The 57,671-nt window shown below is 35.3% G+C and carries 33 protein-coding genes (1 of these 33 running past the window's edge); 5 read left to right on the forward strand and 28 right to left on the reverse strand.

The genetic code is table 11. The annotated features are described in order from the left end of the window. Positions 1-878: collagen-like domain-containing protein (locus FLP_RS07015; RefSeq protein WP_483294814.1), on the reverse strand; the 878-nt coding region annotated here is incomplete at its 3' end. Between the two features lie 481 nt (positions 879-1,359). Here FLP_RS07015 and FLP_RS07020 point away from each other — a divergent pair. Then, positions 1,360-2,301, forward strand: a complete 942-nt coding sequence (locus tag FLP_RS07020) for a hypothetical protein (RefSeq protein ID WP_123921651.1) — start codon at positions 1,360-1,362, stop codon at positions 2,299-2,301. Between the two features lie 242 nt (positions 2,302-2,543). Here FLP_RS07020 and FLP_RS07025 read toward each other — a convergent pair whose 3' ends face one another. From FLP_RS07025 to FLP_RS07120, 20 genes are all read right to left on the reverse strand, one after another. Then, positions 2,544-5,360 (reverse strand): M16 family metallopeptidase, encoded by a 2,817-nt coding sequence (locus FLP_RS07025; RefSeq protein ID WP_123921652.1) that lies wholly within the window; start codon positions 5,358-5,360, stop codon positions 2,544-2,546. A 150-nt stretch (positions 5,361-5,510) separates the two neighbouring features. Beyond that, positions 5,511-8,108, reverse strand: coding sequence for an alpha/beta hydrolase family protein (locus FLP_RS07030; RefSeq protein ID WP_065448815.1), 2,598 nt, complete (start codon positions 8,106-8,108; stop codon positions 5,511-5,513). Between the two features lie 24 nt (positions 8,109-8,132). Beyond that, positions 8,133-10,109: a TlpA family protein disulfide reductase gene (locus tag FLP_RS07035; RefSeq protein WP_065448816.1), complete on the reverse strand. Its 1,977-nt coding sequence runs from the start codon at positions 10,107-10,109 to the stop codon at positions 8,133-8,135. 12 nt (positions 10,110-10,121) lie between these two features. Then, a complete protein-coding gene (locus FLP_RS07040) occupies positions 10,122-11,477 on the reverse strand; it encodes a RagB/SusD family nutrient uptake outer membrane protein (protein ID WP_065448845.1) in 1,356 nt (451 codons plus the stop codon). Between the two features lie 17 nt (positions 11,478-11,494). After that, the gene (locus FLP_RS07045) at positions 11,495-15,055 is read right to left on the reverse strand and encodes a SusC/RagA family TonB-linked outer membrane protein (protein ID WP_065448817.1); all 3,561 of its coding nucleotides are present in this window, start codon (positions 15,053-15,055) and stop codon (positions 11,495-11,497) included. Between the two features lie 163 nt (positions 15,056-15,218). Continuing rightward, on the reverse strand, positions 15,219-16,271 hold the full coding sequence (locus FLP_RS07050; protein WP_065448818.1) for a FecR family protein: 1,053 nt from the start codon (positions 16,269-16,271) through the stop codon (positions 15,219-15,221). An 88-nt stretch (positions 16,272-16,359) separates the two neighbouring features. Then, positions 16,360-16,902 carry an RNA polymerase sigma factor gene (locus FLP_RS07055; protein ID WP_065448819.1) on the reverse strand — a complete coding sequence of 181 codons (543 nt, stop codon included), beginning with the start codon at positions 16,900-16,902 and terminating at the stop codon, positions 16,360-16,362. A gap of 435 nt (positions 16,903-17,337) precedes the next feature. Then, positions 17,338-19,353 (reverse strand): DUF2264 domain-containing protein, encoded by a 2,016-nt coding sequence (locus FLP_RS07060; RefSeq protein WP_065448820.1) that lies wholly within the window; start codon positions 19,351-19,353, stop codon positions 17,338-17,340. Between the two features lie 34 nt (positions 19,354-19,387). Further along, positions 19,388-21,820, reverse strand: coding sequence for a glycoside hydrolase family 2 TIM barrel-domain containing protein (locus FLP_RS07065; protein WP_065448821.1), 2,433 nt, complete (start codon positions 21,818-21,820; stop codon positions 19,388-19,390). 147 nt (positions 21,821-21,967) lie between these two features. After that, positions 21,968-22,993: a glycoside hydrolase family 43 protein gene (locus tag FLP_RS07070; RefSeq protein WP_065448822.1), complete on the reverse strand. Its 1,026-nt coding sequence runs from the start codon at positions 22,991-22,993 to the stop codon at positions 21,968-21,970. 390 nt (positions 22,994-23,383) lie between these two features. Beyond that, positions 23,384-24,517, reverse strand: a complete 1,134-nt coding sequence (locus tag FLP_RS07075; protein WP_065448823.1) for a glycoside hydrolase family 43 protein — start codon at positions 24,515-24,517, stop codon at positions 23,384-23,386. 1 nt (position 24,518) lies between these two features. Continuing rightward, positions 24,519-25,373: a glycoside hydrolase family 16 protein gene (locus tag FLP_RS07080; protein ID WP_065448824.1), complete on the reverse strand. Its 855-nt coding sequence runs from the start codon at positions 25,371-25,373 to the stop codon at positions 24,519-24,521. A 130-nt stretch (positions 25,374-25,503) separates the two neighbouring features. Continuing rightward, on the reverse strand, positions 25,504-29,382 hold the full coding sequence (locus FLP_RS07085) for a glycosyl hydrolase (RefSeq protein WP_065448825.1): 3,879 nt from the start codon (positions 29,380-29,382) through the stop codon (positions 25,504-25,506). A 423-nt stretch (positions 29,383-29,805) separates the two neighbouring features. Then, complete coding sequence (locus FLP_RS07090; RefSeq protein ID WP_065448826.1) at positions 29,806-31,788, reverse strand: RagB/SusD family nutrient uptake outer membrane protein; 1,983 nt, start codon at positions 31,786-31,788, stop codon at positions 29,806-29,808. Between the two features lie 11 nt (positions 31,789-31,799). Beyond that, positions 31,800-35,126: a SusC/RagA family TonB-linked outer membrane protein gene (locus tag FLP_RS07095; protein WP_065448827.1), complete on the reverse strand. Its 3,327-nt coding sequence runs from the start codon at positions 35,124-35,126 to the stop codon at positions 31,800-31,802. A gap of 659 nt (positions 35,127-35,785) precedes the next feature. Then, complete coding sequence (locus FLP_RS07100; RefSeq protein ID WP_083195813.1) at positions 35,786-36,943, reverse strand: glycoside hydrolase family 88/105 protein; 1,158 nt, start codon at positions 36,941-36,943, stop codon at positions 35,786-35,788. 22 nt (positions 36,944-36,965) lie between these two features. After that, on the reverse strand, positions 36,966-38,210 hold the full coding sequence (locus FLP_RS07105) for a DUF2264 domain-containing protein (protein ID WP_065448828.1): 1,245 nt from the start codon (positions 38,208-38,210) through the stop codon (positions 36,966-36,968). Between the two features lie 29 nt (positions 38,211-38,239). Continuing rightward, positions 38,240-42,331, reverse strand: a complete 4,092-nt coding sequence (locus FLP_RS07110) for a hybrid sensor histidine kinase/response regulator transcription factor (RefSeq protein WP_123921653.1) — start codon at positions 42,329-42,331, stop codon at positions 38,240-38,242. Positions 42,332-42,686: 355 nt separating this feature from the next. Then, positions 42,687-45,800 carry a beta-galactosidase, LacZ type gene (gene lacZ / locus FLP_RS07115; RefSeq protein WP_065448830.1) on the reverse strand — a complete coding sequence of 1,038 codons (3,114 nt, stop codon included), beginning with the start codon at positions 45,798-45,800 and terminating at the stop codon, positions 42,687-42,689. 295 nt (positions 45,801-46,095) lie between these two features. Beyond that, positions 46,096-47,421, reverse strand: a complete 1,326-nt coding sequence (locus FLP_RS07120) for a BNR repeat-containing protein (RefSeq protein WP_083195814.1) — start codon at positions 47,419-47,421, stop codon at positions 46,096-46,098. 537 nt (positions 47,422-47,958) lie between these two features. Here FLP_RS07120 and FLP_RS07125 point away from each other — a divergent pair. Next, positions 47,959-48,555: a Crp/Fnr family transcriptional regulator gene (locus tag FLP_RS07125; protein ID WP_065448831.1), complete on the forward strand. Its 597-nt coding sequence runs from the start codon at positions 47,959-47,961 to the stop codon at positions 48,553-48,555. 142 nt (positions 48,556-48,697) lie between these two features. Here the strand turns inward: FLP_RS07125 and FLP_RS07130 are convergent, their stop codons facing one another. Genes FLP_RS07130 through FLP_RS07160 form a run of 7 tightly spaced genes read right to left on the reverse strand, consistent with a single transcriptional unit; the run spans position 48,698 to position 55,373 of the window. Continuing rightward, entirely contained in the window at positions 48,698-49,069 is a 372-nt protein-coding gene (locus FLP_RS07130; protein ID WP_065448832.1) for a group III truncated hemoglobin, read from the reverse strand. Positions 49,070-49,086: 17 nt separating this feature from the next. Then, positions 49,087-49,854, reverse strand: coding sequence for an ABC transporter permease subunit (locus FLP_RS07135; RefSeq protein WP_065448833.1), 768 nt, complete (start codon positions 49,852-49,854; stop codon positions 49,087-49,089). Continuing rightward, entirely contained in the window at positions 49,838-50,560 is a 723-nt protein-coding gene (locus tag FLP_RS07140) for an ABC transporter ATP-binding protein (RefSeq protein ID WP_065448834.1), read from the reverse strand. Before FLP_RS07140 ends, FLP_RS07135 begins: the two co-directional genes overlap by 17 nt. Continuing rightward, on the reverse strand, positions 50,557-51,789 hold the full coding sequence (locus FLP_RS07145; protein WP_065448835.1) for a nitrous oxide reductase family maturation protein NosD: 1,233 nt from the start codon (positions 51,787-51,789) through the stop codon (positions 50,557-50,559). Before FLP_RS07145 ends, FLP_RS07140 begins: the two co-directional genes overlap by 4 nt. A 34-nt stretch (positions 51,790-51,823) precedes the next feature. Next, on the reverse strand, positions 51,824-52,828 hold the full coding sequence (locus FLP_RS07150; RefSeq protein ID WP_065448836.1) for a nitrous oxide reductase accessory protein NosL: 1,005 nt from the start codon (positions 52,826-52,828) through the stop codon (positions 51,824-51,826). Between the two features lie 57 nt (positions 52,829-52,885). Beyond that, the gene (nosZ, locus tag FLP_RS07155) at positions 52,886-54,859 is read right to left on the reverse strand and encodes a Sec-dependent nitrous-oxide reductase (protein ID WP_065448837.1); all 1,974 of its coding nucleotides are present in this window, start codon (positions 54,857-54,859) and stop codon (positions 52,886-52,888) included. A gap of 37 nt (positions 54,860-54,896) precedes the next feature. Continuing rightward, on the reverse strand, positions 54,897-55,373 hold the full coding sequence (locus FLP_RS07160) for a c-type cytochrome (RefSeq protein ID WP_065448838.1): 477 nt from the start codon (positions 55,371-55,373) through the stop codon (positions 54,897-54,899). 124 nt (positions 55,374-55,497) lie between these two features. Between FLP_RS07160 and FLP_RS07165 the strand changes: the two genes are divergently transcribed. From FLP_RS07165 to FLP_RS07175, 3 genes are all read left to right on the forward strand, one after another. Beyond that, complete coding sequence (locus tag FLP_RS07165; RefSeq protein ID WP_065448848.1) at positions 55,498-55,869, forward strand: hypothetical protein; 372 nt, start codon at positions 55,498-55,500, stop codon at positions 55,867-55,869. 82 nt (positions 55,870-55,951) lie between these two features. Beyond that, the gene (locus FLP_RS07170; protein ID WP_065448839.1) at positions 55,952-56,803 is read left to right on the forward strand and encodes a FixH family protein; all 852 of its coding nucleotides are present in this window, start codon (positions 55,952-55,954) and stop codon (positions 56,801-56,803) included. A 61-nt stretch (positions 56,804-56,864) separates the two neighbouring features. Continuing rightward, positions 56,865-57,671, forward strand: the start of a protein-coding gene (locus FLP_RS07175) for a TonB-copper family protein (protein ID WP_065448840.1). 1,188 nt of this gene lie beyond the right edge of the window; the window shows 807 of its 1,995 coding nt (coding positions 1-807); it begins with the start codon at positions 56,865-56,867; the stop codon falls past the right edge of the window.

Raw genomic sequence — 57,671 nt, forward strand, 5'->3', positions numbered from 1 at the left:
TTTTCGCCATCAATACCCTTTGTACCACGCACACCCTGTCCGCCAGTGATACCATTAGAACCGTCTAATCCGTCTTTTCCGTTGTTACCGCTGATCTGAATCCATGCTCCTGAAGCAGGATCTTTTATATATACAATTTTTGTATTGGTATCCACCCAGATTGAAACCCCTTCTGCAGGTGTAGCATCTTTTCCTGGTACGCCTGGTCCGCCAGGCAAGCCGTCTTTTCCATCGTTACCATTGATTTTTACCCAGTCTCCAGTGGTAGTATCTTTAATATAGATAGTTCCTGTGGTAGAATCAATCCATGTAGTAACTCCCTCTCCCGGAGCTCCGTTTTGACCAGGCTCACCAGGTCCCGCAGCTAAGCCCGGAGCTCCTGCAATTCCGTCCTTACCATCTTTTCCGTTTAATGGAATCCATTTAGAAGTATCTTTAGGATCACGTACATACACAATACCAGTCGTATTATCGATATACATTTTGATTTCACCAGGAAGCCCCTGAGTTCCAGGCAGACCGTTTCCGCCAGCAATTCCGGTTGTTCCGTATCCAGAATCACCTGAAGTACCTAATCTTAACCATTTGTCGACAAACCAATAGTAGTAACCTGGTGTAATATCTGCATTAGTAGCAGTATTAAAAACCAATAACCTGTCATCATATGGTTGTTGTCTACCTGAATTGTTTTTGATAATGGTAGTGGTATCCGTACTGCTTGTTAACGCAGCTGTCGGAATCAAGAGCCCTCTTTTATGGTCTGGATCAGTAATTTCCAACTGAGCAGAAGAGCTAGGATTTTTTGTTCCAATACCTACCTGCGAATGTGCAGCGTAAATTCCTAAAACAAAAAATAAAGGGAGTAATCTATTTTTCATAACATTTTAATTATTATGCATTTAATTAGTTCTTAAGTGTTCGTAAATCAAACATATAAGTTTGAAGGTGCAAAGTTCCCTCTAAATACCTTTTTGCTTTACCACCATAAGTTTTTAAAGTTGTAGATTAGGGTTTTTGTAGTAACACCACACTAATTGGAAGATTTTTAGATAAAAAACAATTTAAGGATTATAAAAAATTACAATAAAAGAGTTTTTTTTATAAATAATTTAAACTTGTGAAGTAATGATTTTCGCAAAATTGACATAGTATGCCCGTGGATGTGCTTGTTATTACTAATTTCTTTGAGACGGAAATTAGGTAGATAATTTTATGATTAAATTATAAGTAAGCATATTTGAGCAAGATGGAAATTATATAAAATTGCGAACCAATATTATAAGCTAAATATTATCTCAATTCTCAAATTTGAAATATTGTAGATGATTTTGCATCCACATTACTAAACTTTAAATACAAATGAAAAAACTCATCCTATTTTTATATTGTATATTTCCTATGCTAACATATTCACAATTAGAAAAATATGCGCCCAAGGTAAGATTCGCTATTGAAACTTATGCATTTCTTAAAGGCCAGAGTACTGCACTTCAAATGGTCGCCATAGAATTTCCGCAACTTAAACCTGATGTGGCAGCAGTTAAAAAAAGATCTGTTTTGTTCGAAAGGGCCGAACGGAATATTGAGCATTATCTGAAAGACGAGCTGCATGATTCTGATTATAATGCCATACAAAACCGCATTAATTCTTTGCTTAAGGAACAATTTATAAATCCCATTGAAAAGGAAAAGTACGCACAGGATTTTTTGGAAAAAGTAAAGGAAAGATCGCTTTTTCGTTTGGATACCTTGTTATCAAAAGGAATTATTTCGTTTGCCTATCATGATGCTCCACATCAGGAAATTACTGATGGCCATGTAGAGACTTTTACAACAAAAGGACATCCAAAAGCAGAACAGTCCGTTTTGCAATTTCCTATTCCCAAAAGCTGGCTGGCAGAAGAAGCAGACAGGACTGAAACAGTTCAACAGTTTACCAGTCACTATGGCACAGGCAACGAAAAAATATTAATTGTAATATATGATTTGCCTGCGGAAGAGTATAATTTTATTCTCAATGAAAAAACAATTTCAGAGATGATTCCGCCTCAGGCTAAACTCATTCGCACAGAAGCATTAAAAATTGATGACCAACCCGGAATGATGGTAGAAGTTGAGGAAACCCTGAACCAGGACAAAGTAAAAATAAGAATGCTACAGTTTATGTTTACTCAAAAACAAAAATTGTATTGTCTGCAAGGAAGTATAGGTCCAGCTGATATCAGCAAAAATCTGGAGCCTCAAATAAAAAAATACGAACCGCTTTTCCGTCTTATTGCTGACAGGACAGAAATAGATTAAGTATGCTTTAAAGGCCTTTATTATTTATTTTTTTAGATCTAAAATTCTAAGATAAAGGCTACCAAGATGGTATAAAAGCAATGATTTGAAGATAATTACTATTAACGCAATCGCATTGATTTAAAGAGCTGCCGGCAAACAGCTCTCTTAGTCCTTGTTAAAATACTTACTAATTCAAATTTACCAAAGAGACTATTAAAATTAATCTTCAGAATTGCCGTTCTTGTTTGTGTCGCAAATATTTATTTTAAAGGAGATGAAGCTGTTTTAGGCTGCATTACAACTTCGACTTTATCAGCGTTTGGTACTACTTCAGCTGCATATTTTTTAATGTCTTTTACCGTAATACTTTTGATCAATTTCTCGTATTCATTACTGCTTACGAATTTATCATTCGTTTTTAACTGATCAACAATTGTGTTCATCCAATACGAATTTGACTTAACATTCTCCTGATTGCTTTTTATCAAATTTTCTTTTATGTCTGATACATCTTTATCTGAAACATCATTTTTTACGATATTATCCAGCTCGTCATATACAATTTGAAGCAATTTGCTATCTTTTTCAGGATTACAGTCAAAACTTACGCGAAGTGAAAAAACCGGAGATGGATTTTTAGACAATGAACTCTGTGTTTGTACGCCATAACTTCCGCCCTCGTCTTCTCTAATTTTGTCTAAATAACGTTTGTCTAACAATTGAGAAAGCATATATGCCATAATTTGGTTTTTCTCTGAAAAAGCTACTTTTCTATTTTCAAGATGTACATAAATACTCGTTTTAGGAACGCTCATTTCTCTGATCAGTTTTTCTTTTGCAAATGCTTTTGAAATTCCAATTTTATGATCTACAAATTTCTCCTGAGTGTGATTTCCTGCTACATTTCCTAAATATTTATTGATCACTTCAATATCTTTATCAGCAATATTTCCAACAAAAACAAAAGTAAAATCAGAAGCATTTGCAATACGCTCTCTGTAAATTTTTGAAGCTTCATCAAATTTTAGTTCGCCAAGATTTTCTTTGCTTAAAAGAAAAGTTCGTTTACTATGGTTACTGTCTAATAAAGCAATAGTGTCACCAAATATCTTACTATTGTTTTCCGTTACATTTTCGAGTGCGTTACTATAGTAATCAATAATTCGTTTGTATGCTGTAGTTTCAAATCTTGGATTTTTAAAGTACAAATAAGTCAGTTCCAAAAGTGTTTCCAGATCTTTTTTAACGGCGCTTCCGCTGAAACCTTCGTAATGTTCACTAATAAAGGGACTTACTTTAACTGTTTTTCCTGAAAGCTGTTTTTGTAAATCGGTAACTTTAAAATCTGCTAATCCGGAGTTTTTGGCTAAAACAGTCGCAATCTGTGAAGATGCTAAATCTTTTTCAGGTAGTAGTGAAACCCCACCCGGACTGAAAGCAGAAAAGAGAATCTGATCCTGTGACAAAGTTGTTGGGTATATAATTACTTTGGCACCATTTTCTAAAACATATCCTTTTGCCTCTTTAATTCCTTTAATTTCAAATTTTTTAGAAATTGGCTTAACGGTCAGTTTGTCTGTTACCAAGTCTGTATTTGCAATTGTTTCGGTGTAAGGGGCTAACTTTTCCTCTTTTATTTTTTTAATTGCTGCGGTGTAATCTGTTTCTGCAGGATACGTAACATTATCTTTTTCTGGTCCGGAAACCGTTAAAACCTGATTGTTTTCTGTAGGAAGCGCACGAAACACTTTATTGATTTCATTCAGGTCAATTTTAGCCAAAGCTGCTTTTACAAATTCCGTTTCATCTTCTAAACTCATTACAGGCGAAGCTTCTAAAAAGTAATTCTGCAATTGCGAAGCCCAGTTTTCATTACTGATTTTATCTTTGTTTTTTAACTGATTTTCATAACCTGTACGCATATTTTCTTTCACACGATCCAGTTCTTCTTTTGTAAAACCATTTTGAATAGCTCGCTCATATTCGGTGTACGCTTGTTGGAAAGCTTCTAACAATCTTCCGTTCTTAGGATTTACAGTTAAGGTAAAAAAAGAAGTTAAGCGTGTCAAACCAGAATAACTTAAACCAGCTCCCATCAAGGCCGTTTCATTATTTACGGTATAATCTCTAAAACGATTGTTCATCATTTGTAAAGCCAATTGTTCTGCAATATTGTTTTCAAATGTTGCAAGATCCTGGACTGCAGGCTTTTTCTTTTTAAAGTTTAATGCGATAGATGTTTTCTGCGCTTCTTTGTCTACAGCAAGTTTGTACAACAATTTATCATTGTCCGGAATAGTCTCATAAGTTCGCTCTGCAGCATTTGAAGGCATCGGAATTGAACCCATTATTTTCTTCACCTTCTCCTCGATTTTTGCAGGATCAATGTCTCCCACAATAATTACAGCCTGATGATTTGGCAGATACCATTTTTTATAATAATCTCTTAATTGTTTGTATTTGAAATTATCAATCAAATTCATATCGCCTAAAACGTCTCTTTTACCATATTTTGAGCCATTATAAATGAAAGGTTCCAGTTGCGATCCTATTCTTAAATCGGCATTTCGTCTGGTACGCCACTCTTCGTGAATTACACCTCTTTCGGCATCGATCTCGGCATCTTTTAAAGACAAAAACCCAGACCAATCGTGTAAAACATACAAACACGAATCTAGTAAAGCCGGATTTTTAACAGGTACATTGCTTAAATTATACACCGTTTCGTCATGTGCGGTATAAGCATTAATATCACGTCCAAAAGCAACACCATGTTTCGCCAGCATATTGATGATGCCTTTTCCTTTAAAATGCTCCGTTCCGTTAAAAGCCATATGTTCCAGAAAATGCGCTAATCCGTTTTGATTGTCATCTTCTAAAATGGCACCCACATTCTGAACAAAATAAAAGTCGGCTCTATCTTTTGGCCATTCGTTATGCAGAATAAAATATTGCATTCCGTTGTTTAAAGTCCCATGTACTACATCTTTCCGTAGTGGAATTGTAGTTTTAAATTGCGCTGAAACCTGAGTTAAACCCAGTATTATAAAATGCGCCAGAAATAATTTTGCTTTCATTTTGCTTGATATTTTTGTTTGTTTTTTGATTGATTTATTCCTGAATTGTAATTCAAAAATGGTATAAGAAATTCCTGCTGTTAATTTGAAGGTCTCAAAAGAAACCTTCAAATAACAGTCTTTGGATTGTATAAAATGTATCGGCTTATATTACATCCAGTCTGGTTTTGCTGTACCTTTTAGGTAATAATCAAAATACTGCTGCATTTTGTTGGTCCAGTCTTTTTTGTTTGCTGCATCATCTAAGGTGTGCCCTTCTTTTTTATAGTTCACCAATAAGGCATTCTTTCCTAAACGGCGAAGTGCAAAAAATAAAGACTGACCTTCCTGATAAGGCACCGCACGGTCATTATCATTATGAAAAATAAGTACAGGAGTTGTAATATTCTTAGCAGAAAAAATTGGAGAATTTTTAATATAACCATCCAGATTATCGTATAAAGAACTTCCCATACGGTATTGATCTGCTTCGTATTTAAACATAGTCGAAATCCCGTTTGTTCGCATAACAGGATAGTTGGCCGTAAAATTACTTACTCCGGAACCTACAATGGCACAGCTGAAAACATCTGATTTGGTCAATAAAAATGATGTTTCGTAACCGCCAAAACTATGTCCCTGAATACCAATTTTTCCTTTTTCGGTAATGCCTTCTGCAATTAAATATTCAACACCGCTGATTACGTCATTGTAAACACTGTTTCCGGGATTTCCATATTCGTAATGTACATCTGGCTGGAAAATAATATAACCTTGACTTATTAAAGTTGGAATATTAATGTTTGATGTACTAATTTCAGGAGATAGATACGCATTAAAATCTTCCGTATGTTTTTCGTAAAAATGAACGATAACAGGATATTTCTTTTTGCTGTCGTAATTTTCCGGAAGGTAAAGATTCCCTTGATTTTCTTTTCCGTTGAAACTTTTCCAAGTCAGTACTTTTGAAGTTCCCCACGCATATTCTTTTTGCTGTGGATTGATATCGGTCATTTTTTGCTGAGATCCAAAACTGGAAGTTCCCCACCATAAATCTGGAAAAACAGTAAAACTTTCTTTTACAAAAAGTACGCTTGAATCATCACCGGAAACGGTTTCAATTTTCACATTATAATCCGGATTTGCAAATACCTTTGTTATAGAACTGTTATTGGTTAATTTATACACTCCTTTAGATTTATGTACGATATCAAAACCTACCAGAGTAATTGACTTTCTATTGTCTAAATCGCCAATAAAACCATTTTCGTTATAACGAAGTTCTATATTGTTTTTTCTTCCGTAACCCTGCGTTATAGAATAAGCCTTTTTTTGATTGGTAAGATCAATCGCCCACAAATCAAACTGATCGTAAAGGACAACTGTATTTCCGTTGTTTAACCAGCCTGCGATACCAAATGCAGTATTACTGGATTTCATATCTACATTATCATCAGAAACAGGGTAAGGAATTTGCGAACTAATGTTTTTAAACTGCTTAGAAGCGCTGTCAAAAACAGTCCAAACTTTTTGTTGTTCATCATAAAAAACAGCAAAATTCCCCTGCGGATTTAAAGATACACTGCCAAAAACTCCTGTAAGTACTTTTGTCGATTTTCCAGTCGAAGCATCAATCCAGTAGATATCATTACGTTCGTTAAAAGTCCAGTCTACTTCTATTACATACGGTTTTTTATCAATACCAAAAACACCTTGATAATTCCCTGATTCAGGAATAATTACCGGATCAAATTCACCAATTGAAGCCACCTTAACGACTTTCTTGTTTTTGATATCGTAAAGAAATTTCGCTTCACTTGGAAGTGTTTTTGAGTTTCGCAGCATTTCTTGTCTGCGCTCCATGCTTCCTTGATTGGATCTCCAAATTTCAATATTTGATTTGGGAATCTGAGTGTTTTCCTGACGCTTATTAGAATTCACTAACAACGCAATAAAATTACTGTCTTCAGTTAATCCGTAAGCTGTTTTTGAAATTGAAAAGTCAGGATCGTTTAACACAACATCATCATAATTGAACAATGGCTTTGTTGCATTAGTAGCCAGATTAAAATAATATACCGTATTAAAATCGGTGCTGTTACTGCCTTTTAAAGTAAAAGTACCGCCGTCTTGTTTTTCATTTAATTGGAAATCACCAAAATCGGCGGCTTTTCCACTGTAAACAGTTTCTTGTTTCCCGCCTGGGATGCCATGTTTTAAATAAGCCTTGTCTTTTTCGATTTGCACATAAACTATAGAATTATTCTTTAAAAAGCGAGAAGATTTTATATTGTTTACAGCAATACTGTCGTTACTTTCTAAATTAAAACAAACCAGACGCTGTAGAAAAAAATCTCCTTTAACAGCTTCGGGACGTGAATAGTATAAAAAATCTGTTCCTTCAAGAGCGTTTGTGTAATGCTTGCTTTTCCAAAGTTTTTTCACACCTGTTTTTAGATTTTGCAAAAGCGTGCTGTCATTTTTGCTGTACTGAATCCAGTCTTTTTTCCCGATGAATTTTAAATCACTAATATCATTCAGTACCAAACGTTTTCCTTTTGGTGCTTCCTGAATAATAGTTTGCTTTTTATTTTCCTTTTCTTCATCCTGAAAAACCGTGTTGTAAGACATCCACTTTCCATTGTATGACAAAGATTTACCGCTAATTCTCTGCCAAGATTGATAAGCCGATTCGTCGACGGTTTTTTTCTGTGCTGATAAACTATGTACACTCAGTGCGAGTGTACATAGTAAAAGTATATTTTTCATATTTTTTTGATTTTCAAAAAGAAATTACTCTTTCTTTAAAGCATTAATCACTTCTGTAAGTTCATCAACTAGCTGACCCGGATTTCCTGAATATCCTTCAGAAGTAAAACGAATCTGCCCGTTTTTGATGACTACTTTTCTAGGAATCCCGCTTGATTTAAAGATAGCTGCGTATTTAGAAAACGATTCGTTATTCGTTCCGCCACCTTTTTTCATTAAATCAAAATAAGTATCCAGTTTTAGTCCTTTTTCTTTTAAGTAAGCCAACGCTTCTTTTTTGTATCCTTCTTTGGTTTCCTGTGTACTGATAAAATAAACTTCAACTTGTTTGTCTTCTTTGAAATTGTTTACCAATTGCTGCATCGCTGGAAATGCTTTTTTACAAGGTCCGCACCAAGTCGCCCAAAAATCAATTACGATAATTTTTCCGCTGTCTAAAGCTAATTGTTTTGCTTTTCCGTCTGCTGACTGCACTTTAATCGCTGGAGCTGGAATAGGAGACATCAAAGCAATTTTTACGTCAGCTTTATTTTCTTTTTTCAGTTGCTCTAAATAAGCAGGGAAATCAGCTTCTTTTTTACCTTCTTTTAAATAAGCTTCTTTTAATTTAGCAGTCGACGCTTCTGATAAAGCATTCACTCTTGCTGCGTTTTTTAAAACTTCGATAGTGGGTTTGTTTAATGCTTCTAAGGCTTTTACATGAATGTCGTTTACGCTCGCTTTTTCATAACGCTTTGTAAATGGCAGTAATTCAAAAGTTTCTAAAACTTCTTTGTATTTTTTCAGCATGTCGTACATACGAATCTGAATCACTAATTGGTCGTTTAGTCTATCCTTAGCATTTTCGTTTGCCTGATTTGGAGACCAGTAAATCCCCTGCATATAGGACAAGTCGTTTACTTTTTGCTGCATCTGCCTGATCATTGGCACTGCCATTGTTTCTATAACCGCAGGATCTACAACCTTTAAATACAAAGCTTTAGAAATATTCTGGTGATACGCATCGTTTAGATTAGCAAAATTCATAGTTGGAATTAAAGCTAAAATACTGTTGTAATCTTTGGTCTCAAAATAATAGCCAAATTGCGCTTTTACGATATTATCATAAAAATACTTTTGAGAATCAGGCACAGAAGTGTATGGAAAATCAGCTAAAAATTGCGTTATCACTTTATTTTTTTCTGCAGCATCCGCAATTGGCATAATTTTTTGAAAGGCTTTGAATCTTTGAAAAGCACCTTTAGGAAATTGTTTTTGAATTACGGTTTCAAGAGAATCTGCCTTTGCCTGATCCTTTAGTTCAAATTTGTATAAATTGTAAACGTTTAGAAAAACTTCTTCCGGCTGTCCGTTCATTTTCTTTGTAAAATCTCCTAAAAAACGGTGTCCTAATTCATCAAATCGCTCCGGTTTCTGAGCCTTTAATACTTTAATATACGTATCAATAAATTTTGGAAAATTATTACCCTGATCTGCTACTTCCTTTTTTAACCAATATTCTGTAGCATCTCCGTCTATCGAAAAATCCTTAAAATAACCTCCAAACTGGCTATTGAAATCTTTGTTTCTAAACGTTGCCCAAGCTAAATCTGCTCCGGGCATTTTTACTTTAGGCTCTTTAAAAACTACTAAAAGATATCCTGTGTCTTGTCCTGTATCTGTAACAATTCCGTTATCTGTGTTTCCATAAAACTTAAAAGCCATGAATCCGCAGTTTTTTGGAACAGTGTATTCCACATTCCAGACAGCACCGTTTTTCTTCATTTTAAGATCTTCGATCTCCCAGTTGTAATCATTAAAGACGTAAGCGTAACCATTGATTTCTTTGATATTTTCCAAAGGTCCGCCTTTTGCATCATAAGTCATATTGAGAGCCATTCCGGGAACCGGAACATCTACCATTCCTTTTAATCTGGATTTAACTTCCTGAGCAGAAATTTGTATGGTAAAGGCGCAGAACGCCAATACCAATAATTTGATATTTGTTATTTTTTTTAACATTGTAGTTTGTGTTTATTGCCCCAGTTCTGGGTTAAAATCAATATAATTTTGATGGATTGGGAATACATATCCAGCGCTGTTAGGCGTAAGCGTGAAGGTTTCGTTTTTGAAAACCCTTGTATATGTTTTTTGCAAAGTTGGATCTAAGTTTAAACGACGCTGGTCAAACCAGCGAAATCCTCTACCAATAAATTCTTTTTGTCTTTCTGTCAAAACAAGATTTAAAGCTTCTGTATTTGTAGTCGCGCTTACCTGGTAAACAGAACCTGTTTTGTATCGTTTAGCTCTTAAGATATTTAAATAATCAACGGCTTTTTGCGGCTGCCCTAATCTGGCATAACATTCTGCTGCAGTTAAATACATTTCAGGAACAGAAACTCCAATATTGATTCCGTTTGTATTACTATAAGTAGCAATTCCAAAAGCTCTTCCCGTATGTGATGGATTAAAAACATTACCAAGAATTGTATAATAATTGTAACGCAAATCATCACTACTGAAACTGTTTAATAAATCTTGAGCCAACGGCGCGCCATTATAACCATTTAGTAATGTTTTAGAAAAAATGATTTCAGGATTACTAAGTAAAACAGGATAACTGTAAGCTGTGGCAAAAGTGTTTAGATCAATTAAATCTTTTTGCATGCTTAAGGCTTTTTCTGCATTATCCAAACTCAATTGATATTGGCCCATATACAAATAGGTTCTGGCTAAAATACCATAAACGGCTTTCTTTGACGGAAGCACATTAAAATCCGGCGTATCAACAAGATCGTTTGCCAGGGCGCTTTGCAAATCAGAAAGAATTTGTTTGTAAATCACATCAACAGAACTTCTTTCCAATGAAGAGAATAATTCTGGTGTAAGTAAAAGCGGTACCGATTTTTCAGCATTTGAGGTAGTTGGATCAAATTGCGGCCCATAAATATTTACCAGCTGTAAATAAGCAAAAGCTCTATGAACAAAGGCTTCAGCATAAATTTGCTTTTTCTCTGATTCGGTTCCTTTTTCACTCTTCATTACACCTTTAATAATGGCATTGTTGTAATAAATGGTCTGATACAAATTAATCCAATCTGAGTCTCCCTGAGATTCATCAAAAATTTTGGATTTCCAGGTATAACTGTTTGCCCATATTGTTGATACACGCGCCTGAAAAGCTGTCGAAAATTCTACATCGGCACTTGAAAGGAGATACATTCCTCCGGAACCGCTGTATGTATTGTAAGCATTCGCCAATGCTCTGTAATCAGAGGTATATCTTAAAATTCTATTGTTCCCTACAGGTTCAACTTCAACATAATCTCTGCAGGAATTAAGCAGCAATAATGGCAGAATAATATATAGTGTGATTTTTAAAAATTTCATAATAAGTTCTTTTTTGATTAAAAGCTGCAATTAAATTGCAAAGTATAAGTACGCTGTGGTGCAAGAGTATTGTAATTATTAGTAGAAAGATATTGCGGATCTATTCCTCTATCATTTCTTACCCATAATAACCCAAGATTTCTTGCTGCAAAATTGAAACTTAATGCTTTGAAAAAGGTTTTTTGTAACCATTCGTTTGGTACTGTGTAACCTAATGAAATCTGCTGTAAACGAATATTATCGGCAGATAAAACGTTAATATCAGCATTCTGAAAACGATTTAAACTATTGTAGCTGATGTTTGCCAATCCCGGAACATTCGTAAAATCTTCGTCTCCAGGTTGTCTCCAACGATCTGCAATAATTTTATCTTTGGCTACAGCACCATATTGTGCACCGTTGTAAGTAGGATAATTTTGCATTTGCTGATCTCTGAATACAGCTCCCATAAAATAAGTAATCTGAACTCCTAAACTGAAATTTTTAAATGAGAAATCGTTCATAAATCCTCCAAAATAAGGAGCAACCGTAGTTCCCATATATTTTAAGTCGTCTTTACTTACGCTATTAACTCCTTTAGAAGAATCAATTATACTTCCATCTTTAGCATAAATTGTAGATTGCCCGTTTGCATCTAATCCTGCCCATCTGTACGCATACATATAACTTACGTTCATACCAACAATTGGAGAGCTTCCAAAGAGCTGATTTGCACCTACGGCCTTAAATCTGGAATCGGTAACTTCATTGTTCGTATAAGCAATATTAAAAGTACTGTTCCACTTAAAATTTCCATTGAAAATTGTACCGCTTAATCCTAAGTCTACACCATTTCCATCAAGAGTTCCTGCATTGTATTTTAAAAATGCCCAGCCATAAGTTGGATTAAAAGGAAGACTAGTTATAATGTCGTCTGTTTTTTTATAGTAAACATCTACATTACCACGAAGTCTGTTATCGAAAAGCCCATAATCTAAGCCAACATTAAAAGTAGCAGTAGTTTCCCATTTGATAAAAGGGTTTTCCGGCAGTGATATCGTTGCAGTAGGCATTTGTGTGTAAAAATCGATACCTCCTAAACCAATAATAGCATTGTTACTTCCGTAACCTCCTGCCGGTGCACTTCCTGCCACACCATACGTTACGCGAGTAGATAAATTACTTAACCAGCTTACCTCTTTTAAGAAATTTTCTTTATTAACATCCCATCTTACTCCAACGGACCATAATGGCAGCGCTCTATTTTTTCTGGAAGCCCCAAGCAGGTTGTAATCATCAAAACGAACACTTCCTGACAAATGATACCTGTTTTTGAAATCATAAGAACCCAGTGCATAATAAGACAAATAACGGTCTCTGTATTTACTGATACTGTTATCAAAATTCCCTATGTAAGTTGTCCAGTCGTAAACTGTAGTATAATATTGAGTTGGATTTACAGAAACGTTTGAATTGGTATCAGTATCATAACCATATCTAGTTTGTGAACTGCCTTCTCTGCGTTCTTCTCTAACTTCGGCACCAGCCAAAAAATTTAAACTATTATTTTCGTCAAACGATTTGTTAATATTCATTTGAAAACGCATACTCTGCGATTCGTTTTTTTGATTTGTATCGCTCAAATTCGCACCAACAGGAATTCCATGAACCAATTTACCGTTTGCAATAGAAGTTGCTTCGTTGATCATGTTTCTCACATAATAACTTTCTAATTCGTTAAGCGTTCTGGTTTTGCTAAAAATAGAAGTATACATTCCCGAAGCTTCAACGTTTAACCAAGGCGTTATCGTTGCTACTAATCTTGCATTTAATCTTAGATTTTCGCCAGTTGTTCTAACATTCGAATAGTCCAACTGATCTATAAAATTATAAGTCCATGGAAGATACCCCTTATTATCAAAATCTTGTATAACTTCTGGTCTGAATTTAATGTAATAATCAAGACTCTTTCCGTTTTCATCTGTAAGCATATCATACGGTCTTAATGCAGAAGTAGAAACATTTGAAAGTGCTTCGTTTGCCGTAACATTGGTTTGATATTTTGATGACAAATAATTAATTCCGGTTTCAAATCTTAAAAAGCTCTTTAATTTGAATGAATTGTTTAATGTTACATTCATCGATTTAGAGTTATTTGCCTTCATCGAAGCATCATCTGTGTTGTAGCCTAGCCCTAAGTAATAGGTACTTTTATCATTTCCTCCGGAAACAGAAAAATCATATTGTTTAGTAAGTGAATTTTGTAACAGATATTTATTAATCTGACCTAAATTACCTTTTTGCGATAATGAATTCAGCATTTGATCTCTTTCTGCAGCAGATATTTGTCCTCTTTTTTCTTTGAACATAATTTCCTGAGCCGCACTAGGATTTGCCGCCTGCCAGTTCGATATATTGTCAACAACAAATCCGCCATTTACAAGATCTTTTTCATAATCTACGTATTGTGCCGTATTCATTACTCTTAATTTAGATAAATCTATTTTTTCTCCAAAAGTGGTTGCTGTGCTGAAACTAACAGTAGGTTCATCTGATTTCTTACCCTTTTTGGTAGTTACCACAATTACTCCGTTTGCTGCTCTTGAACCCCAGATAGAAGCTGCAGCTGCGTCTTTAAGAACCGTTATGGTCTCGATGTCATCAGGATTTAAGAAACTTAATATAGATGCTCCGGGAACTCCTCTTCTGCTAAAAGCAAAATCATCTACAGACTGTGGAAAACCATCAATAACAACAAGCGGTTTAGAGTTGCTGCTGTAGCTGGTTGTTCCCCGAACACTTATATTACCCGTTCTGGGATCAACCATAACTCCGGCAATTTTTCCTTCTAAGCGGGAATTAATATCTACTGTAGGAACTTTGGCAATTTCTTTTGCATTCATCACTTCAATTGCTCCTGTTACTCTTTCTTTTGGAATATCAGTATATCCGTTGGTAGCCACAACTTCTACTCCCGTCAATTCCATTACATCTTGCGTTAAAACAACTTTTAGAAATTTTTGGTTTTTTACGGCAACGATTTTTGATTCATAACCTAAGTAATCAAAACGAAGTGAGTCTGTTGCAGTTACACGCATTCTAAAATCTCCTTTTTCACGCGTTACATCCCAATTGGCTTTATTACTCACCAATAAAACGTTTACGCCCACTAACAGATTTCCGTTTTTATCTGTAACAATACCGGTAATATCATATTGTTCCTGTGGGACTTTTTTAGCCTTTTTAATTACAATTTGCTTATCTATAATGGTATACGTTAACCCTGTATTGGACAAGGCTGTATTTAGAATTTGTTCAACAGTTGCGTACTCATTTAGATTTATTTTTTTTGTAGACGACATGAGATCATCATTATAAAAAAACACATAGTCACTCTTTTGCTGAATAGTACTAAAAAGCGTTTGCAGTGAAACACCCTGTACTTTTACAGAGATCTCATTTTGCGCTTTCGCAACATTAGCATAGATACTGGTTAATCCTAAATAGAGAACTAAAATGAATACTCTCATAAATAAAATAAAAGTAAGATTGATGATTTTTTTAGGCAATAGAAAGCCTATATCATGATTTTTATTCATAATTTTGTTTTAGTTATTTCAATAATTGCGTTCGCAATTAAAAATTTTACATAAGCCAAGAGATGTTCGAGCATCTTTTGGTTTTTTTTTGATTAGTTTTTCCTAGTTTATTTTTGTCATGTTTATCTCCTCATAGGCAATCGATAATTTTTAGTTAATTATATTAGTTAATAGTAATTTTTCTGGTCGCTGCATCATAAACAAAGTCAAAACCAGTTGTTGCTTCAAGTGTTTTTACGACTTTATCTAAATCATCATTCAGAGTAAAAGCTCCTGAATACGTTTCGTTTTGGTTCGTCGTTTTATTCATAACAAAAGTGACATTATAATATCTCGTTAGCTTTTCTAAAACCAATGGTAATTTTTGTTTAGAAAATTCATAATATCCCTTTCTCCAGGAGAATATTGTACTCACATCTTCTGTCGTAGTCTGTAAGGTCTGGCGTTTTTTGTCCAGAGCTGCAATCATTCCCGGCTTAAGATCTGCCTGAATTGTATCTTTGTCAAAGAAGCCCTTTTTAGCATATGATATGCGTACTTTTCCGCGCAATAAAGCTGTAGAAACTTTGGCATCTCCGGCATAAGAACTCACGTTAAATAAAGTACCTAATACACGAACACTATAATTATTAGCTGCTCTCACAAAAAAGGGTTTAGCGGCATTATGAGCCACATCAAAAATCCCTTCACCCTCAAGAAATACCTCTCTGTTTTTTGTATTAAATGCTGTTGGATAAATTAATTTTGATCCTGAATTCAGCCAGACCAAAGTGCCATCGGCTAAACTAAGATGTGCTCTTTTTCCGTAAGGGACCAAAACCGTATTAAATTGTGGTTCGAGCGATCTTTTTTGAGCAAACTGCTTGTTGTCTACACTTATTTTGCTTCCGGAAGAATTATAGGCAATTGTACTGCTATCTGCAATACTAATAGTTTCTTGTCCTGCCAGTACTAGTCTAACTTTACCAGTTTTTTCTACGATGCTTGCGGCCGCATTTTCTTTTGCAAATTGCTCAATTGGGCTAATCGTTTTTTCCTCCTGTTGTAATACAACTGCAATTCCTAAATAAAGGCAGAGTATAGCAGCAGCACTCCACGAAAGTGTACGAAGCCTTCTTTTTCTGGCGCGCTGTTTTTCGTAAGCAATACTATTTTCAATTCTAGCCTTTAAATCTGATTTGGCTTCTTTTGATAAAATTTTGAAATTTGGGTACAAAATATTTTCCTTTTTTAGATTCTCTATTTACAAGAGAAACAAAAAGCAAAAACATAGACAGAAAATTTAATCTTTTTTTAAAGTTTTATTAAAGTTTCTTTCGTAATTCTTTCAACGCCCTGTAAATTAAGGTCCTGCATGATTCCAGACTGATCTCTAAAGTAGAAGAAATTTCTTCATAAGATTGATCTTCACTAAAACGAAGATGCAGTGCGTTACGTTGTTTTTGAGTGAGTGAATTTAGCGCTACAGCTAAATTTGCGTGTTTTGTAAAAATGGTTTCATTGTAAATTAGTTCTTCTTCGGTAGAATCTGTTTTATAAATACTATCTGAAACAGCTTCAAGCCGAACTATTTTAGTCTGAGATTTTAATTTTTTAAAAATATTATTCTGAAGAGATCTGAATAAATACGATTTAATAATTACATTTTCTGAAAGAGTTTTTCGATACCGGTGCAGTTCTACAAATACATCGTGAATAGCATCTTGTACCAAAGCGTCATCATTTGTATACTGCATTCCGAAACTAAAAAGTAAATCTGCATAGCCATCATATAATGTATGATAAGCTTGTGCCTCTCCTTTTTTAATTTGTTTCCACAGATTGATATCACTTTTTTTATTTTCCATTTTGAAAAAATAAAACCCTTTAAGATTTGTCTTTATGCAAAACTAAATAATTTCCATCTCTCTTAATTTATTTTTAAAAATTATTTCAATCTTTAATAGAATTTAAACAATGATCAGAAAAAGCAACTTGTTTTAACATTTTTAACAATAATATCAAATTTTTATTTTTAATTCGGTAAAATTTACAAGCAATCAATTTTCGAAAAATTTATAGTCAAAAACAAAATAGAAAATCTTCCTTGTTTTTGTAATAATTAACCCATCAAAAAAAAACAGGATTATTTTTTTTGATGGGTTAATTATTTAAATGCTATTTATTATAAGCCACTACAATTAAAAAAAAACATTCGTTTTCGGCATAAAGCAGTTAAATTGAATCCCGAATTTGTCAGGTAAATTCGCCTGTTTTTAAACCTTTACACCTCTTGCTAAGAATTATTTTTTATTAAAATCAACTTTCTTTTTTATGCCATTAGTAAATTGAATTGTAACAGTGTCATTCGTTTGTTCAAGAATTTTTATAGGGTTTAGCTCCTTTTTCTCCCACTTCTCTCCCGACTTTTTCCACAACATCAAAGTAGCATAAATACGAGATTTATTGATTGGATTAAAATCATCCGCAACATCAATTACTTTACTTATTTGGCTTTCAGGATGTAAACCTTTCGCTGTTACGACTTCTGTTTTATCCCAGCCTAAAAGCGGAATCATTGCCAATTGGTATTTTCCGTTATCCATAATGGTTACGGTTTTGCCTTCTATTTTTTTTGTAGTTGTTGTAATTTCTTTTTCAAATTGTGGCAAGGCATAATGTCCTAATCGCATAGAAACGGCTTCAGAACTACTATTTTTATCAACTCTTAAAATACCGTTTGGCAGAGGAATATCAGCCAGATTCATTTGTATTTTGGCACTGGTTTCTAAAACAGCATCGCGATAATAAATACCATCTTCGAATTTTTTAAAAGTAAATAAACGTAGCGGCTCCCACTCTTGTTTTCCATTTTTAAAAACGTAATTCATCGCTACTTCGCCATTCGCACCATCAGCCTGCCAGAGAAAAGCACTGTTATATGCTAACCTATTATAGTTTTCTGTTGATCGAAATCCCTGCCAGTCGTCTTTCTTTTTTTCGTGACACCAGGCTCTTATTTCTGAAGCACCAATAGCAGGATAATCTGTAATTAAAATCTTGGAGCCGTTTTGGAAATTATTGTAAACCTCCTCTTTTTTGAATTTGGTTTCCCAGTCTCCCTCGTTTTCTTTTGCGGTCCAGAACGGATTATCATCCGGCAATAAAAGTCCCATAAAGGCTTTTCCCATCCAATAGACACTTCCCCGGCAGCTATATACTTGCACTGCAGGCTCAAATGCTCCGTAAAAACCAAGAGTGGGTACATCATCTTTCATGAATTCCGGATGCTCCAGAAACTGTTTTAAAACCCCGGAAGAAATTCGTCGCAACCAGCCATTATTAACTGCAGCATCATTTTCAAGTCCCATAAAAGGAAAAGCTGCAATGGTTGCAATACGATAACTAATACTGCGCCCAAACATAATCATCTCACCATTACGGCTAAACATTAAAGGATAATTAGCATTAAGATCTCTAAAATTGCTTTTAAACTTTGCAGCATATTCCGGATAATATTTGTTCCCAAAATATTCCGACCACAATGCTCCATACAACTGAAATCCCCACATACTATAATAATCGTATGCAGGATTGTCGTTGTACCAGCCGTCGCCACGATAATCGTTTAAGGATTTCTGCAAATATTCTTCTAACAATTTTTCATTTACAGCATAACCTTGCTCTTTGAAAAAACTCAATACAAAAATATTGAAGAATTTCCAGTTTGAAGATACCGTTGGGCCGTCACCATAACTCAGCATTGATTTTGCCAATGCGTCTTTTTGTTCCTGAGGCAATGGTTTCCAGAGAACTTCAGGATTGGTAAGCAATGACATGGCAATCGCTCCGTATTCGACCAAATTCTGGCTTGGCCCTCCGTTTTTGGCTCTTGGCGTAATATAAGAAGGACTTTTAGGATCGATTAATTTACTAAACTGATGTCTGTAATAATCGGCCACTTTGATATTATTGATGACTAAATTCGGATTTTCTTTCAGCAACGGAGAAGCAATAAATAACGTTCTGCTCAATCCTTCCAATTTTTCCGTTGGCACTCTGTTTTCGTCCTGAGGATAACTTTTTCCGGGTTGTTTCGGGAACTTCATTGGATCATCCAGATTATGAATGTAACTAAAAGCGCCTTCTAATAAATAGAGTCCGGCATCCTTCCAGTGTTGTTTTGTCATTCCGGTGTAAGGACTCAGCTTGTAATCCGGGTTAACAATTTTAAAAATGTTATTGGTGTTTTCTTTTTGCTGCGAAAATAAAGACACACTAAACATTGTGGCAAAAAACCAAACTTTTAAATGATTCATTTTTAAATTATTTTGTTATTCTTTGTATTGAACTTTATTTTTTCTTTGTTGATTTTATAGTGATTACGGCTTTATTCAATCCTGAAGAAGTAACTTCAAGATTAATATATCCGGATTCATTATTACTTTTAATAATTACCATAGCGCGTCCATGCCATGCTGTGCGTGTATTGCCAACATACAAATCACTATCTTTTAAACTGGCATTATCAACTCCGGCAATTGTTCCTGCACCGGTTACCTTGAATGTAAGTTCATTCCCGGCATTTGGACTTAAAACTCCATTTTCATCTGTAATTTCAACACTTACATATACTAAATCCTGACTATCAGCTGTAATCGTTTTGCGATCTGCCTCTAATTTAATCTTTGCTGGCTTACCAGCAGTTTTTAGCATAACCTCTTGAACTTCCTTACCATTTTCTAAACCAAAAGCTTTTAATTCACCACTTTCATACGGAATGACATACGTTGCTTTAAATTCCTGTAATTCAGTAGTTTCTTTCTCTCCCATGTTTTTACCATTGAGATACAATCGTACTTTTGGATATTTCGAATATACTTCTACTTCAATATTTTTTCCTTCATGACCTGGCCATGTCCAGCTTTCCCATGTTGGCCAAACTGCCCAGGAAGTAAGTTTAATTGGTCCACTTTCAGGATCTGGCTCGCGAACTGCCATGTATATTTTCTCATTGTCATTGTATAACATACTGCGATAATGAGAAATAGGTTTTCTCCATCCCATCAAATCCACATCGCCACAATAGGCACCATGCCATGGATACAAATTCGATTCCCAATGCTCGCCCAAAGGTTCGCCGGGATATATGTAACGACCTATGCCGGATTCGCCTAGATAATCCATTGCTGTCCAGACAAAATCTCCCAAAATATAATTGTGTTTTTGAACTAAATTCCAATTAGCAAAAGCGTCTTTTGGATAGGATTCGGTTTGCAGGATAATACGCGAATGCACTCTTTCATGATCTGATACTGCACGATGCAACTGATAATTATAACCTGCCACATCATGAGCTGCCATCAAAGGATCAAAAATTTCCCAACTCTGATCCCAAGTGGTCATTGCTGATGTTACAGGACGTGTAGCATCTATATTGCGAACAGCATTTGCCAGCATTTTTGCTGTTTCAACCGCTTCAGGTTTTGATCTTTCAATGATTTCATTACCAATACTCCACATAATTATAGATGGATGGTTGCGATCTCTTAATACCATAGATTCTACATCATGTTTCCACCATTTATCAAAAATACTGGCATAGTCGTAAGTATTTTTTTTCTCTCTCCATCCATCAAAAGCTTCATCTATAACCAGCATACCCAATCGGTCACAAGCATCCAGAAAAGCTTCAGAAGGAGGATTATGTGACGTTCGCAGCGCATTAAATCCTGCCGCTTTGAGCAATTCTACTTTTCTCTCTTCTGCACGATCATAAGCGGCAGCTCCCAAAGCACCGTTGTCATGATGTACACAACCACCATTTAAAATTATTTTTTTGCCATTCAATAAAAAACCGTTTTCGGCACTAAAATCAATTGTTCTAATTCCAAAATCAGTTGTTTTTATTGCAATAGACTTTCCTTCTTTCTTTATAATTGATTTGGCCTGATATAAATTGGGCTGTTCAACAGACCATAATTTAGGATTCTTGACATTTAGAATCTGGATTATTTCTTTTTCCTCATTAGGCTGAAGCGTTATTTTACTTGCCAAATTTCCGATTTCTTTTCCTTTTGCATCTGCAATGACTGTTTCAAACAAAATACTTTGTGTACTTGCACTTTCATTCTTTACAATAGTTTTTGCCTGAACTTTAGCTATATTGTTTTTTACTTCTAAAGTAGTAAGGGCAACGCCCCAATTTTTAACATGAACAGGATTTTTTATCAGTAGCCATACATTGCGATATATTCCCGAGCCGCTATACCATCTACAATTTTTCTGTTGAGAATTATCTACTTTAACTGCTATTGTATTTTTTTGTCCAAATTTTAAATAAGGTGTAAGATCATATTCAAAAGAAGTATAACCGTAAGGCTGAATACCTATCGATTTTTCATTGATAAATACCTCAGCATTCATGTAAACTCCTTCAAAATAAATAGAAATTTTCTCCCCTTTCCATTCAAAGGGAACAGAAAATGTTTTTCGATACCAGCCAATTCCCATTGGATAAAAACCACCATCACCACCACTTACATTAGTTTTTTCTGATTTTCCTTCGATACTCCAATCGTGTGGTAAATTCAATTTTCTCCAACTATTATCATCAAAATCTATTAAACTATTATTTGGAGAGTCTCCTAAAGAAAACTTCCAGTCAACATTGAAACGTTGTTTCTGTTCGATATTTTTATGCTGAGCTATGCTATTTGAAAGACAGCCTAGTAACAATAAATTAATAAATAGTAAAGTTTTTCTAAAATGTTTTATCCCGGTCATTAGTATCGAACTGTTTTTAGTTAATTATAAATCATTCACACCTATTTATTTTTTTCTAATTGAATAGAAATAAAAAATAAGTGTAAAAATAACAATTATAATATAAAATTATTACTATAAATATTGCTAACTTGCTCTGATGATGTCTTAAGGCAAATAGGGTTTTATTACCACTAATTTATCTCCCGATAAATCAACCTCAAATAATTTTGGAATTCTGACTGTTTTATCCCCCGCTTTTCTATGGCTATGAACCGACATTAGCCATTTGCCTTCAAAGGTTTTAAACAACATACCATGACCAAAATTTGGTGGTGTAATGGGATCTTTTTCCTGAATCCACGGACCATCTAAAGTACCGCTTTGAGAATAGGCTACTCCCTGGGTATAAACGTCATAAATCCAGCTTGTCCAAATCATTCCTAAACGTCCGGAGCCTGTGTTAAACAAATAGGGTCCATCGGTAACTTTATTTGGTTTGTCATTATTGTTGGCATCTTTTTCTCTGCTCCAGGGAGAATCGCTTGCTTTAAAAAGTAATTTTCCTTCTCCAATGGATCCGCTTAAATCCGGTTTTAGTTCTATTTTTTCCATGGTTCCATTACCATTTTGCAGCCATTCATAACAATAAATCATATACGGTTTTCCGTTTTTATCTACCCAAAATGTACCATCAAGCGTTGGTTTATCAGCAGGCAAATAAATATCATCTTTCATGGGTACATACGGCCCCTGAGCATTATTGCTCACCAAAATATGACTCGCGCGACGCTCAATAGGAATGCCGGCAACTGTATCTATTATTTTTTTCTTATTTGTAAAAGTGGCGAAGTAGTAATATTTATTTTTATACAAATGGAGTTCTGCAGCCCAAATCATAGGATTTGCTCCCATCCAGGAATTTGGGTTTGTTTGGGCGACATCATAAGGACCATTCCATGATTTTAAATCTTTGCTTTTCCAAAGCAAACCGCCTGTTCCGGTCATATAATACATATTGGTTTTCCTGTCTGCTAAAATAGCCGGATCGCTCAATCGGATAGAGTCTAAAGGAACAGCTTCTTTTACAGGTCTTTTTTTCTGGGCATGTGCCGTTGAAAAATATAAAAAAAACGTACACATAGAAAAAACAAGAAGTGCTTTCTGTTTCAAATAATTTTGCTTTGCTTTCATAACTTTAAAAATATTTTGCCTGTTTACAAGACCTAATTTATTACTTTAGAAATACTTATAACCTGTTGGGTGTAGTTATTTTTAACACATAGTAACATAGAAATTATTCACTCAAAAAAGGCGTTTCACTTTCACCAATCCATCCCGATCGCTGTCCTACTGTCTGGACACAATATTATAAGTCAATTTTAAACACGAATTTCACAAATTTGCACAAATTTCAACGGTCGGCTTAGTTGTGAAATTAATTTCACAAACTAATTAGTGGTAATTAGTGAAATTCGTGTTTATTTTTGATTACTTTTTTCCAAAATCATGAAATCTATGTTTCTATGTGTTTAATTATTTTTTATAAATTACACCTAACTGGTTGCTTATTACTATATAATTTTATTGATTTTCTGTAAAAGAAGCCAAACTCCATTGATCAAACCATTTCAAAACCGGTTTCCCATTACTAAAAGATATCGGCAGCCAAACATAACTCCCTTCAATTGCGTTTTCCGGTTTCCAGCGGTCGGCCATAAAAATAAACTGATCCTTTTTGCCCGGAACAGGAAGAATATAAGTGCTTTGCGAATGAAAGGTCAGTGAGGCATCTTTACCCACACCCGGATTTCCTAAAGATTCCCAAGGTCCCCAAATAGATTTGGCCGAAAAAGAACGCGCTTCATTGGGTTCCCAGCCCGTACAGCCGGAAGTAATCATATAATAAACACCGTCTTTTTTAAAAATGGCGGGGGCTTCATTATGTCCGGCCGGTGCCACTCTTGTCCATTTTTCTGTAAAATCTAAATAATCATCTGTAAGTTCTGAAATATGAAGTGTCAGGTTTTCTTCCGAAGAATGAATAAGGTAGGCTTTCTCATCATCATCAACATACACCGTCATGTCTCTCGACATTTGCCCTTTATCAAAATCCTTGCGAACCAGCATTCCGTTTTTGATTGCCGTCAGCCATTGCGGGCTCCAGGATTTCAATGCAGCTTCATTATTTCCCGCTTTTTTAAATTCATCCTTAAAATCTAGTGGCCAGACCCCTTTATTTGGGCGGTAGGACTTTTTAAATTTAAAAGGTCCTTTTGGAGAATCACTTATCGCAACAGCGGCTTTGGCAGCATTATACCCCTGCCCTTTCAGCTCTAAATGAAACCACATAACATATTTACCGGTTTTTTTATTAAAAATAACTTTTGGACGTTCCATCACACAGCCTTTTGTAATTTCAGAATTACTATCCTGCTCTACTTTTAGCACAATACCTTCATTATGCCAATTGTACAAATCTTTTGAGGTATAACAGCTTATTCCTTCTAAAGATACATTTCCTGCACGGCCTGAAGTTTTGTATTCTCCGTACCAATAATACATGCCGTCAACAAAAAGAATACCGCCTCCGTGGGCATTAATATGAACACCATCTGTATCTTTCCACTGTTTTCCCGGAACAAATGAATTGTTCTGCGAAAAAACAAAAGAACATACAAAACTTATAACGATCGAAAATTTTAATCTTAATCTCATCTTATTTCTTTTTTTGATAAACCCTTATGTAATCTATAATGTATTTTGACGGAAGATCTGCACTGGTAAATTCCCCACCATTTATTCCTCCTACAGCCAGATTTACTAACAGGTAATGAGGCTGCTGAAACGAAAGTATAGTTTGGTCCGGCGTATTTATGGTTTTGTCGATAGTAATCTCATTTAATAACTGATCATCTACATATAATTTAATTGACTTTGCATCCCAATCCATTTTCCAGACATGAAATTGGTTTGCCCAGGAATTATCTTTAAAGTCTGTGAGTTTTACTGCTTCGGCGTCCCAGGCTGTATTGCCGTCGTTTGATTTCCATGCGGCATTGGCTAATATTTTTCCTGTATAATATTCCATGATATCAATTTCGCCATTGGCAGGCCAGTTGCCTTTTATACCCAAACTCCAGAAAGCCGGCCACATTCCTTTTCCGGTTGGGATCTTGGCACGCATTTCGAATCTTCCGTATTGCCAGGAATGTTTTCCGCGAGTAATCAAACAAGAAGAGGTAACTTTTATCGAATCTCTGTTTTTGGCAAAATCTTTATGGTTTTTAGCCACAAAATTGGGATTGGGTCTGTTTGCATTTCTGGCTTCAATAATCAAAAAACCATCTTTGCAAAAGGCGTTTTCTTTTTGATACCATTGATTTTCCTGATTTCTCACAAAACCTGTTTCGTAATTCCAGTTCTTTTCATCCGGAGAACCATTTTTATTAAATTCATCTGCCCAAACCAACTTATAATCTTCATATTTTGAAGATTTCGGTTTGCGGGTGACGAAACCAAAAATCAGTATCAGAACAATACCTAACACCAAAAACTTACCAATAAATCTCATTTTTACTCTGTTTATTTTTATCTAAAATTAATATTGAACTCAGTCCAAACATTTTAAATAAGGGATCCCGAAAGATCCCTCATCACTACTAAACTAAAAAACCAATACTTTTTTGTTTTGTCTGCAAATTTTATTTTTTAATGATTCTGATTGCGGCATCCGGATGCGACTGAATCTTAACCAGATAAATTCCGCGAGGCTGATTTTCGATATTCAGATGCACTTTTCCATTTTCAATTGCATAATTTGATCTCGAAATTAATTTTGAATCTGAGGTATAAATTGCAATTGCAACGGTAGTTTCATTGGTTGGTAAAAAAACATCAAACTGACCATTGGTAGGATTTGGAAACGCGCTAATAGCAACTGATAAATCTCCTTCTGAGGAATTTAAAGTCAAAGCATTTTTAGCCATAAACGTACTTAGCGTTGCTTGCGTTTTAACCTGTAAAGCCGACGAATACTGACTTTCGCCCCCGGCATTTTCTGAGGCTATTTTGTAGAAGTAATCTTTGTTTGCTTCTAAATTTGTATCGCTGAAAATAGTGTCTTTTACATATTCCCCTATACTTTCATAAGTACCGTTTACTGTTGCTGCTCTTTTTATTTTATAAGATGCTGCATCTGCAACTACCGACCATTTTAAGTTGATGGCTGATGTTGATACTGCCTCGCCCTGAAAATTGGTTGGAATTGCCGGAATAGCAGGCTGATCATAAACCAAAATAGCGGAGTAAGCTGACTCGACATTGTCTTTACCTACTACTTTAATTCTGTATTCTGCGTGACTACGAACCTGATCTGTTTTTTCAAGAACATTATAATTTGTTGATTCATAGAAAACTGAAAATGCACTTTCGCCAGTTAGCTTTCTTTCTAAAATATATTTGTTGACCAATTCCTGATTACTTCCAGTCCATTTTACGGTAATATTTTTATAATCTGATGACAGCGTATAACTCAACGTTTCTACTTTTGTTTTCCATAACGGAATGTATTCCTTACCTGAACTATAGGCTTTCGCCGATGCATTTTTAGCATAATATTCTCCTGCCGGCGTTAGTACGGTGTAACTTGTAGCGGTGCTGGATATAACCGGCGCTGTTTGAAGCCATACATAATTTTGCCAGTTTGGATTTCTGGTTTTAAAAGCATCATCTATAGTTACATACATTGCTCTGGAATCCTGTACCCAATTGTAAATCGAATAACGCTCGATATAATCAGTCGTTTCAAGCACATTTAATACTGCTGCCAAATCATTTTTATGCTTAATAGCATTTGCATCTGTAAGTAAAACAGGCCCGTCTGGAAAATTGTTGCCTGTCCAGTTTGCACCGACATTCCATTCTGTAATCCAGATGGGTCTGTGGTATTTATCATAAATGTTCTGTAAATCACTTTTCCATTGTGCGGCAGTTTTATACCAGTAACAATGAAGTGCGACATAATCAACTCGATAATTATTGGCTTCTGCCTGTGTCATAAAATTAGCCATCCACGGATTAAACGGATCTGATGTTGCCGGAGATCCTACTCTTAATCCTGATTTCAAAAGAGCCGGCCAGGAACTTATTGCAGCTTCAACTGTCATATTAGCCTGATCAGGACGATCTGGTTCGTTAAATCCTAATAAATGAGTGTAACCATCTTTTGTATAAGCTGGTGTAAATGAAGGCCACCATTGTGTTTGACGAATTGGTACATATTCTACATTTGGCGTAGTATCCATTCCGGTATTCCAATTGTAATACCAGGTAATATTGGTGGCATTTATAGCTTCTGTACTTCCGCCGGCAAGTCCTTTTTTATTGACCTGATGCCATTTCATTGTTCTAACAAACGAAATTGTACTTTTTAAATTAAGGGGTAAAACCGCAACTTCAAGATCCTCGTTTTCAGCTATATAAACCCTGCTGTATCCGGATCCGTCTGCACTTGTCGCAAAAGTTGCCATGTATCCTTTTTTTAGTTTGAATGATCTAATGGCATTATCAAAAGATCCTAAATTATCAAATGGTGTTACGGTACTATATTGTTGGGATGATCCGGCAAAATTCTCGTCGGTAAAAACCTGTAGAGGCTGATAATCGACTGAATACGCTGATACAACAGCCCCCGACCCATAATTGGTAACATTTGCGTTTGTTCCATTACCTGCCAAAACTCCGTTTATCGAAACATACTGTAACTGCGAACTAATAACTTCGCTTGGTTTTACATTTTCGAAATACAAACGCGCATCGGCTGAATTCAAATTTACTGTTGAATTGATTAAAGGATTGTATGCGTTTTTTACATACAAAGATGCCGATCCGTTTAAAATTACTTTTGATTTGGTATAAGCTGCAACAGTTGCGTTGCCTGTAATCTCTATTGTTTGCAGCGAAGGGCTAATAACTTTCTCCGGTGCATATGCCACATTCTCAAAAGTGACTGATGTAATAGCCATATCGACAGCTCCGGTTGCATAATTTTTACCAATAACAATATTGGCTGTCTGCTGTTCCTGAACTTTTAGATCTCCTATTCCAAAAAGTGCTTTGGCTCCGGTGATATTGATGTAATACGTTCCGGCACTTTGAGACTGAAATAACAAATCGCCTTTTCGTAATGCATTAGCAGCGCCTGTTACAAAATTTTTAGACGCCACAACTGTTCCTCCGCCATTAGCTGCTGTAGAAACAGATACACTTATTGCAGCACCCGGACTTAAATTAGAAATGTACTCATAGATCCAGGAAAATTGATATCCTTTTGAAGCTTCTAAGGAAACCGGAAAAGAATATACCGAATTTTGAAGTGCCGTTGTATCCCATCTCATATAGAGTAATCTTCCCGAAAAATTAGTCGCATCAGATTCGAAAGTATGACCGGAAGTTACATCCATAAATCGTGTTCCGCTGGTACTGTTGGCTGTATTAAAAATGGTTGGAGCCGTAACATTTGTCCACGCGTAAGCAGCAGGAGTTCCGGCGTTATCATTAAAATAACCGTCCCATGTATTGATTATGTTGGAAGATTTCAATTTCAAATCGGCGATGGCCATTAATCCGTAATCCCCCGTGATGGTCAGGTAATAATTGCCATCAAAATTGGAAACAAAAGATAAATCGCCCTTTCTTAATTTATTGGCATTGCCCGTTGTAAATGTTTTAGAAGCAATAACACCAGATCCGTCAGCGCCTGATGCTATTGCTACATTTAATTTGGCACCCGGAGCAGCATTCGAAATGTATTCGTAAATCCATGAAAATTCATATCGCAAACCTTGTTCTAATTTTACAGGAAAACTATAGGTTGCAGCTGAATAACTGGCATTATCCCAACGAATGTACATGATTCTTCCGCTGAAAACTGAATTATCAGATTCAAATGTATGTCCGGAAGTTACATCCAGATATCGTACGCCAGAGGTTGAATTTGCAGTATTCCACGGAAGTGCCGTAGAAGTACTTGCCCAGCCATAATCGTTCGGTTTTCCGGAATTATTTCCTGTTACTCCAGCCCATCTTCCTAATAAATTATCGGCACCATATGCTATTGTCGTACCTGAATTATCATTTAAAAAATCAAGTGTTTTAGACGTTAAATAATGTCCGTCCTGATAAATATTTGCCACACCGTTTTTTATGGCATATCTGTACGTTTGTTCCTGTGCATTATCTACAGAAGTACTTATATTTTCAGGTGATGATAAAATTGTAGTAGCATTAAAAGTTGTTTTATCCAAAGAGGTTCTAAACCCAAGTCCTATTGCATTTTTAACCTCAACATCTAAACCCCTGCCTACAGCGGCATTAATTCTGGCTTTAATTTCTAAGGTAAATTCCGTTTGACTGGATAAAGGAAATGATAAAACATCTGAAGTCACTGCATTTGTAAAAGTTTTAGAACCGTTTAATGTGGTGGCTAAATTTGCTTTTACCGGCAGATTAGGCGCTTGTGCCTGTATATTGAATACAAAGACCGATAACCAGAATAATAAAAATATGTATAGTTTTTTCATATGAAATATTTGTTATAAAAATTATTTTAAAATTTTTGTTTCATGCTTTCATTGGTAACCGACAAAATTATTTGCTAAGAAATTGTGCTTCTTCTAAGTTGAATTTAAAGAAGTATTACACTATTTCTTCTGCTATTATTAACAGGTATTTTTTTTAGTGTATTATGGAGTTTAAAAGGTGTAAGTGGTTAGTTACAAAGTGATAGGATCACAATATATTTTGAACTGTTTTTTTATGTAAAATGAAAACGATAACTACAAGTATTATCCCCTCTAACCACTTAAGGGATAATACTGTAGTAATCAACACTGCTAAAAAACACTATTAAAAGGCGTAAAATATGTAAAGAACATCGCTTTAGCTGCAGTAAAATAAAACAATCACATTACTGCAGTCTTAGCTGTTTTTTTAATTGTGTATCATTAAATTTGAGTTTCATCTGCAACAGCATCCTGCCATTTATCCCAAACCTTAACATTAGGATCGTAACCATCATAACCGTAATTCTGACTTAGTTTTCCTTTAATATTAGCCGTTATAGCACTATTTGGAATTGGCCAGTAGTTATTACGTTTGTCCATAGTATAAAACTTAGTTCCGTTTGGTACCACAATTCCACTCTGATGTTTGTTGTAAAGGGTATAATGTGAAATACGCTGGTACCAATAACTTCCTCCGGCTGCATCAGTTCCTGACTGTTTATCCCAATTGGTTTTGCTGTAGGTCTGACCCCATTCGTCTGGTTGTCCGCTAAGGGCAAGACAGTGCGAAATACGTTTTAGCTCGACATTTCTCCATTCTTCCAGATAAAGTTCTCTCCCTCTTTCGGCAGCAATATCACCAATAGTTACCTGCCCGTACATTTGCGAAGCTCCGGCTCTGGCTCTGATAACATTTACGTCCTGAGTTGCTCCACCTACATTACCCTGATAAAAACGGGCTTCGGCTCTTAGCAGATATGTTTCGGCCAAACGATATAAATACCAGTGCGCTTTACCGCCTGTACTTGCTCCCTGAAAATCAGTTGCATTTGGATTGGTTTCATTTACAACATCATGCAGATATATTTTATACAACGGAAAATCAAACCATTCACGAAGCGTATCTTTAGACAATTGCGTATTGCCTTCTTTCATTCTAAAATTTTGCTGGTAGTATGCAGAAGTTTTATCACTGTATTTAAGATCTTCCATATTTACCCAGTTACCAACAGCGCTATTATGTCTAAGATCCTGTTTGTCCTCGATACCATTTACAACCCACATAGGGTGTTGCGAATAATAAGAAGCACTAATAGTTCCAATACCACGTCCTAATGCTCTTGCATAATCATACTTCGCCTGGTAATTTGCATTGTTTGAGGCAAAACGATTTGCTCCCTGTTTACCATCAGGGGTAGTAAGCGTACCGGAATTCCAGTTAGGACCAAAAATTCTCATCGAAGCAAACGGTAAAAATGATTGTACTCCACCATTTGGCATCACCATAATGGCTTCTCTGTTACCGGCAATCACCTTATTTTCTGGTCGGTGTAAATCCCAAATCACGTTTCTGTTTATCGCCCATGTTGTTGGATTTCCACCCGGATCAAAAGTTCCAAAAGATCCCTGCATTAAAGAATAACCTGATTGATTAATTAGTAAATCAGCCTGTGTTTCTGCTTCTTTAAATCTTCCTGAAGCCAGGTAACATTTAATTAGTAACTGGCGGCATGCACCTTTATTTACTAAACCTACATAAGCCAGTTTTGACTGCTCCGGTACCCATTCTACAGCTTTCTCCATATCTGCTGTAATCATTTCGATGATAGCTTCTTTTTTAGTAGAATAATAACTTTGTTTTGGAACCTGCAAAATTTTAGTAATCAATGGTATATCTCCAAATTGATAGACTAAATTAAGATAACGGTATGCTCTGTGAAAATAGGCCTGGCCAATATATTTACGTTTTACTTCTTCTGATAAACTGGTCACATTATCAATGTAAGTTAATACAGTATTCGCGTATTTAATTCCGTTATAACCTTCATCCCAATAAAACCCAAGATAAAAATCATCGTTTGTTGCGGTTTTAAAACTTCCGGTTGGCACTATCGTATTAGCAAAATCAGAAATAGTACTGCTATTATCCGTTTTTCCATATTTCGCCATATCAGAAAAAACATATTCCGTACCAATAGGCACACTGTTTGACGCAGCATTATAGTGAATGTAATTATTACGCAAACCTTTATCGGCAATCGCTAAAGTCGCCTGCAATCCTGATTCAGTCTGAAATGTAGTTTCTGGTTCGTAAAACGAAAGCGGATCCGGATCCAGAAAATCCTTAGAACAAGAAACCAAAAGAGCAGAAGCCACTGCTAAAGGTGCAAGTATTAAAATTTTATTTTTTATATAAGTTTTCATTATTGATAATTTTAAAGTGAAACGTTAAATCCTAAATTAAACATTCGCGTAGCAAGCCCTCCTGTTTCCGGGTCACCATAATATTTCCATTGATCATTAGCTGACCATGTTGCAGCGTTCTGAACCGAAGCATAAATTTTGAAATTTCTAACATGCAAACGATCAATAAGATCTTTAGGAAGTGAATAGGCCAACGAAATATTGTCTAAACGAATAAAACTACGATCGTATAATTTTGCCGTTCCGGCTCCTGCAGGGCCTCTTGCATCAAGACGTGCCCAGTCATTGGTTGGATTATCAATTGTCCAGTACGGGTTTACAAACGGATTGTAATTGTTGGTGTATAAACTACCATCGTTATACGTATTCATATAACGTCCGTCAAGCGATTTGTGTCCCATGTAAGCATACATATTGATTGCCAAATCCCAATTTTTGAAAAATTTAAATTCATTACGCAATGACCAGTTAATTGGTGGCGCAGTTTCTCCTAAAAATTGTTTGTCTTTTTCATTATAAGTTGGTTTTCCATTCACATCATCAGCAGTATAACTGTTTTCTACTTTTGGATCCCCAGGACGTTGTCCGTATTTTGCAGCTTCTACAGCTTCATCTTTTTGCCAAATTCCAATTACTTTATAATCCCAGATTTGAGAAATTGGTCTACCGATAAACCATCCGTTTGTTTTATCATCTGACTCTTTTGTTCCAACAACATTACCATTGGCATCCTTAACATCTTCCATATTGCCATACAATGCATTAATCTTATTCTTATTGTATGAAAAAGCAACCATGGTAGTCCACTCAAAATTTGGATTTTTTATATTTAAAGTATTAAGACTGATTTCGATCCCTTTATTTTCGACCTCACCAAGATTGGTTGCAATTGATCCAAATCCGGAGAAACCTGGCAAACGCTGACTCATGATCATATCATTGGTAACTGATCTGTAAAGATCTACAGTTCCCGTAATACGATCTTTTAAGAAACCAAAATCAAGACCAATATTTGTTGCAGTTGTTTTTTCCCATTGCAAATTAGGATTTGCCATACGGTCAATAGCTAAGTACTTCGTATCAACAATATTTCCTGAAGCATCTATATATCCCATTGTTGCTCCTGTACCTGAACCTAAATTCGCCAAAGCAATGTATGGATCTGCAAGCGATCTGTTTCCGTTTTTACCCCATGAAACTCGTAATTTACCTGTGCTTAAAGGAGTCCAATGAAACCAGCTTTCCTGATTAAAGTTCCATCCCACTGCAACAGAAGGGAAAGTAGCATAAGGATATGAAGCTCCAAATGCTGAATATCCATCACGACGTACCGTTGCGGTTATCATATAACGATTATCAAACGAATAGAAAAGTCTCGCCATTAAACCATCGGCTGTCTGATGCGTATCTGTACTTGAAAATGAGCTGTTCAAAAGAGTTGCGTTAGCAATATTGTGAAATCCTAATGCATCAGAAGGCTGAATGTTACGAGCATACACAATATCTGACCATGTTTTTAGGTCTTCTGCTTCCTGAACTAAAGTTACTATAAAATGGTGTTTATCACTAAATGTATGATCCCATGTTAATGTATTGTTCAGGTTCCAGGTAAACTTTTTACCATTACCTCTATCTACTCCTATGTTAACAGGATTCAGGTTTTTATTACCCGCCGATTGAAAATAACGGTTGTAAAAGAACTCATAACGTGGCGCAGCATTGAATGAATAGGTAATACCTAAAGGCAAGGTTACCTTTGTATTAAAAATGGTATTCAATACTGTATACCCTTTTTCAAGTTCCATAAATTGTCGGTCATAGTAGTAGTTATAACCTCCAATTGTTGGTCCCATTGGTTGTCTGGTATAATCACCATTTGCTTCTGTAAAATTAGAAAACGGGCTGTTTCTTAACATATTTGCATCCCAATAATTCGTACCTGTACCAACAGATATATCTCCATCTGAACGATCCTGAAAATTAACGTTTGCTCCAAATTCAAGCCAGCTTGTAATTTTAGCATCGACTTTCATATTGGCACGAACTGCAGAATAATCATTACCCTGAATAGCTCCCTCTGAAGTTAAATATCCCAAAGACATATAATAATTTACTTTATCACTTGCTCCGGAAACACTTAAGTTATTGTCGTGATTTATTCCTGTTCTAAAAGTACTGCCGTACCAATCGTGTGTTTTTCCATCTGTGAAATTCTTTAGGAGCGACGCGTCAGTAATCCCCAAGCGAAGTCCCCAAACTTCATTCAGACTTTTGCCTTGTATTTGTGCAGCTGGCTGATAAGCCAACCATTGCGCCTGAGTGATACCATATTGATCTAATTGATTTGGATTTGTATAATACCCCGCTTTATTGGCAGCTGTTCCTGTTACCCATGCCTCGTAATTTCCGGTGGCTGTATTTGTTCCGTACGTTTTAGCAGTTTCCCAATCCTGACGATATTTTACATATCCTTCTGCATTATAAACATTGCGATAAGCACTTTTGGTAGTAATCGTCGTATTTGTAGTAACATTGATAACAGGCTTACCGGTTTTTCCTTTTTTCGTTGAAATAACAATAACTCCGGCTGCTGCTTTAGATCCGTATACTGCTGTTGCAGATGCATCTTTCAAGACATCGATCTGGCCAATATCATCAGGATTAATTTCCGAAAGCTCACCGTAAAATTGCATTCCGTCTAAAATAATAAGTGGTGAGTTATGACCTCCGTCAGAATAAACAGAAGTTTGTCCACGAATCTGCAACGACCCACCTCCTTTTGCATCAGCTGAATATCCCACTTTTAAACCGGGAACTCCTCTCAATAAATCCTGAACCGTTTGCGGGTTTTGATTGGCTAAAGCTTCTGCTTTAACCTGAACAATTGATCCTGTTAAATCCTTTTTCTTCATTTTACCATATCCCACTACCACTACCTCATCTAACGAAGCAGCGTTTTCTTCCAGTTGGATATTAATATTCGTTTTACCATTTAGGGCTACTTCCTTGGTTACAAAACCAACAAAGGATACTACTAATACAGCATTGTCATCTGCTGTCAGTGTAAATTTTCCGTCAAAATTTGTTATAGTTCCCTTTTTTGTTCCTTTTACCGCAACTGAAGCACCCGGAAGAGGAATCCCCTTGTGATCTTTAACCTGACCGGTGATGCTGTTTTGTGGCTGTACTTTTTCTGTTCCTGTTGTACTACCGGATTCGGTAGAGAAAGCATGTACCTGAGACAATGAAACCAAAACACAAAGTAGTGTAAGTTTCTTTTTCAAATCAAATCCAGATACATAATCAGGAGCCTTAATCTTCCTAATAAATTTTGTCATTTTTGGTTGTAATTTTGGTTAATTGATTAGTTAAGTTACAGACTGTAAAAACTCATTTAAGTGTGTTTTTTACATTTTAATTTTTCAAATTTTTTTTACGTAAAAAATATCTCGCAGTAGTTCTGTAGTCTGCCTTGCAAATCTAGCATAAGACATAAAAGTAAAAGGGGGTAATTACGACATTATAAAAGGGGCAAATCCGCATTTTCAGAAATAAAAAGCTTATTTTTTACATGTATGGCAAAAAAACAAGAATTAAAATAAACGATACGCAATTAATTAAGAAACATTGGAAGAGTTTCAAGTTTCAGGTTCTTTACTTTGAGTACATTTTTACCACAGAGTTTTAGAAAGTTTTACCACAGAGATGCACAAAGTTTTACCACAGAGATACACAAAGAAATAGGTTGACTTTTGTGAAACGCTATGAAAAATTCAGCATGCTGCGCTAAAGCTCAATATTCAATGAAATAAATAAGCTGCTAAAAAAACTTTGTGAAACTCTGTGAAAAAACTCTGCGAAACTCCGTGGTAAAACTATACAGAGAAGCAACTTGAAACTTGAAACCTGAAACAAAATTTAAACTTTGTGAAACTCTGTGAAAAAACTCTGCGAAACTCTGTGGTAAAACTAAGCAACCTGAAACAAACTTTAAACTTTACTTCACAAAACGAGAGATCTCTGATGCTGCTAATAAAAAAGCGCCAACGCCAAAATCAGCTGTCGAATTTTTATCTACCACTTGCCCAGGAATGGCTTTTTCGCCAATGGGCTGTATGTATCCCACTGTTCCATCAGCCTGAAGAGCAAATGTTGTGAGGTAGTTCCATGATTTTTCCACTACCGGTAAATATGTTTTTTTATCTAAATAGCCATTGTTAATTCCCCACATGAAACCATACGTAAAAAATGCTGTCCCACTGGTTTCAGGTCCTGGCGCATGTTCCGGATCTAAAATACTTCTGGTCCAGTATCCTTCGCTTTGCTGTGCTGCTGCCAGCGCTTTGGCCATATCCTGAAAACGGCTGATGTATTCTTCTCTATGCTGGGCTGTTTTGGGTAAATCCTGAATAATTTTGGCGTAGCCTGCAAAAATCCAACCATCTCCCCTGGCCCAAAAATCTTTTTTACCATTGGCACTTTTATGCTTTGGATACACATATTTTGCATCCCGAAAATATAAGCTGGTTTCCTTATCGTACATGATACTATCAGCATACAACAAGTACGAATGTAATTTTTCCAGATACATTTCGTTACCCGTCACGTTGTACAGCTTTGTCATCACCGGCATTACCATATACAATCCGTCAACCCACCACCAGTAATCGTTCGCTTCGGTGCTCATTTCATACTCCATGACTTCACGGGCACGTGCAATTTTATGAGGGTCATTTTTTCCTGTAAAATTGTATAAATCGATATACGTCTGAAAACAAATTTGCCAGTCGCCAAACAATACATGTTTGTCATTTTCTCCGTAATTGTATTTCCATTCTGACTTGTCATTTGATTTGGCTCCCATCCACTGATTTTTTTCTGCCCATGCCATAGAATAGTCCAGATACTTTTTGTTTTGTGTTACTTTATAAGCCTCCATATTTCCTGTATGGTAAGCCGCAACATTCCAAAAAGCATTACCCAATTCCGGATGCGTATTCTGCCAACGGCTGTTTACTTTGTCAATAATAGCAATAACTTCTTTCTTAGATTCTTTTATGGCAGTTTTTTGTTTTACGGCAGTACTTTTACAACTAACGGATACTAGTGAAACAACGGCCATTGCAATAAAAAGTGGGTTTCTAAATTTCATCATTATAATAAGATTAAATATTAAATTATTTTGTTGCATGATCTATTGGAATTTCTATTCCTGACCATATTTTCTTTTGTGTCCAGGGCTGATAAGGATCCGTCCAAAAAACATCGGTGGCAGGCAAACCAAGAACCAAAAAAGCTTCTGAACACAAATAGAGGCTTCCGGTCGAGATATAACCTTCACCAATATTAGGCTGGTGACCATATAATCCAATTTGCAGCCAGCCCTTTTCATCAAAAGTGCCAGATGCATTTATTTGGTTGTAAATCATGCTATACAATGCTGAGCGAACCTGGGCCGGAGCAATTTCTTTTGGCAATTCTTTCAAAAGAGCAATTTGGGATAATAACTGGAAAGCTCCAAAACGATAGGCTAATGATCTTCCTATTGGAGGATAAGTTCCGTCAGGAGAAATTAACCTTTCCTGAACTGCTGCATAACGTCTGGCCCTGTTTAACTCTGTTGCGTAATCTGCGTTGTAAACGCTGTCTTTTTCTTTAAGAGTGCCTAAAATATCTAATTGCATGGGATGAATTACAAAACTGTTGTAATAATCCCAGTGAAAATCAGGCCCGTCGCCAAAAGTTCCATCTCCCAGATACCATTTTTTGTGTTGTTCTAAAGCATAATTTAACCGGTTATTATCAGGGTCTTTGTCGAATTTAACTATCGCTGCCTCAATCATTCCGGCAAAAAGAAGCCAGTTGCTTTGATAAGGCTCAATTTTTCTGGATGATTTTAATGCTGCAATTACATTTTGTTTTGTAATACTGTCTAGTGGTTCCCAAAGTTGGTTGGGTGCGCGAAGCAAAGCCTGAGCAAAAAAAGCCGCATCAACCAGAGGCTGTCTGTCAATCACAAAATTCATATAATCGGGACTGCCCGGATCAGTTGCATTATGAATGCACTTTTGAGCCAGATCGATATATTTTGCCCTTAATTTTCCTTCTGCAGTTTCGTCTGCACCTAATTCCAGCCAGGGAGCCATTCCGGAAAGGAGTCGGCCAAAAGCTTCCAGATATGTTACATGAGTTCTGTCATCCCATGCTCCGGGAGATTTCTCTACAGGCATCGTTTGTTTTAGCTGGTTTTTACTTAATGCTTCTAAAACAGGGTTTCCAATTTTTGTTAAAGAGGATACAAAAAATTTACGCACTTTTTCAGGCGAATCTTTTTGAAGTTTTTTTGATTGTGAATGAATGCCGATTGTTGCTGCAAAATACAGAAACAACACTAAAGCAGTATTTTTTAAATAATGATTCATTAAAATATTTTTATCTTGTTTTGTAAGTTTTATGTTGATTTCCAGAAACTTTCATTTAGTATGTATTTATTGTCCTTTACGTTTTGATATTTTTTCTTAAACTCAGAAGGGTTTATGTTATAAAATTGCTGAAAGTGTTTCCTGAAATATTTTATATCGCCAAACCCTGCAATTGAAGCGGCCTGGCTTATTTGTAAATCTGTTGTAATCAATAATGTTGCTACTTTTCTTAACCGGACGTTGCGGGTAAATTCTGAAACAGATTTGCCTGTAATTTTTTTAATTTTTTTATATACTAAAGAATAACTCATGCCCAGGTGAAATGCCAAATCATGCACATTAAAATTCTCTACATCCAAATTGGCATCAATAACATCTACAATTCTTTCGATGAGTTTTTTGTCCTCATCGGATAGTTTTAGATTGGTTTCTTTTTTGGTCACTGAGTTCAGCAGGTAATGCTGTTCGCTGTCTCGTCGCGCTAATATTCCGCTTATTCTCGCTAATAAATAGTCGTTATCAAATGGTTTGGTGATGTAATCATCGGCACCCACTTCTGCCCCTTTTAGTTTTACTTCTTCTGAAGTTCCTCCGGTAAGTAATATTACAGGAATGTGTTTTAATTCTTCATCTGACTTAATATGTTTGCAAAAAGCCACACCGTTCATTTCTCCCATCACCACATCTGAGATGACCAGATCAGGCTGTATTTTTTTAATTATATTTAAAGCTGTTTCGGCATTTTCAGCGAGCGTAATATGATATTTTGAGGATAAAATTCGTTTTAGATAATTTCTAATCTGGGGATTATCATCAACCACTAAGATACTTTTGGCATCTTTAATTAACTCGTTTACATTTCCAGTTTCATCGATTGTTTCCAACCCACTTTCCTGCAATACATTGTCTTCTAAAGCTTCCTCCAGAAATAAAGTTCTGTCGCTTAGGTCTTCTCTGATTTCTACATCTCCAAAATGTTCTTTTCCAAGAGGCAATTTAATCTCAAAAATGGCTCCTCCATTTTCATTATCATAACATCTCACCTCTCCAAAATGCTGATTTACAAATTGTTTAACCAAATAAAGTCCGATACCAAAACCTTTACGGTTATTTTTTATGTTAGTATTGGACTGATAAAACAAATTAAAAATTTTGTCTTTATCTGCATCGGGAACGCCTTCTCCATTATCAATAACTTTTATAATCACCTCAACGTCTGTACAGCGCAAATTGATCGTTACGCTTCCGTTTTCTTTTTCTGTAAATTTTAATGCATTAGAAATCAGGTTAAACAAAGTCATTTCTATTTTTTCACGATCGACATAGACCAACAGCTTTTCTTCGGAAATACTAAAACTGTAGTCGATTTTTTTAATTTTTGCATGATGTACAAAACAGCTAAAAACTTCTTTGGCCAGTTCTACAATATCAATTTGCCCAATTTTAAGTTTTCCCGTTTCTGTTTCTGTTTTTCTAAAAAGAAGCAGCTGATCCACCAAACTCAGTAATCTTCTGGAATTGCTGTATACCATTTCGATAGCGCCCGGATCTATTTGCTGATCTGTACCGTAAATAATATCCTTCAACGGATTGATAATCATGGTTAATGGCGACCTGAACTCATGAGAAATATTGGTAAAAAAAGTTATTTTTTTCTCGTTTAACTCTTTTTCCTGTTTGGCCAAATCTTGCGAAAGCTTTATCTCATATTGAAGCTGTGCCTGCTTTCGCTGGTATTTATCTACAACATAAATAATAAAAGCGACAAGAAGAAAATACACAAAATAAGCAAAACCACTTCTGTACCATGGTGGTAATATGGTAATAGGCAATGAAATAGATTTTGTATTCCAGATTCCTTCTGCGTTTGTAGATTTAATTTTCAGTACATAATCACCTTCTGTTAATCGGGAATAATTGGCACTTCGGATATTATCAATATAATGCCATTGCGAATCCCATCCTTCGAGAAAATAAGCGTACGATATTTTTTCAGGCAGACTGTATTCTAAAGCTGCAAAATCGATGTTTAGCATCGATTCGTCATAAGGTAATTTTACTTGATCAATTCCAAAAGAAGTCAGGCCCGACTGATCAAAAACTTTATTATTTACTTTTATAGCGGTTATTACCACTTTTGGGAAGTCATGAATCTGACTATTAATTCTGGTATCAATAATATTAAAACCTTTAATTCCACCAAAAACAATTTCGCCAGTGGTAAGCTTTAAGGCCGCATTATAATTAAACTGATTGCTTTGCAGTCCGTCAGTATCGTGATAACTGGTAATTTTTCCGTTTTTAGCATTATAGGTAAAGATTCCGTTGTAAGTACTGCCCCAAAAAGCGCCCTGATTGTCCTGAACAATGTTTAAAACTGAATTATTTGGAAGTCCGTTTCGCTGTGTGAGGAATTTTTTAGCCGAAGTTTCGGGATTAAAAATCATCAAACCTCCCCCTTCTGTACCCACGAGTATTTTTTTCTTAGTAAGAGCAATAACAGATCTTACCGGATATTTTACATCAATTTCTTTTCGCTGCATCGTTTTGGGATTGAATCGAAATAATTTTGTAAAATTCCCTATCCACAGATTATTGTCTTCATCTTCGGTAATCGAAATAATTCCTCTGATTTTGGCATCGACAAAATCGAATTTGTCAGTTGTATTATTATACCGGTACAGTCCTTCATCATCCGGAGAACTGGCCCATAAAATATTATCCTTACCACGAAAAAGTACCCAGATATTTTTTTGAAATGCACTGTATTTAGGATTGTAAAAACTATACTTTTTAAAATTACCGGTCTGAGCATTAAATAAGGAAACTCCGCCGCCATAGGTTGCAAACCAGGTTCCTTTATCATTTGTGACAATTGCGGTTACAAAATTATTCGAGATCGAATTGGGATTGTTTGCATTGTACGCATAATTGGTAAATGTATTGGTCTTTTTATTCCACAAACTTGCTCCCGCTCCGTCAGTTCCTATCCATAAATGTTCACTATCCTGCTCTGATAACGACAAAATAAAATCGCTGGGCAGGGTGTTTTTTATATTTTCATTTTTCGAAATGGTACTAAAAGGACTTTTTGTTTCCTCAATTTTATTCACTCCTCCTCTTAAAGTTCCAATCCAAACTCTGTTTTCATTGTCTAAAAACAAGGACGAAATGGCATTGCTATTCAGTTTTTCTTCATCTGAACTCGCATTAAATAAAGAAAAAGTATCTGAAGTATAATTGTATTTTACAATACCGTTACCGTTTGTAGCGATCCAGAGTTCTTTTTTATCATTCTTGCACATTAAATCAGAAATAGGATACTGAACTTCCTGATTCGTATAAATGTGATGTGTTTTTTTTAATGTATTGTACTTTAGCAAGCCTTCATCGACCCCTATCCAAATGTTTGAAAATTTATCTGATAAAATGCAGCTTCCGGTTGTAAAATCAGAAAAAACAACAATTAGTTTTTTGGCTGTTGCATCCATAGTAACGAGACCAACGCCCTGAACAAAACACCAGAATTTGCCGGATTTGTCAAAATCCATTCCCTGAACATGATAATCCCAATGCAGTTTTCCGTTTTCATAAAGCGGGATCTGAACGATTTCCTGTTTGTCTGCATAATAAAGCAATCCCTTACCTGCAGTGGCGATATACATGTTTGATTTGTGATCTGCGATTTTATTGATAACAAAATCGATGGGCTCACTCTTAGAGGTTTTCGCATTTATATAATACCGTGTACTAAACTGATTGCTCAAATAATCATAAACACTTATGCCTCCTTTTGTACCAATCCAAATTTCATTTTTAGTGCCGCAAATACTTACAACCCTGTTATTGTTTAGCGAATTACGATCATTGGGCTCGTTTCTGAAATTTAAAAAATTATAACCATCGAACCTGCTTATTCCGTCATAAGTACCAAACCACATTAATCCCCTCTTATCCTTGTATACAGAAGTAACAGCATTATTTGCAAGTCCGTTTTTTATGCCAATATAACCAATATCATACTTTGCATGTCCAAATTTTGCAACAGCTGAACCTGCTTTCTGCGGCATTGCCGGCGAACAGACTAAAAATATTAAAAATAAAAGGATTCTATTTTTCAAAATATAGTGTGGTTGGAATTAAATGGTCAGGTTTTATTAAAATTTACTAATTAAAATTAAAATCTTTAAAATTAGAAAAACCTATGAATGATTTTCATAGGTTTTCCCGAACAAATATTTAGAAAAATACGAATTAAATTCATAGAATATAATTGCTTCTTCCGTTTGCTTTAATAGCTTCATAAAAAAATAATTAAACACATAGAAACATAGAATTTATGAACAAAAAGGATACAAAAAAAGAAATACATTTCTTTAGCATAGTAAGCTATGTGCATTATAAACAAGTGAAACGCCTTCTTTTAATTAGAAAAAGCTATGTTTCTATGTGTTAAAAATAATTATGCTCAACAGTTTATTTCACCAATGATAGGGTATACGAATAACTGTATTGCTTTTCTAATAATCGGTACGGATCATGAGGAAGTCGTCCCCAGCTATCATCACCACCCAAGCCTCTTTGTTTGTAATCCAGATGCAGGTAAACAGCTTCTTTTGAATCTAAATTCAAATCAGAAGGATGTCTTTGTGCTTTATCTTTTCCAGGATCCAGATCTTCTGTCGAAATATTCAACGCGCTAAAACTAAGTTCTTGTTGTCCTTCGATTTTAATGCCTTGCCCGTTTTGATTTTTTAATGTCAGCCAGCGAACATCGGTTTTATAACCTGATTCCTGAGGACGAATGTAATTTCTGGCATATTGGTTTATTACTTTATCTGAATATTCTCCAATAAAAGAAGCCGAATTTCTATCTGAATAATTTTCCCAAGGCCCTCTTCCGTAATAACTTAGATTATCATAATTACCGTTTAGTTTGATGCGCATTCCAAAACGAGGTAATTCAGGTAAGTCTTTCCCTGCCATATCTATAGATGCAGTCACTTTTATTGATCCGTTATTTTGAATTAGATACTCTACGGTGTAAGGAACAGCTGCCTGAGCTAGTTGATAGGCTACTTTAATCAGCAAACCTTCTATTGTATTTTTATCCATTTTAACACTTATCAAAGTCGGATTTTTTGAGGCTTCTTTCCAGATTACTAATTTATTTGGCATTCCGTTTCCAAAATCATTATCTGTTGGAGCACGCCAAAAATAAGGAGACGGGAAATTGGTAAAAATTTCATTGCCCGCATTTTTCAGTTTATAGTTCAGGATTTCTCCTTTTTTCAAATCAAATTGTCCTGTCGCATTTTCAGCTTCAAAAGACACTATGTTATTGCTCACAGTGTATTTTAATTTTGAAGCACTTTTGGCAATGCTGTTGTTTTTAAAATAAGAACCTTTGCCTATTTTAAATTGTTCTCTTGCAAATTCATGTCCTTTAGCCACCAATGGCGCATCGTATTTTGAAACGGCAAAAACATTTAAAAAATATTCTGAATTCTCCTCGATTGTACCTAAATCCAGTGCTGCTTTTTTAGTTTCTTGCGGAGCTGCATCCAAAATAAATTCTGCCGATTTTGTTTTTACGCCATTTTTAATCAATTCCCATTTAAAGATATAATCAGAAAGATTGGTAAAATTATAATGGTTTGTAACCGACAAATCAGTTCCATTAAGCTGAAATTGAATGTTTTGATATACTTTTTTCACTTCATATAATGCCGGTTTTGGAGTTCTGTTAGAAAACACAAGTCCGTCAGCACAGCCATTCTCATCATTTTGTAAATTAGCACCGCCTAAATCTCCGCCATATGCCCAAAAAGTAACTCCCTTTTCATTTTTTGTTTTCAATCCCTGATCAATCCAATCCCAGATAAAACCACCCTGCATGCGTTTACTATTATTAATGATATCCCAGTATTCCTGAAAATTTCCGCTGCTGTTTCCCATAGCGTGTGCATATTCGCACATGATATAAGGACGCGTTTTATCAGAATTGGCATACTCTTTCATGCTTTTGATGCCCGGATACATAGGCGCTACAATATCGGTATTTCTGTTTTCTCCTGCCTGCTCAAACTGAACCGGACGTGTAGTATCTGTTTTTTTAAGCCAATCGTATGCATCATAAAAAACAGGACCATTCCCGCATTCATTCCCTAAAGACCAAATAATGATAGACGGATGGTTTTTATCCAGTGCAAACATTCTTTCGATACGATCCATATGTGCCGGTGCCCACTCTGGCAAATAAGCAGGATGTTTGGTTTTATCAAACCAGTTTTGCAATTCGGCACCCATTGCATGGGTTTCGATATTGGCCTCATCAACCACATAAAATCCATATTCATCACATAAATCATAGATATGACTGTCATGCGGATAGTGGCTCATTCTAATGGCATTAATGTTAAATTCCTTCATTAGCTGAAGGTCTTTTATTGTTGTTGCTTCAACAGGTGCATGCCCTTTTACATCATCATGTTCGTGTATATTAACACCTTTTACCATCACAACCTTACCATTTACTAAGAGTCTGGCATTTTTTATTTCGACTTTTCTAAAACCAGTTTTTTTAGAAATAATTTCTAATGTTTTTCCTTTATTGTCTAGTAATGTAATGGTATATCTGTACAGATTTGGTGTTTCAGCATTCCATTGTTTTACATTTTCGATTGTTTTTTCAAAACTGATTTTCTGTTCTTTAGCGTTTACTTTTTTACTTTCAGAAAAGATGGTATTTCCTTCTTTATCAAACAATTCAGCTTTAACAACGGTATTTTTAATTTTACTGTTTTCAAAATATTTTAAAGTAACATCAAGATTAAAAATCCCGTTTTTATATTGATTGTCTAAATCACTTTTTACAAAATAATCCCAAACAGTTGTTTTGGGCATTGCCTGCAAATAAACATCACGCTCAATACCGCTTAACCTCCAAAAATCCTGGTCTTCTAAATAACTTCCGTCATGCCAGCGAAATACCTGAACTGCGATCAGGTTATTTCCTTTTTGTAAAAATGAAGTAATATTAAATTCAGCAGGCGTTTTTGATGCTTTGGTCATCCCTATCTCTTTTCCGTTAAGGAAAACTTTGGCATAACCGCTGATAGAACCAAAATGAAGTATGATTTCTTTATCTTTCCATGAATCAGCAATTGTAAAAGTGCGTCTGTAACTTCCTACTGGGTTATAATCGCCATTTATAAAAGGTGGATTTTTAGGAAATGGATACGTAATATTGGTATAAATAGGAATATCAAACCCTTCTATTTCCCAGTTCGAAGGTACCTGAATGTTTTTCCAATTGCTGTCATCTAAATTTACTGCAAAAAAATCCATGGGTCTTTGCGACGGATTTTTTACAATATTGAATTTCCAGCTTCCATTTAAACTCTGATATAAGGCTGATTTTTGAGGATTGTTCCCTTTCAATTCAGCTTCATTACTGTATAAAAGAAAGGAACTTCTGCCTGCTTCTTTTCCGCGGTCCAGAATTTTAGGATTTTCCCATTCGTTACTCTGGGCATAATTACTTTGCAGACTCAAAAATAAGGCAAGTGCTAATACAATTTTTTTCATTTAATTATTTTAAAAATGGGAACTAAAATTTAATACTCCTAAATTTTATTTCAATCAAACTTTATCAAGCATCATTAAAAAAGACTTACTTAAAAAAAATACAGAGGTCCCGGTTAGAAAATGAAATGCTCTATTTTAGAAATAAAAAATAACTTCACAAATTTAAATAACAACACATAAAACAAGAGGGACACAACAATATATTAAAAGGGGCATATCAATAAAAACAGCAATAAAACAAATAAATTAGCAAATAATTTATACAATTCATAATTTTTAAATTAAAAAACAGACATTACAGCACAGGCAACTTTTCTATTTCTAAAACCTGTACAGGCTCAGGATTTGCTTTTACCAAACCTTCTCCATCGGCCTGATTTACATTTTGAGAAAAAATGTGCAATTGCTTTTTATCGTTCCAGAGTTCTTTATCAAAATTAGGTTCCCATTGTCCTACGGAAAAGCGGCTAAGATCTTGTAATTTCCAGTTTATATTTTGCAGATTAGTGTATCCTAATGCTATTTTATTATCTCTTTCTTCGTCTCTAAAAAGCAAATACAACATCGATTTATGAACTAAAATTTCAGGACGTGAAATAGGGATTCTTTTGGTTCCTCCTCCGCCCAAAGTAAATGACTTTGTATGAAAAGCAGTGTTGATTAAATTCCATTTTCCACGGGATAAATACACTACTTTATATTGCGGTATTCCGGTATTGTCCCAATAAGTAGTAATATATGGATTTCCCTTTTCATCTACCGTCATGGCCGTCTGATTGATTAAACTGCTGCTTTGAGGTACTTTCCAGGCTTGTTCCGCCGTTGCTTTTGTAATAGGCAGGACGTATTTTTCGCCTGTAGATTTTTGCCATGTTTTTCCTCCATCTGCAGAAAAAGCGTAACAGATATCATGGTTGGTAGATACATCCCAGCTTTCCCTCCAAACCCACGACATGTAAATTCCTTTCTTGCCTACGCACATTTGCCAATAGGCACTGCGTTGATTTTCGCCATCGATTAAATTATTTTGCAAAGAGGTCCATTGCTGCGTTTTTACGTTATACGATTTCATAATCATATTTCCCCTTCCGGAAGCTCCTGAACGGTAGCAAAATAATAATTTCCCATCAGGTAAATTATGAAATTCAGGATACGTTACTTTCTCCTCCTCTTTGCCGGTCATTGCTTTTTCCTGGCCTAACTCTAAGCTGTATGGCATTTTACTTCTGGCGTAACGCAAACGGGTATCATGATGATCCCAGCTCATATGAAGATAGCCATCACCATCTATTGCGATACTGATGTCGTTGTGTGCATCTTTTACATTACCGCTATAAGGAGTAATTAATGTATCCCATTTTTGTGCATTTAGTTTTCGTTTTGCCAAAACTACCCTGCCTTCGGGATCGTAGTATGCTGTATATTGAACTCCTTTAAAAGTAGTTAGTGCACTGTTTCTAAAAATTACTGTATTTACAGAATTATTGCTCCAGCCTAAACCAATAGTACTTTCTGTAGTTTTTAGCTGAGCCTTAGCAGAAAATGATGAAAATATCATCATCACAAAAAAACTTACAAGTACTTGATTTTTATTTAAATGTGTTATTAAGTTGATCTCCATTTTCTTTATTATTATCCAATAAATCCTTAATTAAAATAACATTTTCTGGCTGTTTGCTCAGCCTGATTTTTTATAAGCAGATAACAAATGTAACTACAACACTTATTTAAGCAAAACAATACCAACCAGTTTTTTAATTTATTTATCAGATTGACAAAGAATATGATATCTACAGATAATAATAGTCAAAGCGAAGTAAGTTTAGCCTTAACCTTGCTATTTTATCATGTAATGATCTTTTCAAAAACATAATATTGAAATGATAGCATTAGAAGAAAAGATCTTCCATTTTTTGAAGCTTCGATATCATGTAAGACTAACCTTATTTAGTTTAGAATTCGGCGGTAAGAAAATTTCTTGCAGTCTTGTAACACTCTTAATACCTAACATTTATCATGTTTTTTGACTCTTCGAATTTGTTATTTTGTTTTACACTAACAATACCACAAAACTATCTAATGATAATTGACAACAAAAATTTCAAGAATACAGCAACCTGTCCTGAGACTGATATTTATGTATTAAAAACCTGTAAAAATGCATATTGATACTGACTTACTTTATACTTGGGGGGCAGTAGCCAAAAAAGTACCCAAAAATACGATTATCTTTTATGAGGATGATCCACCTTTGTCTTTTTATCAGATACTGGAAGGTACCGTAAAAATGAGTTATACGAACGAAGACGGTAAAGATCTTACTATTGGAATTTTTGAAAAAGGAAACAGTTTTGGAGAACCTCCGCTATTTATCGAACAGCCTTACCCCGCTTCTGCAATTGCACAAACAGATTGTGTTTTACTAAAACTTTCTAAGACAAACTTCATTGCCTTTCTTCAGGAAAATCCTGATATACAGATTAAAATATTAAAAGTTTTTGCCTGGAAAATTTACAATAAAATTGTCTTTTCTAAAAACATAATAAATCATAAACCGGAATACCGTATAAAATATTTTCTTGATAATTTAAAAAAACAAAATAATGTAACTGCCTGTCAAAAAATGAGAATTCCTTACACGAGACAGGAAATTGCAGATTTTACCGGTTTGCGTGTAGAGACTGTTATACGCACGATTTCACTTATGAATAAGGTAAAAAAAATTGAAATTGTCGATCATAAACTTTTTTATTGAATGATATTCCAGCAGTTCATTACCACTCGTATCGGATAAATTTCATCAATTTCTGTTTCTTTACTTCAGGTTAGCCCAAAATTATTAATTCAGTATCTGCTCTGATCGAAGTAAGAAAAGGAACTTTAAAAAGTTTCTTTTTTTATTGTATCACTTTACTTATCATTGCTTTTGAAATATTATTTGCTCTGATCTTTATTTCACTTGCCTTTTGACCTTCAAATAAATCATCGACTGTGTTTTTCCATAATTTAGTCCAGTGCTTGAAATGACTTTTGGTCAAACTGCTTTTCTGGTTCAGCGCTCTGTGTTTCATCATTGGATTTCCGTCAAAATTTCCAGTGTAAAAAAGAATATTATCCCAGAAATCATACATTATCGGAAGATGTTTTTCCCAATTGACAGCGGCAACTTCGGTAAATAAATATCCAATAGTCGCATCTGTTCGAATCTTTTGGTAAAAGGCATCTACCAGTATTTTGATGTCTTCTTTATTTTTAATATCTGTTTTCATATTCTTTTCTTAAACGATTAAAGATCTTTTCTTTTAAATTTTCGAAGTGAGATAAAAAACGGAACCACAATCCATAAAACCAATAATGCAAAAGAGATTGTTAGTCCGAGTGTCGTTCCAAAAAAATCTTTAAAAATAGCTCCAGTATATCCCATCATCGCAGACTGGTCAAGGTGCAGCAAGATTTGAATACGGGCAAGATCTATTGGACTTAATGCCGTTACTGCCACCATTGCCTTTTCGATAGGATATTCGGCAAACTGAAATAATAGAAATAGTACCAATGCATCAAAAAGTATTGCAAAATACAGCCACGACATTATTGCTAAACCTATTCCTTTTGCTTTATCACGGGTCAAAATACAACTCAAAAAAGCCAATGATACAAACACAATCGAAATTAAACATCCTGACAAAAGCATCATAAATCCGGCAGCATCAGGAGCGTTAATTAAAAGAGGAATTCCTGCACCCAATAAAAAGGCAAATACCATCGCGATAGAAAGTCCGGCAAATAAACTTATCCATATTTTTTTTCGTTTTAAAGGCTGGCTGAGCAAAAGCTCAATAAATTCTGAACTGTTATAGAGATATATTGTTGAAAAAAGTATCGAAACTAACGGAACCGTAAATAAAATTACGTTCAGGATTGTCAGCAATCCCTTGGCTGAATTATCCTCCAAACCAAAAGAGCCCCAGGATAATAAAGCCAGAATAAAGGTGTAACTCAGTATAATTTTATTTTTAAGAATATCTAATAGTACAATTTTAATAATCCTGTTCATGATTCTTTTCTTTTAGAATTTTTGCAATAGCTTTTGAAATTTTGTTTTCGCCTGTCGATTCAAGCAAGTCACTTATCGTTTTATGAAAATGAACTTTTCCATCCTGCATAAAAATAATCTGGGTAATCATATCGTCAAGTTCACTAAGCAAATGAGAGGTAATCAGGATTAACTTTCCATCATTTTTTTGATGTATGATTTTGTGCTTTAAAATTTCTGCTGCCAGCGGATCAAGACCTGCAGTGGGTTCATCAAGTATTAATACATCAGGATTAAAAAGAAAGGCCAATGCAGCACTTACTTTTTGGGTTGTACCGCCGGAAAGTGTTCTCATTTGCTTGCCTTTCATTTTATCGAGCTTAAAAGCTTTTATCAAATCTTCATCGAGCGTGTCTTTCGAATTTCGAATTTCTTTGATCATGGCAATAATTTGCTCAATAGTCATATTATCCGGATAACGTCCTATTTGAGGCATATATCCAATACTATTTCGATATTCAAACTTATTTAGAATGGATTTTTTATGGAATAAAATATCACCGCTGTCAGGCAAAACCATTCCTAAAACAGATTTGATTAAGGTCGTTTTTCCGCAACCATTTGGACCAATAAGGGCGATACATTCTCCTGCATTAAACTGAAGATTCACATCTTGCAATACCTGAAGTCTGCCAAATTTTTTATTTATATTTTCTAAAGTAATCATAATACAAGAGATTTCATTTCGGGAGTTTGATCGACAAAATTATCGGGTGTAATACTTGGAAGAATTTTTTCTGATTTATCAAGAAGCGTAATAATAAAACTCCTGAATAATAGCATTGCTGAAGGATTGTTTTCCGTGAGAACAGCAAAAAGACTCAGCGGATGAAAAGGCACATCTCCAATTCCGTCCCGATTAAGATCATATCCTTCGTATTTATCCCAATAATTGTTATTAAAATGATTGAGTACTAAACTTCCATTGGTACTAATGTCAAAAGTATTGGCGAGAAAATTATTAAAGGAAATCTCATTATCCATGCAACTTGCCTGAATTTTCATGCCCCAGCCATTGTCTTTGAAAATATTTTTTGAAAGCATAATCCGGCTTGCTCCTTCCATATAAATTCCTGAAGTATTGCGAATGAATTTATTTCCTATAATATGACTATCTGAAATTTCTTTTAGCAATAAACCATAAGCGGCATCTCCCCAATTTTCTTCAAAATAATTATTGAACATTTTTACATTTTTCGTGAACATCACTGCTACGCCCGCACCATTATTTTTAAAGACATTTGAGATATAGGAATCATCATTAGAAAACATAAAATGAAGTCCGTATCGAATGTTTTCTTTTGAGATATTTCTCCAGATAATAGAATTAGAAACAAATTCAAAGTAAATACCGTCACGATGTCCGGAAATTCTGTTGCCGATAATTTGTATGCTATCGCTTTTCCAGCAATGAATCCCGTTTCCTATTCGTTGTTCCTCTTTTTGATAAGCTTTGATCGTATTGTTTTTTATGATACAGCCAATTCCTTTTTGAACATAAATCCCAAAAAAATTATTCTCAAGAATATTGTTTTTTATGGTAACTGCCGTTTTGTTGTATATTTTAATGCCACAAGGGTCATTGATGGAACCGTAGCCCGAATTGATGATTTTAAAACCCGCAAAAGTTACGCTATCGGCTTTGATGGAAACCACTTCATATTTTTTTTCTCCATCGAGAATAGGTAAGCCATTTCCCTGCAGTATTATTTTTTTATCTACAATTAAGTTTCCTTCCTTATAAACACCTTTATAAACCACGATAGTATCACCGGGATTTGCGAGTTCAATTGCTTTTTTTATTGTTTTGATGGTTTTATCCTTTCCTACTTCTATTTTTTGCGAATGCAGACAGGTGAGAAACATTGAGAGACAAAGACAGAAGAATATTTTCATGGTTAGTGGGTTGTAATGAGCATTTATTCCAGCTTTATTTTTCTATAATAGCCGTCCATTCTGTTTCGTTTGCGTTTGATATTGCTTTAAAAGCTTTTGCCTCACTTTTGTTCGAAAATGCCGCTATGTTCCCATGCATGGGGCTTTTTATGGTACCGCCAGAGATAAAGAAAGCTTTCTCTGCTCTAATCAATTCATTTTCTTTGGCGTAATCATTTACATAATAGGCTTTGATCTGCATCTCCTGATGTTCTTTACCAAAATTGGCCATACAGGCAATATCATCAAACTTATACGCCCTGCCTTTTTGGGTAATAATTTCTGCGCCATATCTTCCATCACTGATTCCCATTTTACAAAAATCACAATTGTCTGTATTCAATTTAATTGGAATTGCTTTATCGCCTGAGCATGAAAAAAGAAAACAAGTACTAATTAAAATACCGAAGAATTTATCGAGACGTGAAACTGATTTTTTCTCTTTTATGATGGCCAAAAAAAGTAAAACGCCAACAGCAATAAGCATCCATCCGCCAATATCAGGAATAGAATAAGCACCAAAATTTAATAATTGTTTATAACCAAGCAGTGGAGGCTGGTACGCCATACCCGGAACCCGAATGGCTGCATTGGGGTCTAAGTTATGACCATATTCATAGTTCCATCGGTAAAAATCGACAGCTGCTAATACTGCGAAAAGTAAAAAAGCGAAGAAAAAGATGTGGAGCAATTTTCGCTTTGCAAAAAACAAACCGCTTATTGCAATGACACCAAATGAAGCTAAAATATAAGGCAAGATTTTAAATTCTATAAAATCTTCTGTATGAAGGGTCTTCATCCCAATATAGTGATTAAGACCATTTATAATATCAACATCTCCGGCTATTTTAGTAGCATGCAGTTTTAAAACCAAGCCTTCAGGATATTGTGGTGCACTGAGTTCTATTCTCCACATGGGTACAAAAATGGACCCTATTAAAAGCAGACTGCACAAAAAGAGTACTACTTTAGAAAAAGTTGAAAGTGTTTGATTTTTCATGATAAATCGAAATAAAAAGGGAACAAAGAAAACTTTGTTCCCTTTATGGGTTACTAGCTATTCCTTTGGTAAATTTGTACCTAAACTATAAGTAATGGGAACGTTACTTCCTGCAGGTGAAACTCTAACGTAACCCTGCATTTCCTGATGCAGTGCGCTGCAGAAATCGGTACAGTAGAATGGGAACATTCCTTTTTTCTGAGGAACCCATTTTAGTGTAAGCGTTTCGCCTGGCATGATCAGTAATTCGGCTGTGTTAGCCCCTTTAATCGCAAATCCGTGCGGTACATCCCAATCTTGTTCTAAATTAGTAACGTGAAAATAAACTTCATCACCAACTTTAATTCCTTCAATATTGTCAGGAGCAAAATGAGAGCGAATACAAGTCATGTAAACATGTACTTTATTTCCTTCTCTCACTACTTTGGTTTCTTTTTCTCCTTTGGCAACATATGGATGCTGGTTGTCTGCCATTTTGTAATATTTCAACTGACCGTTATTACGTATTTTATCAGCCGGAATACCTTGTGCATAATGCGGTTCACCGATGGTTGGATAATCTAATAAAAGTTTCATTTTATCGCCACTGATATCAAACAATTGTGCACTTTGAGCCAATTCAGGTCCTGTTGGCAAGAATCTGTCTTTTGTGATTTTATTATACACTACCATATATTTTCCAAAAGGTTTTTCTGTATTTCCTCCCGGAATCATAAGATGTCCTGGTGAATAATAAGTAGCTTTTCGATCTAAAACTTTCAGGTCTTTAATATTCCATTTTACAACTTCAGAAGAAACAAACATGGTTGTATAAGCATTCCCTTTTCCGTCAAATTCTGTATGCAAAGGTCCTAGTCCAGGTTTTTGAACTTCACCATAAAGAGCTGCTTCATATTTAACTACCGGAATTCCGGCATAAGTTCCATCAAACTGTTTTTTGGCAATGGCATCTTTAAGCTTTGTAAAACTGAATACCGGAATCAATGCTGCTAATTTTCCGCTTCCCACAATGTATTCGCCCGTTGGATCAATATCACAGCCGTGAGGTGATTTAGGACATGGAATCAGATAGCAAATATCTTTAAGTTCTGCAGCATCCAAAATCAATACTTCTTTCTTAGTTTCAGATTTTGCAGTCTGGGTTTTCTCATCCCAGGTATTATGAACATAATTGGCAGGTACGCGTTTTCCTTTCCCTGCTTTGATATACTCTTCCGCTTTTTTCCAGTTTACTGCCATGATAAAATCTTTATCATTTTTTGATGCATTAACTTCAAGCAATGTGTTGGCTTGTTCAGTGTTATAACAAGAGAAGAAGAACCAGCCGTGAGATTCTTTTTTACCTGGGTGACTAAGATCAAAATTAACGCCCGGAGTTACAATTTGAAAGGCAAGATCAAGCTCTCCTTCTTTTCCAACTTTTACAAAACTAATATGTCCTTTAAAGTTTTTCTTGTAGGTATTAATTGGCACATCGCCATTATCATTATCTGCCGGTACACTAAAACGGCTCGCTCCTACTACATATTCTGTGTTTTGTGTAATAAAAGGAGAGGAATGGTTTCCTCCGCAATTTGGAAGCTCAATTATCTCTGCCGTTTTAAAAGTTTTCAGGTCAATACGTGCGATTCTTGGCGTATTATTAGCATTAGCAAAAAGCCATCTTGCGTCTGCTTCACCATTAGTCTGTGATAAATCCATGTGGTGCTGATCGTCCCACGGCACAAAACCATGCGAAGTATTCAGCATCGCTTTGGTTTCTTCACTGTAGCCATAACCACTTTGGGGATCCTGTGAAAATACCGGCATCACCCTTAACAATCTTCCGCTTGGAAGTCCGTAAACGCTCACCTGCCCACTAAAACCTCCAGATACAAAATTGTAATATTCATCGTATTTACCCGGAGCAACATATACTTTTTGTGCAGCATCACCTTCTACAGTATCACTAGAATCTTTAGGTTTACAGGAAACAAAAAAGGCACACCCCAACGTAAGGGCGAAAACTGATTTTAAAAATTTATTTTTCATAAGACTTTTATTTAGCATTATAATTTTATGGTTAGCATTATTTTATACCGTCAATCTGGCGCATATATTCCAGTATATTTCTGGCTTCATCATCTGTAAGCCCCTGATTAGGCATACGAATCATGCAGAGTTCTAATTGCGCCTGCAATTCAGGATCTTTGTCGATCATAGGATCAGGATTGGTAATAAAGTTCATAATCCATTGCGGGGTTCTGCGTTCTGTAACCCCTTTCCATCCGGGTCCTACTAATTTTTCGTCAGTAGGTTTATGGCAGGAAGTGCATTTTACTTCGGCTACTTTTAATCCTTTTTCTGCCATTGCCTTGTCTAAGGAAGCACCTAATTCAATAGTAGAAAATTTTCCTAATCCTCTTTTAGGATCATACGATTCTGCTTCAGCTTTTTTCTCTTCTGCCGAGGGAGTCGAAAAATCCTGATCTGTATTCGATTTTTCTTTTCCGCAAGACACAAAAAGGAAAAGACCGAACATTGTTACTAAAAATAATCTGTTCATTACTATGGTTTTTATTTTGTTAAACTATTGAACAAAATTCCAAAACTTGTATCTCTTAAAGTATGACTGTAATCATACACTGCAAAAAATGTTCACAATACCTTCGTACTTTCAAAATACAGTTATGAAAATTTGTGTTTATATATTCCTGTTTGCAGTCGTGTTCAGACCAGCGTTTCCAATTCTGGATTACGTTTTGAACTACCATTACATTGCAACAGAATTATGCGAAAACAAAGACACTCCAAAACTGGGCTGTAATGGAAAATGTCACTTAAAAAAAGAACTGGCAAAAGCATATAAAAATGATGTGCCTGCCTCAAGCGAGAAAAAAAGTGAAACCTTCGAAACTGCTTTGCTTTTCCTTGTAAACATTCCGGTTTTTAGTTTTGAAAGTATTAAAAAACCTCTTGTAGCGATAAACTCCGTCTATAAAAATCTGTACTCCCTTACCGCTACTGCTTCTGTATTTCGTCCGCCTATTTTCTGGTATTAATTTTTCTTTTATTTCTAATTTTTCTTCTCCGGATTTACATTCGGCGGAAGCCATATTATCATTAATTCAAATTAATACTCAAATGAAAATTTTAAAATACACCACTCTTTTTGTTTTAGCCATACTCTTCTTTTCTTGTTCATCCGATGAAAATGCTGCTGATAAAACTCCAACCGATGAAACCACGGGGCTGCAAAAAATTCAGGAAATAGTGAACGACAATCACATTATTGAACTCTATTCTCAAAGCGGCGCTTTAGTTCAGGGATACAATCATATCACTCTTAGAATCAAAGACAAAAAAACAAATGCTTATATTAATCATGCCAAAATAAACTGGCTGCCTGTAATGCACATGGCTATGATGGAACACTCTTGTCCAAAATCGATTGTGACCAAAATAGCAGATAAACAAACGTTATATGAAGGCGATATTATCTTTCAAATGGCTCAAAATGACACTGAATACTGGAATCTGACTCTTACTTATACCGTTGATAGTATTTCGTATACGGTGAAGGATATTATCAAAGTTCCGGCTTCGGCAAAACGAACCGTTAGCACTTTTAACGGTATTGACGGCGTTCGTTATCTGGTCGCTTACATTGCTCCTCAAAATCCAAAAGTCGCTACGAATGATATTAGTTTAGGCCTTTATAAAATAAAGGATATGATGACATTTTCTACAGTGAATAATTTTAAAATAAAAATCGATCCCAGAATGCCAAGCATGGGAAATCATGGTTCGCCAAACAATACCGATTTAACTCAATCCTTGAAGGATGGATTTTATAAAGGAAAATTTTCCTTGACCATGACGGGATACTGGAGAATTAATCTGCAGCTTTTAAACACTTCAGATCAAGTACTAAAGGGAGAACCCATAACGACAGAAAATCCGGCAAGTAGTTTATTCTTAGAAATAGAATTCTAAAAACTTACCAATAACAAGAAAGAGATGGTTTTCGCTGTCTCTTTCTTATAATTATTTCACAATGAAAAATACAATAGCCATCCTCTTAGCTGTATTTTCAACAGTCTGCTGGGCGCAAGAAAAAAATAATGATACTGTCGCAGCTGTAAATCTTAATGAAATTATAGTAATAGGAAAAAAAACACCTTTAAATCTCAAACAGCCTAAATCGTTAACTTCTTTAGAGGATTATCTTAGTGGATCTTCCAAAATAAATATGATCAAAAGAGGTTCTTATGCGTGGGAACCCACCATTAACAATATGTCGACCGAACGTACTGTAATTACCATCGATGGCATGCGCATTTTTGGTGCCTGTACAGACAAAATGGATCCGGTAACTTCTTATGTCGAAGTCTCTAATTTATCTGAGGCAAAAGTTGCATCTGGTCAGCAGGCAAGTTGCCACGGAGCAACAATTGGAGGTTCGATCGATTTAAAACGCAATCAATTGAATCAGAAAGCAAACGGCTGGAATACTAGTCTGAATTCCGGTTACGAAAGTAATAATCAGCAAAAAATTATTGGTGCCGCTTTGGGATATAATGATAGTAGTTTTTTTACCCGAATAGATTTTATGCGTCGGGATGCCGAAAACTACAAAGCCGGAGATAGAAAAGAAATTGACTTTTCGCAATTTACCAAATATAATATTTCGGCCGCTGCAGGTTACAACATCAATAAAAAAAATATACTCGAAGCTACTGCCATTTACGACAAAGCCACAAACGTTGGTTATCCTGCACTTCCTATGGATGTTTCATTGGCAGAAGCCAAAATCGTGGCGCTGAGTTATCAATATATTCCGGTTAACAGTGTTGTTTCGAAC

The sequence above is a fragment of the Flavobacterium piscis genome (genome assembly GCF_001686925.1).
In the GTDB taxonomy this organism is placed as follows: domain Bacteria; phylum Bacteroidota; class Bacteroidia; order Flavobacteriales; family Flavobacteriaceae; genus Flavobacterium; species Flavobacterium piscis.

Bases quoted from the DNA above. Each gene is read 5' to 3' on its own strand.
- FLP_RS07020 (WP_123921651.1), top strand. From the start codon at position 1,360: ATGAAAAAACTCATCCTATTTTTATATTGTATATTTCCTATGCTAACA.
- FLP_RS07025 (WP_123921652.1), bottom strand. From the start codon at position 5,360: ATGAAAGCAAAATTATTTCTGGCGCATTTTATAATACTGGGTTTAACT.
- FLP_RS07030 (WP_065448815.1), bottom strand. From the start codon at position 8,108: ATGAAAAATATACTTTTACTATGTACACTCGCACTGAGTGTACATAGT.
- FLP_RS07035 (WP_065448816.1), bottom strand. From the start codon at position 10,109: ATGTTAAAAAAAATAACAAATATCAAATTATTGGTATTGGCGTTCTGC.
- FLP_RS07040 (WP_065448845.1), bottom strand. From the start codon at position 11,477: ATGAAATTTTTAAAAATCACACTATATATTATTCTGCCATTATTGCTG.
- FLP_RS07045 (WP_065448817.1), bottom strand. From the start codon at position 15,055: ATGAATAAAAATCATGATATAGGCTTTCTATTGCCTAAAAAAATCATC.
- FLP_RS07055 (WP_065448819.1), bottom strand. From the start codon at position 16,902: ATGGAAAATAAAAAAAGTGATATCAATCTGTGGAAACAAATTAAAAAA.
- FLP_RS07060 (WP_065448820.1), bottom strand. From the start codon at position 19,353: ATGAATCATTTAAAAGTTTGGTTTTTTGCCACAATGTTTAGTGTGTCT.
- FLP_RS07065 (WP_065448821.1), bottom strand. From the start codon at position 21,820: ATGACCGGGATAAAACATTTTAGAAAAACTTTACTATTTATTAATTTA.
- FLP_RS07070 (WP_065448822.1), bottom strand. From the start codon at position 22,993: ATGAAAGCAAAGCAAAATTATTTGAAACAGAAAGCACTTCTTGTTTTT.
- FLP_RS07075 (WP_065448823.1), bottom strand. From the start codon at position 24,517: ATGAGATTAAGATTAAAATTTTCGATCGTTATAAGTTTTGTATGTTCT.
- FLP_RS07080 (WP_065448824.1), bottom strand. From the start codon at position 25,373: ATGAGATTTATTGGTAAGTTTTTGGTGTTAGGTATTGTTCTGATACTG.
- FLP_RS07085 (WP_065448825.1), bottom strand. From the start codon at position 29,382: ATGAAAAAACTATACATATTTTTATTATTCTGGTTATCGGTCTTTGTA.
- FLP_RS07090 (WP_065448826.1), bottom strand. From the start codon at position 31,788: ATGAAAACTTATATAAAAAATAAAATTTTAATACTTGCACCTTTAGCA.
- FLP_RS07095 (WP_065448827.1), bottom strand. From the start codon at position 35,126: ATGACAAAATTTATTAGGAAGATTAAGGCTCCTGATTATGTATCTGGA.
- FLP_RS07100 (WP_083195813.1), bottom strand. From the start codon at position 36,943: ATGATGAAATTTAGAAACCCACTTTTTATTGCAATGGCCGTTGTTTCA.
- FLP_RS07105 (WP_065448828.1), bottom strand. From the start codon at position 38,210: ATGAATCATTATTTAAAAAATACTGCTTTAGTGTTGTTTCTGTATTTT.
- lacZ (WP_065448830.1), bottom strand. From the start codon at position 45,800: ATGAAAAAAATTGTATTAGCACTTGCCTTATTTTTGAGTCTGCAAAGT.
- FLP_RS07120 (WP_083195814.1), bottom strand. From the start codon at position 47,421: ATGGAGATCAACTTAATAACACATTTAAATAAAAATCAAGTACTTGTA.
- FLP_RS07125 (WP_065448831.1), top strand. From the start codon at position 47,959: ATGCATATTGATACTGACTTACTTTATACTTGGGGGGCAGTAGCCAAA.
- FLP_RS07130 (WP_065448832.1), bottom strand. From the start codon at position 49,069: ATGAAAACAGATATTAAAAATAAAGAAGACATCAAAATACTGGTAGAT.
- FLP_RS07135 (WP_065448833.1), bottom strand. From the start codon at position 49,854: ATGAACAGGATTATTAAAATTGTACTATTAGATATTCTTAAAAATAAA.
- FLP_RS07140 (WP_065448834.1), bottom strand. From the start codon at position 50,560: ATGATTACTTTAGAAAATATAAATAAAAAATTTGGCAGACTTCAGGTA.
- FLP_RS07145 (WP_065448835.1), bottom strand. From the start codon at position 51,789: ATGAAAATATTCTTCTGTCTTTGTCTCTCAATGTTTCTCACCTGTCTG.
- FLP_RS07150 (WP_065448836.1), bottom strand. From the start codon at position 52,828: ATGAAAAATCAAACACTTTCAACTTTTTCTAAAGTAGTACTCTTTTTG.
- nosZ (WP_065448837.1), bottom strand. From the start codon at position 54,859: ATGAAAAATAAATTTTTAAAATCAGTTTTCGCCCTTACGTTGGGGTGT.
- FLP_RS07160 (WP_065448838.1), bottom strand. From the start codon at position 55,373: ATGAACAGATTATTTTTAGTAACAATGTTCGGTCTTTTCCTTTTTGTG.
- FLP_RS07165 (WP_065448848.1), top strand. From the start codon at position 55,498: ATGAAAATTTGTGTTTATATATTCCTGTTTGCAGTCGTGTTCAGACCA.
- FLP_RS07170 (WP_065448839.1), top strand. From the start codon at position 55,952: ATGAAAATTTTAAAATACACCACTCTTTTTGTTTTAGCCATACTCTTC.